51 protein-coding genes and 1 pseudogene (1 of these 52 cut by a window edge) are annotated in these 55,648 nt (G+C 64.4%); 36 read left to right on the top strand and 16 right to left on the bottom strand.

Annotated features, from left to right (window positions below):
* From ACSVIK_RS03370 to tssB, 3 genes are all read right to left on the bottom strand, one after another.
* Positions 1-182 carry the start of an Hcp family type VI secretion system effector gene (locus ACSVIK_RS03370; RefSeq protein WP_442442967.1) on the bottom strand. 316 nt of this gene lie to the left of the window's left edge, so the window shows 182 of its 498 coding nt (coding positions 1-182); it begins with the start codon at positions 180-182; the stop codon falls past the left edge of the window.
* An 82-nt stretch (positions 183-264) separates the two neighbouring features.
* A complete protein-coding gene (gene tssC, locus ACSVIK_RS03365; protein ID WP_442442966.1) occupies positions 265-1,743 on the bottom strand; it encodes a type VI secretion system contractile sheath large subunit in 1,479 nt (492 codons plus the stop codon).
* A gap of 29 nt (positions 1,744-1,772) precedes the next feature.
* Positions 1,773-2,324 carry a type VI secretion system contractile sheath small subunit gene (gene tssB, locus ACSVIK_RS03360; protein ID WP_442442965.1) on the bottom strand — a complete coding sequence of 184 codons (552 nt, stop codon included), beginning with the start codon at positions 2,322-2,324 and terminating at the stop codon, positions 1,773-1,775.
* A 206-nt stretch (positions 2,325-2,530) separates the two neighbouring features.
* On the opposite strand from tssB, the gene ACSVIK_RS03355 reads away from it, so the two are divergent.
* The 6 genes from ACSVIK_RS03355 to ACSVIK_RS03330 all read left to right on the top strand — a co-directional run bounded on the left by ACSVIK_RS03355 (position 2,531) and on the right by ACSVIK_RS03330 (position 10,789).
* The gene (locus ACSVIK_RS03355; RefSeq protein WP_442442964.1) at positions 2,531-3,004 is read left to right on the top strand and encodes a type VI secretion protein; all 474 of its coding nucleotides are present in this window, start codon (positions 2,531-2,533) and stop codon (positions 3,002-3,004) included.
* Between the two features lie 89 nt (positions 3,005-3,093).
* Complete coding sequence (tssK, locus tag ACSVIK_RS03350) at positions 3,094-4,419, top strand: type VI secretion system baseplate subunit TssK (RefSeq protein WP_442442963.1); 1,326 nt, start codon at positions 3,094-3,096, stop codon at positions 4,417-4,419.
* A gap of 26 nt (positions 4,420-4,445) precedes the next feature.
* Positions 4,446-5,216, top strand: a complete 771-nt coding sequence (locus ACSVIK_RS03345) for a DotU family type IV/VI secretion system protein (RefSeq protein WP_442442962.1) — start codon at positions 4,446-4,448, stop codon at positions 5,214-5,216.
* Entirely contained in the window at positions 5,213-9,025 is a 3,813-nt protein-coding gene (locus ACSVIK_RS03340; RefSeq protein WP_442442961.1) for a type VI secretion system protein, read from the top strand. The genes ACSVIK_RS03345 and ACSVIK_RS03340 overlap by 4 nt, the downstream gene beginning before the upstream one ends.
* Positions 9,022-10,083 (top strand): type VI secretion system protein TssA, encoded by a 1,062-nt coding sequence (gene tssA / locus ACSVIK_RS03335; RefSeq protein ID WP_442442960.1) that lies wholly within the window; start codon positions 9,022-9,024, stop codon positions 10,081-10,083. Before ACSVIK_RS03340 ends, tssA begins: the two co-directional genes overlap by 4 nt.
* A 241-nt stretch (positions 10,084-10,324) precedes the next feature.
* Entirely contained in the window at positions 10,325-10,789 is a 465-nt protein-coding gene (locus ACSVIK_RS03330; protein ID WP_442442959.1) for a DUF3859 domain-containing protein, read from the top strand.
* Here the strand turns inward: ACSVIK_RS03330 and ACSVIK_RS03325 are convergent, their stop codons facing one another.
* The 5 genes from ACSVIK_RS03325 to ACSVIK_RS03305 form a co-directional block, all read right to left on the bottom strand.
* Entirely contained in the window at positions 10,790-11,176 is a 387-nt protein-coding gene (locus tag ACSVIK_RS03325) for a diacylglycerol kinase (RefSeq protein WP_442442958.1), read from the bottom strand.
* Complete coding sequence (locus ACSVIK_RS03320) at positions 11,173-11,874, bottom strand: lipopolysaccharide kinase InaA family protein (protein WP_442442957.1); 702 nt, start codon at positions 11,872-11,874, stop codon at positions 11,173-11,175. Before ACSVIK_RS03320 ends, ACSVIK_RS03325 begins: the two co-directional genes overlap by 4 nt.
* Positions 11,875-11,876: 2 nt before the next feature.
* A complete protein-coding gene (locus ACSVIK_RS03315; RefSeq protein WP_442442956.1) occupies positions 11,877-12,566 on the bottom strand; it encodes a class I SAM-dependent methyltransferase in 690 nt (229 codons plus the stop codon).
* Positions 12,567-12,648: 82 nt separating this feature from the next.
* Positions 12,649-13,920 carry a sensor histidine kinase gene (locus ACSVIK_RS03310; protein WP_442442955.1) on the bottom strand — a complete coding sequence of 424 codons (1,272 nt, stop codon included), beginning with the start codon at positions 13,918-13,920 and terminating at the stop codon, positions 12,649-12,651.
* Positions 13,910-14,593: a response regulator transcription factor gene (locus ACSVIK_RS03305; RefSeq protein ID WP_442442954.1), complete on the bottom strand. Its 684-nt coding sequence runs from the start codon at positions 14,591-14,593 to the stop codon at positions 13,910-13,912. Before ACSVIK_RS03305 ends, ACSVIK_RS03310 begins: the two co-directional genes overlap by 11 nt.
* 103 nt (positions 14,594-14,696) lie before the next feature.
* Between ACSVIK_RS03305 and ACSVIK_RS03300 the strand changes: the two genes are divergently transcribed.
* From ACSVIK_RS03300 to ACSVIK_RS03280, 5 genes are all read left to right on the top strand, one after another.
* On the top strand, positions 14,697-16,655 hold the full coding sequence (locus ACSVIK_RS03300; RefSeq protein ID WP_442442953.1) for an LTA synthase family protein: 1,959 nt from the start codon (positions 14,697-14,699) through the stop codon (positions 16,653-16,655).
* Between the two features lie 10 nt (positions 16,656-16,665).
* Positions 16,666-17,391, top strand: coding sequence for a phosphatase PAP2 family protein (locus ACSVIK_RS03295; RefSeq protein WP_442442952.1), 726 nt, complete (start codon positions 16,666-16,668; stop codon positions 17,389-17,391).
* Positions 17,370-18,068 carry a dual specificity protein phosphatase family protein gene (locus ACSVIK_RS03290; RefSeq protein WP_442442951.1) on the top strand — a complete coding sequence of 233 codons (699 nt, stop codon included), beginning with the start codon at positions 17,370-17,372 and terminating at the stop codon, positions 18,066-18,068. The genes ACSVIK_RS03295 and ACSVIK_RS03290 overlap by 22 nt, the downstream gene beginning before the upstream one ends.
* A gap of 1 nt (position 18,069) precedes the next feature.
* Positions 18,070-18,420: a hypothetical protein gene (locus ACSVIK_RS03285; RefSeq protein WP_442442950.1), complete on the top strand. Its 351-nt coding sequence runs from the start codon at positions 18,070-18,072 to the stop codon at positions 18,418-18,420.
* A 200-nt stretch (positions 18,421-18,620) separates the two neighbouring features.
* Complete coding sequence (locus ACSVIK_RS03280) at positions 18,621-20,249, top strand: methyl-accepting chemotaxis protein (protein ID WP_442442949.1); 1,629 nt, start codon at positions 18,621-18,623, stop codon at positions 20,247-20,249.
* Between the two features lie 767 nt (positions 20,250-21,016).
* Here the strand turns inward: ACSVIK_RS03280 and fabB are convergent.
* The 3 genes from fabB to ACSVIK_RS03265 form a co-directional block, all read right to left on the bottom strand.
* Positions 21,017-22,237: a beta-ketoacyl-ACP synthase I gene (fabB, locus tag ACSVIK_RS03275; RefSeq protein ID WP_442442948.1), complete on the bottom strand. Its 1,221-nt coding sequence runs from the start codon at positions 22,235-22,237 to the stop codon at positions 21,017-21,019.
* A gap of 11 nt (positions 22,238-22,248) precedes the next feature.
* Positions 22,249-22,764 carry a 3-hydroxyacyl-[acyl-carrier-protein] dehydratase FabA gene (gene fabA / locus ACSVIK_RS03270; protein ID WP_268177701.1) on the bottom strand — a complete coding sequence of 172 codons (516 nt, stop codon included), beginning with the start codon at positions 22,762-22,764 and terminating at the stop codon, positions 22,249-22,251.
* A 207-nt stretch (positions 22,765-22,971) separates the two neighbouring features.
* Complete coding sequence (locus ACSVIK_RS03265; RefSeq protein WP_442442947.1) at positions 22,972-24,852, bottom strand: response regulator; 1,881 nt, start codon at positions 24,850-24,852, stop codon at positions 22,972-22,974.
* A 276-nt stretch (positions 24,853-25,128) separates the two neighbouring features.
* Between ACSVIK_RS03265 and ACSVIK_RS03260 the strand changes: the two genes are divergently transcribed.
* The 11 genes from ACSVIK_RS03260 to ACSVIK_RS03210 all read left to right on the top strand — a co-directional run bounded on the left by ACSVIK_RS03260 (position 25,129) and on the right by ACSVIK_RS03210 (position 34,954).
* On the top strand, positions 25,129-26,151 hold the full coding sequence (locus tag ACSVIK_RS03260) for an NAD(P)H-dependent glycerol-3-phosphate dehydrogenase (protein ID WP_442442946.1): 1,023 nt from the start codon (positions 25,129-25,131) through the stop codon (positions 26,149-26,151).
* Between the two features lie 13 nt (positions 26,152-26,164).
* On the top strand, positions 26,165-26,512 hold the full coding sequence (locus ACSVIK_RS03255) for a DUF4389 domain-containing protein (protein WP_277374608.1): 348 nt from the start codon (positions 26,165-26,167) through the stop codon (positions 26,510-26,512).
* Complete coding sequence (gene sixA, locus ACSVIK_RS03250) at positions 26,509-26,964, top strand: phosphohistidine phosphatase SixA (RefSeq protein WP_442442945.1); 456 nt, start codon at positions 26,509-26,511, stop codon at positions 26,962-26,964. Before ACSVIK_RS03255 ends, sixA begins: the two co-directional genes overlap by 4 nt.
* Positions 26,965-27,190: 226 nt before the next feature.
* Positions 27,191-28,858: an AMP-binding protein gene (locus ACSVIK_RS03245; RefSeq protein WP_442442944.1), complete on the top strand. Its 1,668-nt coding sequence runs from the start codon at positions 27,191-27,193 to the stop codon at positions 28,856-28,858.
* A gap of 56 nt (positions 28,859-28,914) precedes the next feature.
* Complete coding sequence (locus tag ACSVIK_RS03240) at positions 28,915-29,358, top strand: hotdog fold thioesterase (RefSeq protein ID WP_442442943.1); 444 nt, start codon at positions 28,915-28,917, stop codon at positions 29,356-29,358.
* Between the two features lie 56 nt (positions 29,359-29,414).
* Positions 29,415-30,218 (top strand): AraC family ligand binding domain-containing protein, encoded by an 804-nt coding sequence (locus ACSVIK_RS03235; protein WP_442442942.1) that lies wholly within the window; start codon positions 29,415-29,417, stop codon positions 30,216-30,218.
* A gap of 50 nt (positions 30,219-30,268) precedes the next feature.
* Positions 30,269-30,901, top strand: a complete 633-nt coding sequence (locus ACSVIK_RS03230) for a LysE family translocator (protein WP_442442941.1) — start codon at positions 30,269-30,271, stop codon at positions 30,899-30,901.
* A gap of 97 nt (positions 30,902-30,998) precedes the next feature.
* Positions 30,999-31,802, top strand: coding sequence for an alpha/beta fold hydrolase (locus ACSVIK_RS03225; protein WP_442442940.1), 804 nt, complete (start codon positions 30,999-31,001; stop codon positions 31,800-31,802).
* Positions 31,799-32,662 (top strand): alpha/beta fold hydrolase, encoded by an 864-nt coding sequence (locus ACSVIK_RS03220; protein ID WP_442442939.1) that lies wholly within the window; start codon positions 31,799-31,801, stop codon positions 32,660-32,662. The genes ACSVIK_RS03225 and ACSVIK_RS03220 overlap by 4 nt, the downstream gene beginning before the upstream one ends.
* Before the next feature lie 140 nt (positions 32,663-32,802).
* Entirely contained in the window at positions 32,803-33,618 is an 816-nt protein-coding gene (locus tag ACSVIK_RS03215; RefSeq protein ID WP_442442938.1) for a DUF4892 domain-containing protein, read from the top strand.
* Positions 33,619-33,865: 247 nt separating this feature from the next.
* Positions 33,866-34,954, top strand: a complete 1,089-nt coding sequence (locus tag ACSVIK_RS03210) for an AI-2E family transporter (protein ID WP_442442937.1) — start codon at positions 33,866-33,868, stop codon at positions 34,952-34,954.
* On the opposite strand, the gene ACSVIK_RS03205 is transcribed toward ACSVIK_RS03210, so the two are convergent.
* Positions 34,955-35,959: a patatin-like phospholipase family protein gene (locus ACSVIK_RS03205; RefSeq protein ID WP_442442936.1), complete on the bottom strand. Its 1,005-nt coding sequence runs from the start codon at positions 35,957-35,959 to the stop codon at positions 34,955-34,957.
* 105 nt (positions 35,960-36,064) lie between these two features.
* Here ACSVIK_RS03205 and selD point away from each other — a divergent pair, with 105 nt between their 5' ends.
* The 11 genes and pseudogenes from selD (at position 36,065) to ACSVIK_RS03150 (ending at position 47,106) form a co-directional block, all read left to right on the top strand.
* The gene (gene selD, locus ACSVIK_RS03200; protein ID WP_442442935.1) at positions 36,065-37,099 is read left to right on the top strand and encodes a selenide, water dikinase SelD; all 1,035 of its coding nucleotides are present in this window, start codon (positions 36,065-36,067) and stop codon (positions 37,097-37,099) included.
* Positions 37,099-38,199: a tRNA 2-selenouridine(34) synthase MnmH gene (gene mnmH / locus ACSVIK_RS03195; protein ID WP_442442934.1), complete on the top strand. Its 1,101-nt coding sequence runs from the start codon at positions 37,099-37,101 to the stop codon at positions 38,197-38,199. Before selD ends, mnmH begins: the two co-directional genes overlap by 1 nt.
* A gap of 77 nt (positions 38,200-38,276) precedes the next feature.
* Complete coding sequence (locus ACSVIK_RS03190) at positions 38,277-38,555, top strand: hypothetical protein (protein WP_268177685.1); 279 nt, start codon at positions 38,277-38,279, stop codon at positions 38,553-38,555.
* The gene (locus tag ACSVIK_RS03185; RefSeq protein ID WP_442442933.1) at positions 38,555-39,160 is read left to right on the top strand and encodes a flavin reductase family protein; all 606 of its coding nucleotides are present in this window, start codon (positions 38,555-38,557) and stop codon (positions 39,158-39,160) included. Before ACSVIK_RS03190 ends, ACSVIK_RS03185 begins: the two co-directional genes overlap by 1 nt.
* Before the next feature lie 261 nt (positions 39,161-39,421).
* A pseudogene (locus ACSVIK_RS03180) lies at positions 39,422-40,531 on the top strand (HAMP domain-containing protein); the annotation flags it as partial.
* On the top strand, positions 40,514-41,389 hold the full coding sequence (locus tag ACSVIK_RS03175; RefSeq protein ID WP_442443140.1) for a methyl-accepting chemotaxis protein: 876 nt from the start codon (positions 40,514-40,516) through the stop codon (positions 41,387-41,389). The pseudogene ACSVIK_RS03180 and the gene ACSVIK_RS03175, both read left to right, overlap by 18 nt.
* A gap of 146 nt (positions 41,390-41,535) precedes the next feature.
* Complete coding sequence (locus ACSVIK_RS03170; protein WP_442442932.1) at positions 41,536-42,453, top strand: AAA family ATPase; 918 nt, start codon at positions 41,536-41,538, stop codon at positions 42,451-42,453.
* Positions 42,453-43,406: a DUF58 domain-containing protein gene (locus ACSVIK_RS03165; protein WP_442442931.1), complete on the top strand. Its 954-nt coding sequence runs from the start codon at positions 42,453-42,455 to the stop codon at positions 43,404-43,406. The genes ACSVIK_RS03170 and ACSVIK_RS03165 overlap by 1 nt, the downstream gene beginning before the upstream one ends.
* The gene (locus ACSVIK_RS03160) at positions 43,403-45,403 is read left to right on the top strand and encodes a transglutaminase TgpA family protein (RefSeq protein ID WP_442442930.1); all 2,001 of its coding nucleotides are present in this window, start codon (positions 43,403-43,405) and stop codon (positions 45,401-45,403) included. Before ACSVIK_RS03165 ends, ACSVIK_RS03160 begins: the two co-directional genes overlap by 4 nt.
* 4 nt (positions 45,404-45,407) lie before the next feature.
* Positions 45,408-46,178: a CHAD domain-containing protein gene (locus ACSVIK_RS03155; RefSeq protein WP_442442929.1), complete on the top strand. Its 771-nt coding sequence runs from the start codon at positions 45,408-45,410 to the stop codon at positions 46,176-46,178.
* A 130-nt stretch (positions 46,179-46,308) separates the two neighbouring features.
* Positions 46,309-47,106, top strand: a complete 798-nt coding sequence (locus ACSVIK_RS03150; RefSeq protein ID WP_442442928.1) for an acyl-CoA thioesterase — start codon at positions 46,309-46,311, stop codon at positions 47,104-47,106.
* Here ACSVIK_RS03150 and ACSVIK_RS03145 read toward each other — a convergent pair whose 3' ends face one another.
* Both ACSVIK_RS03145 and ACSVIK_RS03140 read right to left on the bottom strand, forming a co-directional pair.
* Positions 47,107-48,558 (bottom strand): methyl-accepting chemotaxis protein, encoded by a 1,452-nt coding sequence (locus ACSVIK_RS03145; protein WP_442442927.1) that lies wholly within the window; start codon positions 48,556-48,558, stop codon positions 47,107-47,109.
* A gap of 351 nt (positions 48,559-48,909) precedes the next feature.
* Positions 48,910-49,737 (bottom strand): TatD family hydrolase, encoded by an 828-nt coding sequence (locus tag ACSVIK_RS03140; protein WP_442442926.1) that lies wholly within the window; start codon positions 49,735-49,737, stop codon positions 48,910-48,912.
* Positions 49,738-49,936: 199 nt separating this feature from the next.
* Here ACSVIK_RS03140 and ACSVIK_RS03135 point away from each other — a divergent pair, with 199 nt between their 5' ends.
* Both ACSVIK_RS03135 and ACSVIK_RS03130 read left to right on the top strand, forming a co-directional pair.
* Positions 49,937-51,349 carry a transglycosylase SLT domain-containing protein gene (locus ACSVIK_RS03135; RefSeq protein WP_442442925.1) on the top strand — a complete coding sequence of 471 codons (1,413 nt, stop codon included), beginning with the start codon at positions 49,937-49,939 and terminating at the stop codon, positions 51,347-51,349.
* Positions 51,350-51,455: 106 nt separating this feature from the next.
* Positions 51,456-51,890, top strand: coding sequence for a DoxX family protein (locus ACSVIK_RS03130; protein ID WP_268177674.1), 435 nt, complete (start codon positions 51,456-51,458; stop codon positions 51,888-51,890).
* Between the two features lie 96 nt (positions 51,891-51,986).
* Here ACSVIK_RS03130 and ACSVIK_RS03125 read toward each other — a convergent pair whose 3' ends face one another.
* Complete coding sequence (locus tag ACSVIK_RS03125) at positions 51,987-52,913, bottom strand: LysR family transcriptional regulator (protein ID WP_442442924.1); 927 nt, start codon at positions 52,911-52,913, stop codon at positions 51,987-51,989.
* 150 nt (positions 52,914-53,063) lie between these two features.
* Between ACSVIK_RS03125 and ACSVIK_RS03120 the strand changes: the two genes are divergently transcribed.
* Positions 53,064-54,293 carry an acyl-CoA dehydrogenase gene (locus ACSVIK_RS03120; RefSeq protein ID WP_442442923.1) on the top strand — a complete coding sequence of 410 codons (1,230 nt, stop codon included), beginning with the start codon at positions 53,064-53,066 and terminating at the stop codon, positions 54,291-54,293.
* Positions 54,294-54,335: 42 nt separating this feature from the next.
* On the opposite strand, the gene ACSVIK_RS03115 is transcribed toward ACSVIK_RS03120, so the two are convergent.
* A complete protein-coding gene (locus ACSVIK_RS03115; protein WP_442442922.1) occupies positions 54,336-55,328 on the bottom strand; it encodes a TerC family protein in 993 nt (330 codons plus the stop codon).
* Positions 55,329-55,648 lie beyond the last annotated feature (320 nt).

Here is a 55,648-nt window from a genome sequence, read left to right as displayed (position 1 = left end):
TTGGTGACGGTGAACTCGCCGATGTGCGGTCTGCCGGAGGTGCGCTCCGAGTTGCTGACGTCGTTGGTGACCTGCATCGCCACGTTGTGGCTGTAGGACATCAGTTCGATCTTGTCGGTGTAGCCCTCGAGCAGGCTGTCGCCTTTGATGTCGTCGCCGAGGTCGAGAATGATGGCATCCATCGCGGATAACTCCTGGGTCTGGAAACGGGGTCAAGCATGATTGGGAGAGGCCCCCGCCGAGCGTGTCGGCGGAGGCGTCGGGTCAAGCGGCTACGGGTGGCGGCAGGCTGGCCACCAGGCGGATCGAGGCGGTCAGCTCTTCCAGTTGGAAGTGCGGGCGCAGGAACACCGTGGCGCGGTAGACGCCCGGCTTGCCGGCGACTTCCGAGACGTCCACGCGGGCTTCGCGCAGCGGGTACTGGGCCTTGATCTCCTGCGGCGCGTTGTCGTTGATCAGCACGTAGTCCGAGATCCAGTTGTTGAGGTAGGTCTGCACGTTGTCGCGGGTCATGAAGCTGCCCACCTTGTCGCGCATGATCACCTTGAGGTAATGGGCGAAGCGCGAAGCCGCCAGCACGTAGGGCAGCATGGCCGAGATGCGCGCGTTGGCGTTGGCTTCGTTGGTGTTGTAGAGCTTGGCCTTGTTGGTGGTCTGGCCGCCGAAGAACACGGCCATGTCGGTGTTCTTCTTGTGGCACAGGGAGATGAAGCCGAGGTCGTTGAGCTCCTTCTCGCGGCGGTCAGTGATTGCCACCTCGGTCGGACACTTCAGCGACAGGTCGCCGGACAGGGTGCGGAAGGTGTGCGCCGGCAGGCCTTCCACCGCGCCACCGCCTTCGGCACCACGGATCGCCGCGCACCAGCCGTATTTGGCGAAGGCCGTGGTGATGCGAATGGCCATCAACCAGGCGGCGTTGCCCCAGAGGTACTTGGAGTGGTCGGTGCCGTTGACGTCTTCGACGTAGCCAATGCCTTCCACCGGCTTGGTGTCCGGGCCGTAGGGCAGGCGCAGGAGGAAGTTCGGCAACACCAGGGAGACGTAGCGCGAGTCTTCACTCTCGCGGAAGCTGCGCCACTTGATCAGCTCCAGGCTCTCGAAGATCTTGCTCAGGTCGCGCGGCACGGCCAGCTCGGTAAAGCTGTTCATGTCAAACAGTTTGGGGCTGGCGGCAGCGATGAAGGGGGCGTGGGCCGCGGCGGCGACGTTGGAGAGTTTCTCCAGCAGGGCGACGTCCTGCGGGTGACGGCCGAAGTTGTAGTCGCCCACCAGCAGGCTGAAGGGATGGCCGCCGAAGGTGCCGTATTCCTCTTCGTAGATCTTCTTGAACAGCGCGCTCTGGTCGAATTCGACGGCTTTTTCCAGGTCGGTCTGCAGCTCCTTCTGGGTGACGTTGAGCAGGCGCAGCTTCAGGCGGGTGCTGGTCTCGGTCTGGTCCACCAGCATGTGCAGGCCGCGCCAGGAGGCTTCCAGCTTCTGCAGGTCGGGGTGGTGGAGCACCTCGTTGAGCTGGTCGCTGATCAGTTTGTCGATCTGGCTGATGCGGTCGTTGATCATGGCCACGGTGTCCTTGTCGATGGCCATGCCTTCGTCGAGCACCTGGGTGGCGAATTCCGCGAGCATGTCGCGGGCGTAGTCCTGCTGGCTCTCGTCATGGGCCATGCGGCCTTCGGCGATGATGCGGTCGAGCAGGGTCAGGGTCTGGGTCGTGCTCTCGCTGGATGCACCGGCTTCTGTTGCCATTTCGCTATCTCCGGAAAGTCAGAAAAGGGTCAGGCCTGGGGTTCGGCCGGTGCTTCGTCGTCATCGGCGGCTGCGGCTGGCGCTTCGTCTTCGGGGCGCGCCGACTTGATCTCCTGCAGCCCTTCGGTGTTGCTCACCACCTCTTGCAGCAACTGGTCGAGATCGTCGTTGCCGTCCAGTTTGGTGAGCAGGTCGCGCAGGCGCTGGCGGGCTTCGTAGAGGCGGCGCAGCGGGGTGATCTGCTTGACGATGTTGACCGGGTCGAAGTCGTCGAAGTGACGGAAGCGCAGCTCGACGTTGAGCTTGCTGCCGTCGCCGCTGATGGTGTTTTCCACCTGCAAGGTGCTGCGCGGTTCGATGGAGGCCAGCACCTCGTTGAAGTTGTCACGGTCGATTTCCGTGAAGCGGCGCTCCAGCAGCTTGGGCAGGGGTGTTTCCGGCTTGCCGGAAAGGTCGGCGAGGATGCCGACCACGAGGGGCAGTTCCTTCTTCTCGATGGCGTTGCCGATCTCGACGTCGTAGGTGATCTGAACGCGGGGCGGGCGGATGCGATCCAGTTTGTGTTGCGTACTTTCGGCCATGTCGGTTGAGCTCCGGGACGTTACCTGGAGCGCATGCAGCGGACGGATTCCGTGCTCGCACTCCCTTGCTGGATCACGGCTGGACAGTCTAACCGGGTGGCAACCCTGTCCCTGGCGATCCTTTCAGGTTCATCTGCACGACGAACTTTCATAGACGCTAGAACAGGTCTATAAATTTGCAAATGCAAAATCAACGGTGGACTTTCATGACACAGGGACGTTCGATCCTGCGCTGCATTTCTCTCTTTGCGGTCATGAGCCTGACGCTGATCGGCTGCTCTTTTTTCAGTAGCGAGAAGATCAAGCTCGACAGTCTGGTGCTGGACGTGGCCGAAGGCGCCAACGACGACACACCCATCGCCGTGGACTTCGTGCTGGTTACCGATGCCGACCTGTTCAAGCTGCTCTCCGGGGTCAACGCCCGGCAATGGTTCAGCGAGCGCGAGCAGTACCGACGAGACTACCGCCAGCAGTTTTCAATCTGGAGCCAGGAGCTGGTGCCGGGGCAATTTCGCGAGGTGCGCGACTTCCCTTTCTCTGGGCAGGAGGCGGCTGGACTTTTGGTATTCGCCGGCTATAACACTCCAGGCGCGCATCGTTTGCGCCTGAACGAGCCAGGCCGAGTGTGGCTGCGTTTCGATAGCAGGGAAATGCGTCTTCTGAGCGAACGAAGCCGTTAACAGGCCGTTGAAAAACGTAGGTAGTTTTTCAACAGCCTGTTTAGAACACCTGCAATGCCAGACCAACAGCGGATGTCGAGGGGAGCGGTATGAAGGTTTTGCCGGACGCAGTCTGCTGGCACGAGGGCATGCAGTTGCTGCCGCAACATTTCCAGTTGCAGGCGCTGCGCGCCGAGGTATTGGCGGCTCATTTCGCCCAGGCGGGCAACCCCTGGTTCTGGGGAGTGAACCAACTGGAAATCGACCCTGCCGCGCTCAGTGCCGGCCTGGTACGCATCCAGGCCCTGGAAGCGATATTGCCCGATGGCCTGCCGGTGAGCCTGCAGCCTGGCAGTGGCACCACCCTGGAGCTGGATGTCGGCCCTGCCGCTGCAGCGGCAGCCAATGCCCAGGTGACCGTTTACCTCGCAGTCAACCCACTGGGCCGCAGCGGCCAGGTGTTGCCGCTACAGGGGCGCCTGCAATCGGTGGTGGGCGATGCGGTGCCGGATCTGGCCAGTGGCGAATACCCCGAACCCATACTGGTCTGGCGGCCGCACCTGCGCCTGGTGACCGAGAGCGAACGGGTCGATTCGGTGTGCCTGCCACTGTTGCGCGTGGCCAAGGAGGCCGGCGGTTTCGTCCGCCAGCCATACGCCCCACCTGCGCCCCAGGTGCTGCCGCAATCCTTGCTCGGGCAGGCGGTCGCGGAGCTGTGCGCCCGTGGCCGTGAAAAGTGCCAGTTTCTCGCCGGCCGTTTGCGCCAGGCCGAACAGGCCGGTAACGCCGATGACATCGAGGAGCTGCGGCGGCAACTGTCCGCGCTCTGGGCGCGGCTGCCCGAGGTGGAGGCCGCGCTGAATTCGCGCGTGGCCAGCCCGCAGACGCTGCATGGCTTGCTCGCCGGCATGGCCGGTACCTGGTGCGCGCTCGACGCGGCCAGTGGCGTTCCTCCCTTCGCCCCCTTGGATTATCTGGAACTCAAGCGCGGTTTCGACGAGGTCATCCAGTGGCTGCACCAGGCACTGGACAAGGTACGGGTGGGCTATCGCTGCCTGCCGTTCGAGGCCATCGCCCAAGGTTTCGCCATTCGCTTGCCCGATGCTCAGGCGCGTCGGCAGCGCCTGGTGGTCGGCCTGCGCATGCCCGCTGGCACTGGCCAGCAGGATGCGCAGGACTGGTTGAGCCATGCCGTGATCGCCTCCGAACCCCATGTCACCACCCTCAGTCGGCAACGCATGAACGGCCTGGCTTATCAGCCGATGAGCCGCAGCGAGCAAGTGGCCTATGGCCTGGGTGACGACACTCACCTGTTCGTGATCCAGGCCGCCGGTGAGTGGTTCGACCCTGAATTGCCGTTGTGCCTGGTGGGCTCCGCTCAGGCTGTGCAGGTCAGCCCCTGGCAGGTGGTGCTGTTCACCACCAACCCCGATTGAGTCTCTCCCCAGCCAAGGATGCGTAGATGTCTGCCAGGCCTATCAAGCTGTATTCCCCCGCATTCGGCGATGCGCCGTTGAGCCTGGCCTTCCGCCAGGCCTGGCTGGCCTGGTGCGACGCCCGGGAGGCCTTGACGGAAAGCACCCTGGGCGACGGCCAATTGGTCGAGCGTATGGCGGAACTCGCGACGCGCACGGTGCGCCACCTGTGGCGCGATGCCTTCGCCAGCGTCGGCGCCTCTTCGCCGGATCAGGTCAAGGCCATGGTCTATGCCTTCGTCGCCTTGCTCGACGAACGCTTGCTGTTCGACGACTGGCAAGGCCGCATCGCCTGGCAGGCACGCCCGCTGGAGGCGCGCCTGTATGGATCACGCAGTGCAGGGGAGCGCGTGCCCAGGGCCATCGATCGACTGCTCAAGCTGCGTGCCCCAGCCACCCGCGACCTGGCCAACGTCTACCTGCAATGCCTGATGCTGGGATTCTATGGCGCCTTGCGCAGCGAACGCGGGCGCGCCACCCATGCACGCTGGCTGCAGGCGCTGTTCACCTTCGCCTGGCAGCGCGAGCCGAGCATGAGCGGCGTCAGCGCCAGCCTGGCGCGGCCGACGCGCACGCCGCCGCTGCGCCTGCCGTTACGCCGCGCCCTGCCGGATGGGCTGCGCCTGACGCTGGCCATTGCCGGCATGGCACTGTTGCTGACCGCTGCCGGGCATCTGATGTGGCGCGACATCCGCGCGGAACTGGAGCCGGCGTTGTTCCTGTTCAATGCGCAACAGGCCGAGAGCAGCACGCAATGAGCACTTTGACCATAGCGCTGTACGTACTCGGCGCCTTGCTCCTGCTGGCACTGCTGGGCGTGGCGTTCTGGTGGTTGCGCACGCAATCGGGCACGGCCATCCGCAGCTTCTATGCCGCCGTGCGCAAGATGGAGCACGATCAGGGCATCGAGTCGCGCTACCAGACGCCCTGGCTGATGCTGCTGGGTGACCCCCGCGAGGGCAGCCAGCTCTGTGCCGATTGGCAGTTGACCCCGGTCGGGCGTGCGTCCTGGTTCGGCCGCTGGTGGGCCGACCCGGACGGCGCCGTGCTGGTAGTGCCGCAGGCCCTGTTCCTGCCACAGGACAACGGCACGGCACCGACTTTCGTGTGGCGCCGGCTGCTGGGCATTCTGCAGCGTCTGCGTGGCCAACGGCCACTGGATGGCCTGGTGTGGGTGATCCCGCTGGCACAATTGCAGAACGAGGAGCTGCGTGCGGTGGACGTGCTGGTGATGCGCCGGCGCTTCGCCGAGTTGCTGCAACGCCTGGGCCTGAGCCTGCCGGTGCATGTGCTGGTCAGTGGCCTGGAGGCGCTGCCCGGTTTTCAGGAGCTGCTGGCGGTGCTGCCGGAGGAAAGCCGTGAGCAGATGCTGGGCTGGTCATCGCCGTACAGCCTCGACGCCAGTTGGCAGAGCTACTGGCTCGACGATGCCGGCGATCAACTGATCCAGGCCGTGCAGGCCGCCATCATGGAAGCGGCCGCCCTGAAGGGAGAGTTGGCCGAGGAGCTGTATCGCCTGCCGGATCAACTGGCGTCGCTCAAGGACGATCTGCGCCTGTTGCTGGAGCCGGTTTTTCAGGGCAATGCCCAGGGCGAGGCACCACGGCTGCGCGGTATCTACCTCACCGCTGCCCAGGCCAGCGCTACACAGGACGATGCCTTGAGCAGCGATGAGCGCGTGCCAGCACAGGGGGTATTCACCCAGCAGCTCTGGCAGCGCCGCCTGCTGGCCGAGCAGGGCCTCGCCCAGGCCGTGCCGCGTATCCTCAATCTGCGCCGACGCTGGCAGAAGACGGTGGCCGGCATTGCCGGCGTCATCGGCCTTTGCTGGGCCGTGGCGATGCTCTGGATCTGGCAGCAAGGCGTGACCGATGCGCGCGTGCTGAGCCGTCTGCTGCAGGAAACCCATGGCAATCATCAGAGCATGAGCCAGACCTCGCCGGAGCGTAACCCAGCCTATGCTCGGCAGAACGTCCAGGGGTTCTGGAACCTGCTGCAGCAGGCGCCACGCTGGCATTATGCGTCGCTGGTCTACCCTACCTCCTGGGGCACGGCACTGGACGATCAGCTCGATCTGCTGCTTAGGAACATGGCACAGCGGGCAGTGGTTGCGCCGTTGCGCCAACTGCAGTTCGATGACCTGGCCAGACTCCAGGCGATCCGTATCAGCGAACGTCGCACCGACGTGCAGGGCGCCGTACCCGATCAATGGCCGAGTTACGTCAAGGCGCGCAGCCTGGCCGAGGGGGTGATCAACCTGGAACGGCAGAACAAGCTGCTCAGGGAGCTGCTGTCAGGCCAGCAGGGCGTGGTGGAGCCGATGGCGCAACTGGGCAACGACGCGCTGGGGCTGAACCTGGATCCCACCAGCCTGAACAAACGCGCCTTCTATGACAGAACCCTGCGCGGCCTGGGCGTGCCGCGCCTGTCGCCGCCCGACCTGGAGGCCCAGCGCAAGGCTCTGGCCAACCAGTTCCAGACGCTGATGACGTTCTGGCTCACCCAGTACTTTCTCGCCGACAACTTCGTGCGGCCAGCCGGCTACCTCAAACGCTACCTGAACGACATGGAGTACGGCCGCGATGTGTCCTTGCAGCGCCTCGAGGAAATCAATGCCTACATCGGCCACCTCGAGGATCTGATCATCCTCACCAACTCCGCCTGGAGTCACGGCAGCAACGAGGATCTGACCCCGGGCTATCGCGACCTGATGAACAGCGTCCAGCAAAGCAGCGTATTCGGCCCGGCCGTGGTCAGCGCCCTGGACGACGAGGCCAAGCAGCTACGCCAGGATTTCCAGACGCAATGGATAGCCGGCAGCGCCAGCCAGGGCAGCCTGCTGCAACGCCAGGCGGGCGGCAGCCTGATGCTGCAGGAGCCGATCAGCAAGCTGTCGCGCAGCATCGATGACCTGCTCAAGCGCGATTTCGCCGTCGTCGCCCTGCGCGACCCCGATGCGCTGCTCAGGCAGCGTGCGTCGAGCCTGCCCAGCGAACAACGCATGGCCCAGGCCCTGGCCTATCAGCAAAGCTATCGCGACTACGTGGATCAGGAACTGCCGCAGATCGCCCCCGACTATCGCACCGGCATGCTCAAGGTGGCCGGCGACACGGCAGCGCTGGCCATGTGGTCGGCGCTCTATCCTTCGGCGCGCCCCTCTGCCACGAACACGGCGTACAGCAGCGCTTTCGGCGAGCAGGCAAGCCAGGTGATCCAGGGCTTCAAAGAGCTGGGCCGTGGCGATCTGGCCGGTACGCTGCAAACGCAACTGACCTTGCAGGCCATGGCCAATGTCGACAAGGCGCTGGAGGTCATCGATGCGCTGGCGTTGTTCACCCAGCGCTACGATATTGCCGACTGGAATGGCGACCCCAACCTCGGGCTGCTGCTCTATCGCTCCAGTGACGTGCAGGATCTCAAGACCTTCCTGGCCGGGCAGTTCACGACGGTCAGCACCAGCAGTGAGGCCGTCTTGCCCGAATTGAACTGGCTGCGTGCCCAGCCTGATTTGCCTCTGACCATGCAGAGCAAGGTGGCCCGGCTCAGCTCGATGCATGATGAAGTGCTCAAGTACAAGGCGCAGAACCCCACCAGCGCACCGGCGCTGTTCGAGCAACTGGTCACCCGCGACCTGGTGGAGATGAACCTGGCCAACTGTGCCCAGGTATTGACCACTGCCACCTTGCCCCAGGGCGCTGGTGACCTGGCGCAATACACCCGCTCCTTGAGCGATCAGGCCTACCGCCGTTGCCATCAGCTGCAGGTGCAGGATGCCGCCGAAGCCTGGCGGGCACTGGCCGATTATTTCAATCAGTACCTGGCCGGGCGCTTTCCCTTCTCCTACAACCTCGACAGCGCCGACGCCGATCCGGCACGGGTACGGCATCTGCTGGAGCTGATCGACACCCACCTGCAAACGGCCGAGAAGGGCCTGAGCCTGGCCAGCCCGGGTAACCGCCTGGCCGCCGAAGACTTCCTGACGCGGCTGAAACAGGCCCGTGTCTGGCTGGGCCCCTTGCTGATACGCGACCAGGCCGGCGCGCTGGGCATCGAACTGGACGTGCGTTGGCGCACGGATCGACAGCACGAACAGGGCGCCGATCAGGTGATCACCTGGTCGTTGCACAGTGGCAACCAGCAGATCGCTCACCCAGGTGAGGCCGGGCAGCGCCTGCGCTGGAACCTGGGCGAGCCGCTGCAACTGGTGCTGCGCTGGGCGCGTGGCAGCCAGCAGCGCCCGGTCAGCGACCCCATGCAGCCGAGCATGGCCGTCAACGAGCTGGAGGCCGGCTGGGAGTATCGCGGCCCCTGGGCCTTGCTGCGCCTGCTGCGTACCCATGTCATGCCGCCACTGCTGCCCAACGTCGACTACACCGACTTCCCCCTGACCCTGCAGGTGCCGGTGCATGGCACCTGGGATGCCACGCCGCAGGCGCAGATGTTCATGCGTGTGTCCATGCTCAGCCAGGGCAGCAAGCTGCCGCTGGCCATTCCCCCGCTGCCGGTGAGCGCGCCCGGCATGCCCTTTGGCGAGCCCGTCATGGCCAACAACGAGCCGTTGCAATGAACACCATCGATATCACTCAATTGCTGGAGCCGATCCCCGGGGACGCCCCCTGCGGGCCTAGCCTGCGCCACGACCCGGCCTGGGATCGCCTGAAAGAGCTGCGCCGCGAAGACGATGCCAGCCTGCCCGCGGGCGTTTGGCAGGCCGAGCTCAAACGGGGTGACTGGGCGGCGCTGGAGTATCTGGCCGGCGAGCTGCTGCGCGAGCGCAGCAAGGATCTGATGATCGCGGCCTGGCTGGGTGAAGCCTGGCTGCATCGCCATGGCCTGCATGGCATCGCGCCCGCGCTGCAGCTTCTCGTCGAGTTGTGCGAGCGCTACCCAGATGAGCTGCACCCGCAGCCGGAGGAGGGGGATCGCTCCTGGCGCGTGCCCCCGCTGGAATGGATGGTGCGCCGTTACAGCCAACTGCTCCTGACCCAGGTGGCGGTATTCGCTGGGGACAACGAGGAGGTGGCGCAGCTTACCCTGCACCAATGGAAGTCTCTGCAGGCGCGTCAGGTTCAGGCCAGCGACAGCAAGCAGGACAAGGTCGCGGCGGAAAGCGCCAGGCTGGAACAGCGCAAGTACCTGGAGGCCATACGCCAGCTACCGGGCGAGCCGTTGCGCGCCAGGTTGCAGGTGCTCGATGACGGCCTCGTCGCGCTGCAACGTTTCGAGGCCTGGAGCGATGCCTGGCTCGGCGAGCAGGCGCCCAGCTTCGCGCCCTTGCGTCAGGTGCTCGAAGACATTCGTCATCTCGTGCAGGAGTTCGCCCCGATGAGCAGCGATACACCGCCCATCTCGCCCGCGCCGGTCGATGCCGCCCCGGCTGGTGCGTCTGAGCAGGCCGCAGCGACTTTGCCCGGCGCCGCGCCGGGCAGCCGCGAAGAGGCCTACCGACAATTGAGCCTGATCGCCGATTACCTGGCCCGCAGCGAACCGCACAGCCCGGTGCCCTACGTTATCCGTCGGGTGGTGGAATGGGGGCAGCAACCCTTGAGCGAGTTGCTGGAGGAACTGCTCAGCAGCGATGCCGAATCACGGCGTGTTTGGAAGTTGCTGGGGGTGTTGAAGTAAGGCACCGTCAGCGGCGCCATGCTGTTCGTTGACACTGGACTGGCAAGGTTGTGTGTTGGATTGCTGGTTGTTCGGGAGTCTGTTCCGGATTGCCGCGTTTTTGCTGATATTTTCAATTCCCTTGGCACTGTCCTTCAAACCGTACGATGTAGTCTTGCAAGCAAGGGTAGCAAGAGCAATATGTCATCAACCTGTCATTCATACGTCATAGGCTCGCGCTCATCTCAACGAGGAGCGCGTCATGCAGCATATTTCCAAGGTTTTGCTTGCCGGTCTGTTTGCTTTCACCGGCCTGGTTCAGGCGGACGTACGGGTCGAAGGGCCGGTGGAGTACGGCATCTTCACCTCCGATTATCAGGACTTCCAACCCGGTGAGCGCGTGCTCACGCGTAGCAATCAGGATATTCAGGTCACCGACCGGATTCCCGCCAAGCTCGGCACCAAGTTCGGCATGCGCTACAGCCTGGCTGGCAAGCACGAGGGCGATACGCCGCTGACGCTGCTGTATCTCACCCCTGGCGTGGTCACCCCGGACGGCCAGCGCCACGACAAGTTCGAGGTGGTGCAGAAGCTGGTGCCCGGCGCGCCGCAGGACGTGATGGCTTTCGAGTTCACTGAGCACCATGAAGTGGTGCCCGGCGAGTGGCACTTCATCGTCTATCAGGGTGATCGCAAGCTGGCCGAACAGCGCTTCGAGGTGCGCTGATCAGAGCAGGATGATCGCCCAGGTCAGGGCGATCATCAGCAGCGCGACCATCTGCGCCGCGCTGCCCATGTCCTTGGCCTGCTTGGACAGTGGGTGCAGGCTCAGGGAGATGCGATCGACCACCGCCTCGATGGCGGAATTGAGCAGCTCCACCACCAGCGCCAGCATGGGCACCAGGATCAGCAGCGCCCGTTCGGCGCGGCTCACATCCACCAGACAGGCCAGCGGCAGCAACAGCAGGTTCAGCCAGACCAGTTGGCGAAATGCCGCCTCACCCGTGTATGCCGCGCGCAGACCCGCCAGCGAATAGCCGCTGGCATCGAGAATACGGCGCAGGCCTCGGCGCCCCTTGAGGTCAAGGGCATCCAGTTGCGGGCTGGGATTCACGGCTGCAGTACTCCCCAGGGGTTGTGCAGGGCATGCTGGTAAGCCTGGCGCAGGTAGGTGATGGCGCTTTCCGGGATGGCGCCGCGATGCCGCTGCAATTGCCCAAGATCGCGCTGAGCCTGACGTAGTGACCAGCGTCGTCGGCTCTTCTCCAGATCGAGCAGGGCCACATCCACGTCGCCGTCGCTGCGTGCCTTGACGAACAGGTGCTTGGGGTAGCAGCAGCCGTGCTGCCAACCGCCGAGGTGCAGGCGCGCCAGGGTGACGGCCAGCTGTTGCAGCACGGCATGCTCGAGCGCCTGCGCATGAGGCTGGGCATACCAGTCTTCGAGGCTGACGAAGCCGCTCAGCGCTTCGGTGACCAACAGGGCTTGCCATTGACCGGCCTGCTTGCGTGCCGCGCAGTAGACGATATTGGGTGTGCGGATGCCGAGCCGGGCGAAGGCGCGGTAGGCCTGCAGCTCGCGCAGGATGGTCGGCCGCCCGAACGGATGGCGTGGCGAACGATGCAGGTGGCCAGTCTGGCGCTTGCAGTAGAGGGGCGGGCGGCTGCTGTCCCAGGCTTGCAGCAGGCGCACGCCACTTTCCCCGCCACGACGTTGGTTGGCTTCTTCGACCCATTCACCCGGGCTGTGCCACCAGCGCTCGAATTCGCTGGCGGGCAGGGCGACCAAGGCTTTTTCGCTGAGGATGCCCATGTTCAGGCCTCCTTGCGCAGCACATAGGTGCGCCACATGGCATAGCCGGGCAGGAAGTCCAAGTGGCCGACGATGTCGAAACCGGCCTGACGGAACTCCCCTTCGATCACCGCGCGTGGCACCACGAAGCGATTCTGGTTCTGCGTGGCGCGGCCAGCGGCGGCGCGACGGGCTTCCAGGCGGCGGCGCTTCCAGGCCTTGTAATTGCCGTCGACCCACAGCGAGACGATCACGCTGTCGCGGCTGACCCGATGGAATTCACGCAGGATGGCCAGGCGATGCTCACTCGACTCGATATGGTGTAGCAGGCGGATGCAGAAGATGCAGTCCACCGCGTTGGCACCCAGGTCGATGGCGAAGGCCGAGGTACGAAAGCTGTTGACCCGTGCCACGACTTCGCGTGCTTGGGCGGCGCGGGCGGTGGCGAGCATGTCGGCGGAATTGTCGGCAGCGAGGATCACCCGGTTGGGCTGCTCGCAGAGCATGGGCCAGAAGCGCCCGGCGCCGCAGGGCAGGTCGAGTACCAGGTTGGGCTGCTCGGCCAGCTTCAGGGCGCGGCGCGCCACCTGGATGTCGCGCCAATGCGACAGGCGCCTGGCCAGGCCGTCCTGATGCTTGTGCAGGTACTGCTGGGCGTGGTCGAGGTCGTACTTGCGGGAGAATTCCAGTTCGATGGGGCTTGGCTTGTGCATGGCGAACGTCCGGCAATGGATTACATTCGCCACCCTAGTGGTCAGGGCATCAAGCTCGCGTCAAAGGGCTGTGAAAATTTCGTCAAGACGCGGCTGCCAGTTCCACCCGGAAACGGGTTCCGCCCCCAGGCTCGCTCTGCAGGCTGACCTTCCAGCCCTGCTTGGCGCAGATCCGCTTGACCAGCGACAGGCCCAGGCCGAGGCCTTCGCCACGGGCCTGAGGGCCGCGGACGAAGGGCTGGAAGATCTGCTCGTGCTGTTCGGCGGGAATCCCTGCACCGCTGTCTTCGATGCGGAAGGCGCCAGGTTCGAGGATCAGGCGCACGCTGCCGCGTTCGGTGTAGTGCAGGGCATTGCGCAGCAGGTTGGCCATCACCGTGGCGAGAAAGGTGGCGTTGTACTGGCCCTGATCCTGGCCTTCGACGCACACCTGAAAGTCGAGCCCCTTCTCCTGCATCAGTGTTCCCCAACGCATGGCCTGTTCCTCGGCGACACTGGCCAGCGAGCGATCGCCGACGAACGCCGCCGCGTTGCTCTTGTCGCGTGCCAGTTGCAGGAAGGTCTGCACCAGTTCGCGCATCTCCTCGCAGGCACGGGCGATGCGTGCCACCTGTTCCTTTTCGCGCGGGGCCAGCGGCGCCTCGGCGAGCAGTTCACAGGAGGAGGCAATGACCATCAGTGGGGTGCGCAGTTCGTGGCTGACATCGCTGGTGAACAGGCGCTCGCGCTCCAGTGACTGGCGCACCTGACCAAGGGTGCTGTCGAACGCCGCCGCCAGTTGGCCGATCTCGTCGTTCGGGTAGTCCGGTGCCAGAGGGGGCGCCAGTGGGTGTAGCTGGTCGCGGTGGCGCACCTGTTGTGCCAGGCGGGTGATCGGTGCCATGACCTTGCGTGCGGTGAGCAGACCCAGGCCCCAGGCTGCCAGCACGGTGAGCAGAAAACCGGCCAGCACCACGTTGAACAGTGCATTCTCGCGGGCCTCGAACTCCTCCTGTTCCTGCACCAGCATGTAGGTCTGGCCGTTGATCTCCTGCACGTAGACGTAATAGGCCTGGTCGCCGCTGACGACTTCGTTGAAGCCGTCTTGCAGGTGCTTGTACGCCTGCGGAATGGCGTACTCGGGATGATCCGAGGAGAAGAAGCGGGTGCTGCTGTCCAGGCGGGGCGTGTGGCCCTGGCTGATGTCCTCCCTCAGGGTTTCGCTCAGCTCGCGGCTCATGTCCTGAGAAACCAGATGCTCCTCGATGAAATGCACCACCGCGACGATGCTCAGGGAAAACAGGCCACTGACCACCACGGTCATCAGCACGAAGGCGATGAGGATACGCCGCGCGAAGGGTTGCTTAGCCAGCATGGGCAGTCTCCGCCAGGCGATAGCCGACGCCGTGGATGGTATGCAGCAGGGGCGTGGGGAAGGGTTTGTCGAGCACCTGGCGCAACTGGTGGACGTGGCTGCGCAGGCTGTCGCTGTCCGGGCAGTCGTCGCCCCACAGGGCCTCCTCCAATGCTTCGCGGCGCACCACGGCCGGGCTGCGCTGCATGAGGATGGCCAGCAGCTTGAGCCCCAGCGGGTTGAGCTTGAGCGGCTGACCGGCGCGGCTGACATGCAGGGTGTCGAGGTCGTAGACCAGGTCGGCGATCTGCAACTGGCGTTTGCGGCTGCCCTGGCTGCGCCGCAGGATCGCTTCGATACGCGCCACCAGCTCGGACAGGGCGAAGGGTTTGATCAGGTAATCGTCGGCCCCGGCATTGAGGCCCTGCAGGCGGTCATCGAGGGCATCGCGGGCCGTGAGCATGAGGATCGGCACCTCGTTGCGGCCATCCTCGCGCAGGCGCTTGCATACCTGATAGCCGTCGATGCCGGGCAGCATGATATCCAGCACGATCAGGTCGTAATGGCCGGTGCTGGCCAGGTGCAGACCACTCAGCCCGTCCTGGGCGCAATCCACGGTAAAGCCTTTGAGCTGCAGGTAGTCGAGCACGTTGGCGAGGATGTCCCGATTGTCTTCGATGACCAGAATGCGCATTGGTGTTGAGTCCCGGGTTTGACGATTTTTTCACACGGCTTTGACGAGCGGCTAACGCAGCCCTGAGCAGACTGAGGCACGTTCATCCTCGAAGGATCATACGATGCCTCGGCTTCATTACGCGCAACTTCGTTATCTGTCGATCATTTTGCTGGTCTGGCTGGCAGTATTCTTCCTCACCCGCAGCGTGCTGCTGGTCAGCCACCTGGGCGACGCCGGCGTCACGCCGGCCAATCTGCTGGGGCTGTACGGGGTCGGCCTGGTCTATGACCTGAGCTTTCTGCTCTACGCTGCCACGCCCATGACCCTGTACCTGCTGCTGTGCCCGGCCTGGCTGTGGCAGCGGCGCTGGCATCAGCGGCTGCTGCTGGGCGTGGCCGCCGTCAGCATCTTCGTGATGTTTTTCACCGCCGTGGCGGAGTGGCTGTTCTGGGACGAATTCGGGGTGCGCTTCAATTTCATCGCCGTGGATTACCTGGTGTACTCCAAGGAGGTGGTGGACAACATCCTCGAGTCCTACCCGATCTACCCGCTGCTGGCGTTGCTGGCTGCCCTGGCGATTGGCCTGACCTTTCTCCTGCGGCGTGCTCTGCACGATGCGCTGCAGGCGCCGCGTCTGCCATTCAAGCGCGCGGTGCCTAGCGTGATGCTGCTGGCCTTGCTGGTGGGGCTGTGCATTGCCCTGGTCGGCCAGGATGCCCCGCGCGGGTTGGGTGGCAACACCTATCAGCGCGAACTGGCGAGCAATGGGCCGTACCAGTTCTTCGCCGCCTTCCGTAACAACGAACTGGATTACCGGCAGTTCTACGCCACCTTGCCGGATCAGGCCGTGGCCAGTTTGTTGCGCGAGGAAGTGAGCGAACCCAATGCGCGCTTCATCGGTAGCGACCCCGAAGACATCCGCCGGGTGATCGACAACCCGGGCCAGCCCAAGCCGCTCAACGTGGTGCTGGTGACCATCGAGAGCCTCAGTGCCAAGTACCTGGGCAGCTTCGGCGATAGCCGTGGGCTGACGCCGAACCTCGACGAGCTGCGCAAGCATAGCCTGGTGTTCACCCACTTCTATGCCACTGGCACCCGCACCGATCGTGGCCTGGAGGCAATCACCCTGTCCATGCCGCCGACGCCCGGTCGCTCCATCGTCAAGCGCATCGGTCGCGAAGCGGGCTACGCCAGTCTGGGTCAGCAACTGGCTGCCAAGGGCTATGACAGCGTATTCATCTACGGTGGCCGTGGCTATTTCGACAACATGAACGCCTTCTTCGGCGGCAATGGCTATCGCATCGTCGATCAGAGCAGCGTCGCCGATGCCGACATGAGCTTCCAGAACGCCTGGGGCATGGCCGACGAGGATCTCTACCGCCAGGCAGTTAAGGTGGCCGATGCCGACCATGCCAGCGGCAAGCGCTTCTTCCTGCAACTGATGACCACCTCCAACCACCGCCCCTACACCTATCCCGATGGTCGCATCGACATCAAGTCGGGGGAGGGGCGTGAGGGCGCGGTGAAGTACACCGACTATGCCATCGGCCAGTTCCTCGCCGAGGCGCGCCGCAAGCCCTGGTTCGACGACACCCTGTTCATCTTCGTCGCCGACCACACCGCCGGCAGCGCCGGGCGCGAAGACCTGCCGGTGGCCAACTACCACATCCCGCTGTTCGTCTACTCGCCGAAACACATCAACCCGGGCGAATACGCCGATGTGGCCAGCCAGATCGACGTGGCGCCGACGTTGCTGGGGCTGCTGAACATGGATTACGTGTCCACCTTCTTCGGCCGCAACCTGTTGCGTGAGGATCACGCCCAAGGCCGCGCGCTGCTGGGCAACTACCAGCATCTGGGGCTGTTCGACGGCCACGACCTGGCCATTCTCAGCCCGCGCCAGGGCATGCGCCGTCATGTGGATGCCCTTGGCCTCAGCCGTGAGACGCGCGTCGATGCCGACGATCCGCTGATGCGTCGCGACATCGCCTACTACCAGGGCGCCAGCCATGCCTTCAAGAAGCGCCTGATCGCCTGGCATCCCGACGAGCAGCCCAATTCACAACTGAGCCAGCGCTGAGGAGCCGAGCATGAGGTCACGTCATTTCAACTTCCCGCTGGCGCTGGGCATTCCGCTGCTGCTGATGGCCTTGCTGCTGGCGATTGATCCCAGCCCCCTGGACTTCGCCATCGAGCGCCTGTTCTACCAGCCTGGCGAGGGCTTCATCGGTCGGCACAGCTTCTGGCTGGAAGACATCCTGCATGACCGCGCCAAGCAGGCGGTGATTGTAGTCGGTGTGCTGGCCATCGCCGGCTTCCTGCTCAGCCTGTTACCGACGCGGCTGCGCCCCTTGCGCCGGTCGCTGGGTTATCTGGTGCTGGCGCTGGGGCTTTGCGTTTCCGTGGTTACACCCTTGAAGGCGCTGACTGGCATGCATTGCCCCTGGAGCCTGAGCGAGTTCGGTGGCCATGAGCAGTTCACCCCATTGCTGGCCAAGCGGGCGCCCACGGACAAGCCCGGGCGTTGCTGGCCGGGCGGTCACGCTTCGGCCGGCTTCTCGTTGATCGCGCTGTTCTTCGTCCTGCGTGACCGTAGGCCGCGTGCCGCCCGTATCGCGCTGATGGTCGCGCTCGGTCTCGGCTCGTTGTTCTCGCTGGGGCGCATGTTGCAGGGCGCGCATTTTCTTTCACACAACCTGTGGACGCTATTGATCGATTGGGTCATCTGCCTGGTGACTTACCGCCTGCTGTTGTATCGCGCGCCCGTGGCGCAGGTGCAGCAGGGGCAATTGGCATGGGGAGGGCAAGGGCAATGAGAGGGTGGATAGCGATGTTACGCATGACACTGGCAGCAGCAGTCTTTCTGGGTGCCTTGCTGGCGCTGCCGTTGAGCATGGCCTGGGGTGCCAGCAATCCCGCTGTGCCGGCCATGCCGGTGCGTCCGGCCGGCTGGGCACAGCCGCTGGACAAGCACATCAACCTCTACCGCATGGCGCCCGATCTGTATCGCAGCGCCTTGCCCAAGGCTCAGGACTGGCCGCAACTGCAGCACCTCGGCGTGACCACGGTGATCAACTTCTATCAGCAGGGTGACGGGCAATGGCTGCGTGACCCGCGCGTGCGCCAGGTTCATCTGCCGTTGCACACCGACCGTATCGACGACAGCGACGTCATCGAGGTGATGCGCAGCATCCGCCAAGCGCAGGCGCAAGGCCCGGTGCTGATCCACTGCAAGCATGGGCAGAACCGTACCGGCCTGATCGCCGCGATGTATCGAATGATCTATCAGGACTGGAGCAAAGAGCAGGCGCTGGCCGAGATGGCCGGCGGCGGCTTCGGCGGTGAGGATCGCATGGGCGATGCCGAGCGCTACATCCGCGGTGCCGACATCGGCGCGTTACGCACCGCTCTGGAGAGCGGTGCCTGCAGCACCAGCCCCTGGGCGCTGTGCCAACTCAAGGCGGCGTTGTCCGATTGGATGGCCGGTGCCTGACATGAACCTGTACCGGCGGCTGCTGCTGAGCGGGGTGCTGGTCACGCTCGCGGCCTGCCAGAGCCTGCGTGAGAGCATGCTGGCCGCCGACTACCCGCCAGCCTTCGTCGATGGTTTCGAGGCGGGCTGCCAAAGTGGACGGGCAGCCGCCGGCCCGCTGGGCGGTTACACCAAGGCGCTCAGCCGCTATCAGTCCGAGCCTCTGTACACTCAAGGGTGGGACGATGGCTTTCGCCAGTGCGAGCAGAGCCAGCAAGGTGACGACTGGCATGTGAGCAGCGAGCAGGACTGGCGCGATCGCGAATGGCGTCACCATGTCGATCAGGCGATGGCCAAGGCGCTGAATCGCTAGTCGCTCAGCCGCGCGCCGGTCACTTTTCCGTACCTTCGTCCAAACTCCAGATATCTGAACTAGGCTGCTGAAGGGGTCAGTCGTCATGCTGTAGAAGCTGTGCATGTGACCGTTCGAGAACTCAGGCACAAACGCGCCGAGAGCCTCGGGCATTCACAGAATCGCCAGGGGCTTGCGCACAACTGAAACAGGTGAATCGAATGTCGCTGCGCAATATGTCCATTGCTCCCCGTGCAGGTCTGGGGTTCGGTCTGGTGGCGTTGCTGGTCTTGCTGATGGGCATATGGATGCTCGTCACGCTGCAGAACATCAATCAACAGTCACAGGAGGTGGAAGACAACTGGGTACCCAGCATTCTGGCGCTCAACGATCTGTCGCAGACGGTGCTGCGGGTACGCGCGCTGACCCTGCGCGTGCTGGTCGACCGTGACGTGGCCAAGTCCGAGGCGACTCTCAAGCGTGCAGACGAGTTGCTGGCCTATGTCCAAGGCGTCTATGGCACTTATGAGGCGCTGATTTCCTCCGCGCAGGAGCGGCAGCTATTCGAGCAGTTCCGCACGGCCGAGAAAAGCTACCTGGCAGAGCGCGCCGAGGTGCTGCGTTTGGCGCAGACGGGCGATTTCGACGCGGCCATGGCCCGCTTCGAGACAGATGTGCTCAATCGCCATGCCGATGCGCTGGCCACGTCCTTGAGCGCGCTGGCAAAGTTGAACGACGAGGGGGTCAAGGCGGCAACCGAGTCCATAGCGCGTGCCAATAGCGAGGCCCGCTACGGTGTCTTCATCGCCATTGCCCTGGCACTCGGCATCACCATCTTGCTGGCCGTGGTGCTGACCCGCAGTATCGTCGCGCCGCTTGGTGAGGCGGTACAGGCCGCCGAATTCGTTGCGTCTGGCGATCTCACGCAGACCATTCATGCTGCAGGCAAGGACGAGCCGGCGCGCCTGCTGAACGCCCTGAAGGCGATGCAGGGCAGCCTGCGCAGCACCATTCAGAGCATTGCCGACTCGTCCAATCAATTGGCTTCTGCATCCGAAGAGCTGCATGCCGTCACCGAAGACGCCACCCGTGGCCTGCACCAGCAGAACACCGAGATCGAACAGGCGGCTACGGCGGTCAATGAAATGACTGCTGCGGTGGAGGAGGTGGCGCGCAATGCCGTGAGCACCTCGGAAGCCTCGCGCGCTTCCACCCAGACTGCCCACGAGGGGCGCGAACAGGTGCGTCAGACGGTGGAGTCCATCGGTCAGTTGGCAACTGACGTGGCCAGCACCGCCAGCGAGGTGGAGCAACTGGCGCAACGGGTGCAGGAGATCGGCAAGGTGCTCGACGTGATCCACTCCATCGCTGAGCAGACCAACCTGCTGGCGCTCAATGCCGCCATCGAGGCCGCGCGCGCCGGCGAACAGGGCCGTGGTTTCGCCGTGGTGGCCGATGAGGTACGCCTGCTGGCGCAGCGCACGCAGCAGTCGACTCAGGAAATCGAGCAGATGATCGGTGGCATCCAGAGTGGTACCCAGCGTGCCGTCAGCGCCATGCAAAGCAGCAATGGGCGCACGCGCTCGACACTGGAGGTGGCGCAGGCCGCCGGTGGAGCGCTGGAGCAGATTACCGAGGCCATTGCCTCGATCAACGAGCGCAACCTGGTGATCGCCAGTGCCTCGGAAGAGCAGGCGCAGGTGGCGCGAGAGGTGGATCGCAACCTGGTCAATATCCGCGATCTGTCGCTGCAGACTTCGGCTGGGGCCAACCAGACCACTGCTGCGAGTCAGGAACTGTCTCGTCTGGCGGTGGATCTGAACGGCCTGGTGGCGCGCTTCAAGGTTTGAGGTGAGATACGGAAAATGAAAGGTTCTTCGCTGAGTCTCGGGAAAATCAGGCTTGATACCGATACCCGACTGATTTTGTGTGTTGGTTTCGGTCGTTTTCGGTGTTCAAGCTGCTTATCGGCGTTCTGCTGATGTTTTTGGTTTCGCCCTCCCGGGCGAGTCACTTTTAAGGGTAAAAGTAACCAAAACCCTCCGCCCGATCATCCGGCCCTGGCTGCGCCAGGGTTCGCTCACTCCATCGCCGTTCCAGAGGCCCGCCGCGGTGGGCCATCCCTGGCCCATCGCGGCTTTCGCGGCATCCATGCCGCTCAACCTCTTCCACGACGATTCCGTTCGCCCTCCTGGGCGGGCTCTGCACGCGCCTGAACCTGCGGTTACTCCATGGGACTCTTACGCGCTTGATGGGGGCAGCCGTAGGGCGGACTCAGGAGCGCCAGCGAACAGTCCGCCGGGCTATGCCGAGTTCGGCACCACAACCTACGTCCAATACTCCCCCTACCGTGTACTGCTTCCGAGCAGCCGGCGTCCCGAGGCGAATGAAACTACGCGAATGAAAGTTTTGGTTTAACCCGATGGCCGCATCGCGACTTCATAACCCACAGAACACGCCGGACATATCCTGAGATACCGGTTCGTTCGGGCGCGCAAAAGCCCCCTTCAGGAGGCCGAACACAGGGACTGCGCAGGGGCAAGCGGCATGTATGGGGCCACAACCCTTAAATGAAAACGGCGCCCGCAGGCGCCGTTTCTCTTCACAGCTATAGCCGTTACTTGCCAGCCCAGCGCTTGAGCACCAGGGTGGCGTTGGTGCCGCCGAAACCGAAGCTGTTGCTCATCACGGTGTCGATCTTGGCGTTTTCTTCGGTCTTGCGCACGATCGGCATATCGGCCACTTCCGGGTCGAGTTCGTCGATGTTGACCGAGCCGGCGATGAAGTTGTTTTCCATCATCAGCATGCAGTAAATGGCTTCCTGCACGCCGGCGGCGCCCAGGCTGTGGCCGGAGAGGCTCTTGGTGGAGCTGATCTTCGGCGCCTTGTCCGCGAACACTTCACGCACGCCGCGGATCTCCGCCACGTCGCCCACCGGCGTTGAGGTGCCGTGGGTGTTGAGGTAGTCGATCGGCGTGTCGACGGTGGCCAGGGCCTGCTGCATGCAGCGTACCGCGCCTTCACCGCTCGGGGCGACCATGTCGTAACCGTCGCTGGTGGCGCCGTAGCCGACGATCTCGGCGTAGATCTTGGCGCCACGGGCCAGGGCGTGTTCCAGTTCCTCGACCACCACCATGCCGCCACCGCCAGCGATGACGAAACCGTCACGCTTGGCGTCGTAGGCGCGCGAGGCCTTTTCCGGGCTCTCGTTGTACTGGGTGGAGAGGGCGCCCATGGCGTCGAACAGGCAGCTCTGGCTCCAGTGTTCCTCTTCGCCACCACCGGCGAAGACCACGTCCTGCTTGCCCAGCTGGATCTGCTCCATGGCCTGGCCGATGCAATGCGCGCTGGTGGCGCAGGCCGAAGAAATGGAGAAGTTCACGCCCTTGATCTGGAAGGGGGTGGCCAGGCAGGCGGAAACGGTGCTGCCCATGGTGCGGGTGACGCGGTATGGGCCGATGCGCTTGACGCCTTTCTCGCGCAGGGTGTCCAGGGCTTCCATCTGGTTGAAGGTGGAAGCGCCACCGGAGCCTGCGATCAGGCCGGTACGCGGGTTGGAAACCTGCTCCGGGGTCAGGCCGGCGTCCTTGATCGCCTGCTCCATGGACAGGTAGGCGAAGGCGGCCGCGTCGCCCATGAAACGCATGATCTTGCGGTCGATCAGCTCTTCCAGGTTCAGGTTGACGGAGCCAGAAACATGGCTGCGCAGGCCCATTTCCGCGTAGGACGGGTTGAAGCGGATACCCGATTTGCCTTCGCGCAGGCTGCTGGCAACGGTTTCTTTGTCAGTACCCAGGCAGGAAACGATGCCCAGACCGGTAATCACGACACGACGCATATGCAAGTCCTTCAGAAACTGTCGGTGGAGGTGAAGAGGCCGACACGCAGGCCTTCAGCGCTGTAGATTTCACGGCCGTCGACGCTGACGTTGCCATCGGCGATGCCGAGAATCAGCGAGCGGTTGATGGTGCGCTTGATATGAATGTTGTAGGTGACTTTCTTGGCGGTCGGTAGTACCTGGCCGAAGAATTTGACTTCGCCGCTGCCCAGGGCGCGGCCACGGCCGGGGTTGCCCTGCCAGCCGAGGTAAAAACCAACCAGCTGCCACATGGCGTCGAGGCCCAGGCAGCCTGGCATCACCGGGTCGCCCTCGAAGTGGCAGGCGAAGAACCACAGATCCGGGTTGATGTCGAGCTCCGCGACGATTTCGCCCTTGCCATACTTGCCGCCGGTTTCACTGATATGAACGATGCGATCGATCATCAGCATGTTCGGGGCGGGCAGTTGCGCGTTCCCCGGGCCGAACAGTTCGCCACGGCCGCAGGCGAGCAGGTCTTCCCGAGAGTAGGCGTTTGGTTTTGTCATGCGAGCTCCTCAATTGTCCCCATGCATCTAAGGCTGGGCGGATCGTCCTGGCCGGCGCCCACACTGGGTGTATGCCGGCAGCCTAGTCATAGACTATTGCGTTGTGGTGAAAGTCACAGTGCAACGAGTACAGTTGTACTCCGCTGGCTTGCGCTTGTCACAGTGCTGCCATCACGGCATGTAACGGCGTACGTCGTGTGTTCCCTCTCAAGGATGCAGCCAGCGTTGCAGAATGCGCTGCAAGTCGGCTCTTTTGAAGGGTTTGGCCAGATAATCGTTCATCCCGGCGGCCAGGCAGGTTTCGCGGTCGCCCTGCAACGCGTTGGCGGTCAGGGCGATGATCGGCACCGCATGCCCTTGAGCCTGCTGGCGAATCTGCCGGGTGGCTTCGTAACCATCCATCAGCGGCAGGCGGCAATCCATGAGAATCGCCGCGTAAGGCTTCTCTGCAAAGCGCTGCACGGCCTGCTGACCATCGGCAGCCAGGCTGACCCGGTAGCCCAGGCTACGCAACATGGCTTCGATCACGGTCTGGTTGACCGGGTTGTCTTCCACCAGCAGAACCTGCTGGCCATCACCTGTACCCAGAGGTTGACCCTCGATGTCAGCCGGATGTTCCTGTGCTGGACGGAAGGGCAGGGGAATCTCCAGGGTGAACACCGAACCGCTACCTACCTGACTTTCCACGTTCAGGGTGCCGCCCATGCGTTCGGCCAGCGTGCGCGCGATGGGTAGGCCCAGGCCCGTACCGCCATAGCGGCGGGAGATCGAGTTGTCCGCCTGGGCGAAGGCATCGAACATGCGCCCGAGGTGCTCGCTGTCGATGCCGATGCCGGAGTCGCGTACCGAGCAGGTGAACCAGAGCACCTGCTCGTCCAGTATCTGCCACTGGGCGTGCAGGGCGATGCTGCCTTCTTCGGTGAACTTCAGCGCATTGCCGACCAGATTGACCAGGATCTGCCGGATGCGCGTGGGGTCGCCGCTGATTTCCAGGTGTTCCAGGCCCGGCTGGATTTCCAGGGAAAGCTCCAGGCCGCGTTGCTGGGCACTGTGCTGGAACACCTGTACCGACCCTTCGAGCAGTTCCGGCAGGTTGAAGGGAATGCTCTCCAGCTCCAGCGCGCCGCGTTCGATGCGTGAGAAGTCGAGGATATCGTTGATCACCTTGAGCAGGTGTTCGGTGGATTCGGCAGCCAGGGCGGCGTATTCGCTCTGCTCGTCGTTGAGCTCGGTGGTCTCCAGCAGTTGCAGCATGCCCAGCACGCCATTCATCGGGGTGCGCAGCTCATGGCTCATCATGGCCAGGAAATCGGACTTGGCGCGGTTGGCCTGCTCCGACTCTTCGCGCGCCTGCACCAGCGCTTCGATGGCCTGGCGCTGCTCGCGACCGCTGCGATCCAGGGTGCTGGCCAGGTTATTGATGTGTCGGGCGAGGTCGGTCAGCTCGTCGTTGCCCACTTCAGGCAGGGGCTGGCTGTAGTCACCGCCCTGGATGCGCTCCAGCGCCTGGCCCATGGCGCTGATCGGCTGCGCCAGACGCCGCGCCAGGCGGCGGGCAAGGAGGAAGGTCAGGAGCAGGGCTAGCAGTGACAGCACGGCGGCCTTGAGCAGGATCTCCTGCTGCCGGGTGTTGAAGGTGTCGTTGGACATGGCCACCACCACGCGGCCCAGATAGCCATTGTGGGGGGTTGGCGTGCCGAGCACGTTGGCGGCCGGGCGCTGCAGGCGAATGGCGGCCTGGAACACCTCCACGTGCGCCGTACCCTGGCCGTGCGGCTTGGGCCGCTCGACGTAGACCAGGATGTTGTCGTCGCGATCGCGAACCTCGGCGAAGCGCACGTCCGGTGTGTCCAGCGTGGCCCGCAGCAGGCGGTCGAGGGCGTCGAGATTGCCGCTGAGAAACACCTGCTCGGTGGCTGGGGCGAGCTGATTGGCGATCAACTGGCCGGTGTGGTTGAGTTCCTGACGCAGGTCCTGCAAGCGGGTGAAAGTGAGAAACCCCGTCAACAAGAGCGTCAGCAGCAAGGCCGGCCCGACGCTGATCAATTGGGTGCGGGTATGAATGTTCCAGCCACGGCGCTGGCTCATGGCTGAAGACTCTTGGCGGGGGGCAGGGCAGTACCGGCAGGCACGATTCCGTCCTTGGCGATGAACGTCAAACGTGCATGGTAACCGACCTGCAGGGCTTTGCCAGTGTTGCCCCTGCATTTGCCGAAGACGTCTGAGAACCCGTTCAAGCTCTGAGCCTGGCTGTCTCGTTCTGCATGAGGTGTCTGGATCGGGAACTTTTGCCCTGGCCGATGGCTCTCGGCTCCGTATAATGCCTGCACAACGCCAGCCCAGATGGCTTCAATCGGATGATTTATGACTGAATCCCTTCCCATTGCCGTGCTCGGTGGCGGCAGCTTCGGTACCGCGCTGGCCAACCTGCTGGCGGAAAACGGTCAGCGTGTCCTGCAGTGGATGCGCGACCCCGAGCAGGCCGAACAGATGCGCCGCAACGGCGAGAATCCACGCTACCTCAAGGGGGTCAAGCTGCATCCCGGCATCGAGCCGACCAGCGACATGCAGATGGCCCTGGAACAGGCCGAACTGGTGCTGGTGGCCCTGCCTTCCAGTGCGCTGCGCGAGGCCCTGCAGCCGGTGGCCGGGCTCCTGGCTGGCAAGATGCTGATCAGCACCACCAAGGGCATCGAGGCCAAGAGCTTCAAGCTGATGAGCCAGATTCTCGAGGAAATCGCCCCGGCGGCGCGCATTGGGGTGCTGTCCGGGCCGAACCTGGCCAAGGAAGTGGCCGATCACGCCTTGACCGCGACGGTCATCGCCAGCGAGGACGAGGCGCTTTGCCTGCGTGTGCAGGAGGCCCTGCACGGTCGAACCTTCCGCGTTTACGCCAGTGCCGACCGCTTTGGCGTCGAACTCGGCGGTGCGCTGAAGAATGTCTACGCCATCATGTCCGGCATGGCGGCTGCCCTGGACATGGGCGAGAACACCAAGAGCATGCTGATCACCCGCGCCCTGGCGGAGATGACCCGTTTCGCGGTCAAGCTCGGCGCCAACCCCATGACCTTCCTTGGTCTGGCTGGTGTAGGCGACCTGATCGTCACCTGTTCGTCACCGAAAAGCCGCAACTATCAGGTCGGCTTCGCCCTCGGCGAGGGGCTGAGCCTGAAGGAGGCGGTGGAACGCCTGGGTGAGGTGGCGGAGGGGGTCAACACCCTGCGCGTGCTCAAGGCCCGTGCCGAGGAGCTGGACGTCTACATGCCTCTGGTCGCCGGTTTGCATGCCGTACTGTTCGAGGGGCGCACCCTGGCCCAGGTGATCGAGCTGCTGATGACCGCCGAGCCGAAAACCGATGTCGATTTCATCCCCACCGCAGGTTTCTGAAGGAGAACAGGCCATGAGCGACGAACAACGGGAACTGGCGCGCGAATCGATACTGCTGCGCATCCTCTGGATGGTGATTTTCGTCATCGTCTGGCAACTGGCGGAGCTGCTGCTGGGTGCCGTGGTGCTGCTGCAACTGGGTTATCGCCTGTTCTACGGGGCACCGAATGCCAGCCTGCTGGGTTTTGGCGACAGCCTCAGCCAGTACCTGGCGCAGATCGGCCGCTTCGGCACCTTCAATACCGATGAAAAACCCTGGCCTTTCGCCGACTGGCCGACGCCACGCGCGCCGGAAGGCGAGGCGGCGCACAGCATCCCGCCAGCGCCGCACCCGGTGCGTGACGAGGAGCCCAAGCTGTGAGGCTATGGCTGCTGCGTCATGGTGAGGCCGAGCCGCAGGCGGCCAGCGACGCCGCCCGCGAACTCACCGCCCATGGTCGCAAGGAAGTGCGGCAGGCTGCCGCGCAACTGGCCGGGCGGCCGCTGACCGCCATCATCGCCAGCCCTTACGTGCGTGCGCAGCAGACGGCGGAACTGGTGCGCAGCGAACTGGCATTCGCCGGCCAGATAGATACCGTGCCCTGGCTGACACCGGGCAATGACCCACGGGATGTTCTGCAACACCTGGATGAGCGAGAAGGCGCCGAGGTGTTGCTGGTCAGCCACCAGCCGCTGATTGGTGCGCTGGGTGGCTTACTGGTGCATGGCCACTATCAGGAACCGCTGCCCATGCGGACGGCCAGCCTGGCGGAGCTGCAAGGCGATATGGCGGCTGCCGGAGCGATGGAATTGCTGGCGCTTATTCATCAGTAAGGCAGCTACAAGCTTCAAGCTGCAGGCTTCAAGCAAGAGCAAGAGCAAGAGCAAGAGCAAGAGCTGCGGGCGGGCGTTGGGCTTGGCGTAAGCTCGCCTGCCGCCTGCCGCCTGCCGCCTGTAGCAGAAACATTTCTTAACTTGCGCCTCCGTTGTCTGCGTGGAATAGTCAACCAAGCAAGTGCTTGGTTGACCCCCTCTACAAAAACAACAAGGAGGACGCCCTGTGGCCGATGCGATCCGTTTGCCGCTCGAGCTGTTCTATGAGCGTGAAGCAAGGCACCCGAACAAACGCTACATGGTTCAACCGCTGCCCGGCGGCCAACTGCTCGAGTTGAGCTGGGCGGATGTAGGGGAGCAGGCGCGGCGCGCGGCCAACTGGCTGCGCAGCCGCGAACTGGCTCCCGGCAGCCGTATCGCCATCGTTTCCAAAAACTGCGCGCACTGGATCATCGCCGACCTGGCGATCTGGATGGCCGGGCACGTCTCGGTGCCGCTGTATCCCAACCTCACCGCCGACTCGCTGCGCCAGGTGCTGGTGCACTCGGAGGCGGTTCTGGCCTTCATCGGCAAGCTCGACGACTGGCCGAGCATGGCGCCGGGCTTGCCCGAAGGCCTGCCGACCATCAGCCTGCCCTTGCACCCCTTGGGCAGCTTCGACTACCGCTGGGACGACCTGCAGCGCAGCGCGCCGATCCAGGACGACCCCAAGCCGGCGCCTGGCCAACTGGCGACCCTCATCTATACCTCGGGCACCACCGGCATGCCCAAGGGGGTGATGCACAGCTTCGCCAATCTGGGCTTCGCCGCCAGCAATGCCATCGGCCTGTTCGGCGTGGGCGAGGAGGATCGGGTGATTTCCTACCTGCCGCTGTGCCATGTGGCCGAGCGCATGTTCGTCGAACTGGCCTCAATGTACGGAGGGCAGACGGTGTTCTTCGCCGAGAGCCTGGATACTTTCCTCGACGACCTCAAACGGGCGCGTCCTACCGTGATGTTCGGCGTGCCACGGATCTGGACCAAATTCCAGATGGGCGTGTACAGCAAGATGCCGGCGCACAAGCTCGAGCGCCTGCTCAGGTTGCCGATCATCGGCCGTCTGGTCGGGCGCAAGGTGCTCGCCGGGCTCGGCCTCGATGCCATCCGTTACGCCCTGTCCGGCGCTGCGCCGGTGCCCGAGGCGCTGCTCAACTGGTACCGGCGCCTGGGTATGGAAATCCAGGAGGTCTACGGCATGACCGAAAACTGTGGTTACTCCCATGTATGCCGGCCCGGGCGTTTCAAGCAGGGCTGGATTGGCCAGAACAATCCGGGCGTGGAGGTACGCATCGCCGAGGACGGCGAGGTGCAGGTGCGCAGTGGTGCCAATATGCAGGGTTATTACAAGGAACCGCTGAAGACCGCTGAGGCCATCACCGACGATGGTTTCCTGCGTACCGGCGACAAGGGCGAGCAGGACGCCGAGGGCAACCTGCGTCTGACCGGGCGGATCAAGGAGATCTTCAAGACCAGCAAGGGCAAGTACGTGGCGCCTGCGCCCATCGAGAACCGCCTGGGCGAGCACCCGCGGATCGAACAGGTGTGCGTGGTGGGCGATGGCCTGCCGCAGCCCATCGCGCTCTGCGTGCTGTCGGATATCGGTCGCCAGGAGGCCGCCAACGAGGCGCGCGCAGACCTCGAAAGCAGTCTGCGTACGCTGGTCGAGGAGATCAATGGGCGTCTCGACCAGCACGAACGTCTGCAGGGGCTGGTACTGGTCAAGGAAGTCTGGGGCGTGGATAACGGCTTTCTCACGCCGACGCTGAAGATCAAACGTGCGGTGATCGAAGGCACCTACGGCGAGTGCTTCGGCGAATGGCAGCAGCGTGGCGAAGTGGTGCTCTGGCACGATTGAAGCCTGTGGTGGGCTGGCGCATGCTGGCCCGGTCTTTCCAGCGCAAGGATATTTCCATGAGTCTTTGGCAGCGTACGCCTGACCTCGACGCACTCAACGCGACCCGCAGTAATACCATCGGCGAGGTACTCGACATCCGTTTCGAGGCCTTCGACGACGAGTCGATCAGCGCCAGCATGGCGGTCGATGCTCGTACCCATCAGCCTTATGGCCTGCTGCACGGCGGCGCCTCGGTGGTGCTCGCCGAAACCCTGGGCTCGATGGCCAGCTACCTGTGCATCGATCCCGAGCGTTTCTATTGCGTGGGTCTTGAGGTGAACGCCAATCACCTGCGTGGCTTGCGCAGTGGGCGCGTTCACGCGGTGGCGCGCGCCGTGCATCTGGGGCGCAGCACCCATGTCTGGGACATCCGCCTGCATGGCGATGACGGCAAACCCAGTTGCATCTCACGCCTGACCGTGGCCATCGTGCCGCTGGGTCAGCAGCCGCCAGGGCGCTGAGCAGGGCTGCAATTTCATCCAAGCTTTAGCCGAGCCATGGCGCTAGAGTGGGCGCCATGGAACAGATCACTCACATCCAGAGCAGTTTGCCCGGCGTCCGCCTGATCGACGCCGAGTACCATCGCTTCGCCTTTCCCCGGCATTTCCACCTCGAATATCACGTCGGCCTGCTGGTGCAGGGGCAGCACCGCTATGTCTATGGCGGCGAGCGGCGTCAGGCCGGGGCAGGGGATGTGCTGCTGATGGCGCCGGAGGGCATCCACGACGGTGCCTGCCTGGATGGTTCGGGCTATCGCATTCGGGTCATGGCCTTCGATCCGCATTGGCTCGACGAAGCCAGCCGCAGCCTCAGCGATGGGCGCCAGGGCGCACCGCGGCTGACCACCACCAGCCTGCGTCATCCCATGCTGGCGCAGCGCCTGCAGCACTTCCATGCGGCCATGCTCGAGGGTTCGTCACTGGCTCAGGAAAGCGCGCTGTGGCAGGCCCTGGCGCAGTTGCTGGAAATGGGCTCGACCTTGCGTATCAGTGAGCCGGAGCGGGCATTCGACCGGCAAACCTGGCAGCGCCTGCGCGATTGGCTGGAGAGTCGCCTGGACGATCCTCCTTCACTGGAGGAACTCGCCGCCTTCTGCGCCATGAGTCCCTGGCAGGCGTTGCGGCGTTTCCGTCAGCACACCGGTCTGCCGCCGCACCAGTGGCTCACCCAGTTGCGCCTGCAACGCGCGTTGCCGCTGGTACTGGCGGGGCAGTCCCTGAGCGAGATCGCCCTGCGCCTGGGCTTCTACGATCAGGCGCATTTCTCGCGGCTGTTCCGTCGTACCTATGGGCTGCCGCCGGCGCGCCTGCGCCAGGGCTAGCAGCCTGCTGACAGCCCCACCGTTTCGCAAACTATCACCTGGAGATTCCCATGCAGGAGACATCCGTCTTGCTGTCGCTGGCTGCCGTGTTCGCGCTGGCTCTCATCAGCCCAGGCCCCGATGTGGCGCTGGTGGTGCGTACGGCCTTGCATCAGGGCCGCCGGGCCGGTCTGCTCAGTGCCTTGGGGCTGGCCTGCGGCATTCTTCTGCATGGCACCCTGGTGCTCAGCGGCGTGGCATTGCTGCTCAGCCGCACTCATTGGCTGTTCGAGTTGGTACAGGTCGGCGGTGCGCTCTACCTGGGCTGGCTGGGTATCGGTGCGGTACAGGCCTGGTGGCGCGGCGGCACGAGCAGTCGGCGCCTGGATGGCGAATTGGCGCCTTCGGCATTCGGCCCCTGGTTGCGCGGAGTGCTGACCAACCTGGGCAACCCCAAGGCGCTGGTGTTCTTCCTGGCGCTGCTCAGCAGCCTGGTACCGGCGGACATGTCGCTGCCGGGCAAGATGGCCTGCGCCGCGTTGCTGTTCGGCCTCAGCCTGTTCTGGTTCAGCCTGCTGGGCCTGACCCTGAGTCGCCCGGCGATGCGTCAGCGGCTGCTGCAGGTGGCGCCGACCGTCGATTTCGTTTGTGGTCTGGTGTTTCTACTGGTGGCCGTGAGCATCGTCGGACATCTGCTGTCATAGGCCTGGCCATTGCGCCGTCATCCATGGCGCTTACGCTCATTGCCGGCCCGGCAGGGCTGCTGGAGAATTGCTGCATGTTCTCTTGCAGGAATCGCGCATGTCGCAGCCGATCTTCTTCGCTCACGCCAACGGCTTTCCATCTGCCACCTACGGCAAGCTGTTCGCCGCGCTGGCGCCGGACTACCGGGTGCTGCATCTCCAGCAGCATGGCCACGACCCGGCGTTTCCGGTGGATGACAACTGGAGCAATCTGGTGGAGGAGCTGATCCACCATCTGCGCCAGGGCGGCGAGCAGGTCTGGGGCGTCGGCCATTCGCTCGGTGGCGTGCTGCATTACCATGCCGCACTGCGCTTCCCGGAGTTGTACCGCGGCGTGGTGATGCTCGACTCGCCGATACTGACCCTGGCCGATCGCATGATGATCCGTGCGGCCAAGCGCTTCGGCTTCATCGATCGCATCACCCCGGCAGGGCGAACCCTGGGCCGGCGCGAGGCGTTCGCCGACCTGGCCGAGGCGCGTAGCTATTTCGCCGGCAAGACCTTGTTCAGACGTTTCGACCCCGAGTGCCTTGATGCCTATGTCGAGCATGGCTTGCAGCCAGTGGAGCAGGGCCTGCGCCTGCGTTTCGACGCGGCGACGGAAATCAGCATCTACCGCAGCGTGCCGCATATCGCGCCGGGCAAGCCGCGCCAGCTGGCCGTGCCGTTGGCCATGGTGCGGGGGCGGCATAGCCGTGTGGTGTTGCCGCACCATACCCGCGCGGTACGGCGCATGCCACGCGCCGAATACCACCAGCTTCCGGGTGGGCACATGTTCCCTCTGGAGCGCCCGCAGGACACCGCAGCGCTGCTGCGCCAGTTGTTCGCGCGCTGGAGCGCTGCCGAGGAGGTGTGCGCATGAGCCTGGCATTCGAGGAAGTGCGTCTGAGCCTGCCGCACATCGAGCTGGCCGCCCATCTGTATGGCCCGGAGGATGGCAGGCCGGTGATCGCCCTGCACGGTTGGCTGGACAACGCCGCCACCTTCGCGCACCTGGCGCCGCGCCTGCATGGGCTGCGCATCGTCGCCCTGGATTTCGCCGGGCACGGCCATTCCGATCATCGCCCGCCGGGCTCGGATTACGCACTCTGGGCCAATGCCCATGACGTGTTGATGGTCGCCGAGCAGTTCGGCTGGCAGCGCTTCTCCATTCTCGGTCATTCCATGGGCGCCATCACCGCGGTGCTGCTGGCCGCTGCCACGCCCGAGCGTGTCGAGCGCCTGGCGCTGATCGACGGCTTGCTGCCCTATACCAGCGAGGCGGATGAAGCGCCGGCCAAGCTGGGTGATGCCTTGCGCGCCAAGCTGGCCCTGGAAGGCAAGCGCAAACCGGTCTATGCCGACCTGGAACGTGCGGTGAAGGCGCGTATGACCGGCATCGGTGCGGTCAGTTACGCCGCCGCCGAACTGCTCGCCCGGCGCGGGCTGATGCCGGTGCCGGGTGGCTATACCTGGCGCAGCGATGCGCGCCTGACCCTGCCTTCGCCGCTGCGCCTGAGCCGCGCCCATGCCGAGGCCTTCGTGCGTGCGCTGCAGTGTCCGGTGAGCCTGGTGCTGGCCGAGCAGGGCATGGTGCTGGCGCAGCCGCAACTGGAGCCCTTGCTGGCCAGCCTGCCGTTCGAGATCCATCGCCTGCCTGGGGGGCATCATCTGCACCTGAACGATGAGGCCGGGGCCCAGCGTGTAGCGGATTGTTTCAATCCATTCCTGGCCTCGCCTTGACTTGATGGCGCCCCTTGGGGAAAGGTGTGGCGGTCTGCCATGGAGAATTGCATGATCGTCCCATTCACTTCTTTCATCTGCCGCGCACAGCGCCGGGTTGCGGCATCCCCTTCCTTCGTCGCCTCGTCGCAGTGGGTGCGATGAGCAGGCCGCTAGGTTGGTTTGCCGCCCTGGCGGCCGCATTGTGCTGTGCTCCGATCTGGGCGGCGGACGTGCCTGGTAGCCAGGATCTCGAGGTGTTGCCACGCTTTCCGGCGAGCCAGATCGTCGCCTATCAGAGCAGCCCGGACGTGGAGCGGATCTACCCGCAAGGCGCCGTGCGCCGTATCAGTGGCCGTTTGCGCTACGAGCGCGAAGTGCAGGGCGAAGGGCGGTTACAAGCCGTGACCTACCGAGTGCCGAGCACCCACACGGCTGACCAGGTTTTCGACGAAGCCCGCAACACGCTGCTGGCAGATGGTGCCGAGCTGCTGTACTGGTGTCAGGGGCGCGAATGCGGGTCGAGCAGCCTGTGGGCCAACGCAGTGTTCGGCGATGCCACGCTGTATGGCTCTGACAACCAGCAGGCCTATGCCCTGTTGCGCCTGACCGAGCCTCGGCATGACAGCCTGGTGGCGCTGTACAGCATCACCCGCGGCAATCGCCGCGCCTACCTGCATGCCGAGCAGTTCGACGCAAAAAGCGCTCTGGGTCGACTGCTGCCGACGCCCGCCACCTTGCTGCGCCAGCTACGCAGTGAAGGCGTGTTGAGCCTGTCCGAAGATGCCACGCCCGATGCCGAGTGGAGCCAGCTACTGGCGCGTAGCCTCAACCTCGACAGCACCTTGCGCGTCAGTCTCAGCGGTGCCCAGGCAGAGGTCTGGCGTGAGGCACTGATCGCGCAGCGCGTGCGTGAAGCTCGCCTGGAACTGGGCGAGCCTCAGGAAGGTATATTGCAGGTCAGGCTATTGCGCTAGCAGGCTGTTGAAAAACTACCTGCGTTGGCAATACTGCGTTAAAAATAGCCTCAGAGTGCTCGTTTACAGCACGTAAACCCGAATGCGGGCCCAGTGCTTTCTTCGGCCATTTTTGCCTTGTCTTGCCTGCCTCGCCTACGTTTTTCAATGGCCTGCTAGTATCGCCAGGTTCGTTTCCCAGGTTCCATCCAGAGCGCCCATGTCGGGCGCTCTGTCATTGACGTGAACATTCAAGGAGTTCGCCGCCATGGCCACCAATGATCGGCTGCTGGTGCAGATACTGTTGCTCGGCCTGCTGGCCGCCAGCCTCTGGGTGCTCGCGCCATTCTGGTCGGCGCTGTTCTGGGCCGCGCTGCTGGCATTCGCCAGTTGGCCGCTGATGCGTCGTTTGAGCCTGCTGCTGGGTGGGCGTCTGTCCCTGGCCGCCGGCATTCTCACCGGCTGCTGGGTGTTGCTGGTGGCGGTGCCGCTGGTGTTGCTGGGGTTCAACCTGGCCGACCACATCAAGGATGCCAATGCCCTGATCAAGGATCTGCAGGTCGACGGCCTGCCGCCGCCGCCCACCTGGTTGGATGGCCTGCCGCTGGTGGGGCAGAGCCTGGCGGAGCTGTGGCGCACCATCGATCAGCAGGGCGTGGCCTTCCTCGACACCTTGCGCCCCTATCTGGGGCAGGTTGGCAACTGGTTGCTGGCGCGCAGCGCGCGAATCGGCGGGGGCATGCTCGAACTGGCCCTGAGCCTGGTGCTGGTGTTCTTCTTCTACCGGGATGGCCCGCGCCTGGCGGTGTTCGTGCACAGCCTGCTGGAGCGCTTGATCGCCGATCGCGCCGACCATTATCTGGAGCTGGTGGCCGGTACGGTGCAGCGGGTGGTCAACGGGGTGATAGGTACGGCCGCAGCGCAGGCACTGCTGGCCTATGTCGGCTTTCTCATCGCTGGCGTGCCGGGGGCGCTGTTGCTGGGGCTGCTGACCTTCGGCTGCAGCCTGATCATGGTGCCGCCGCTGATCTGGGGGCCGGCCGTGGCCTGGCTGGTATGGCAGGGCGAGATCGGCATGGCGATCTTTCTCGGCATCTGGGGGTTCTTCGTGATCAGCGGCGTGGACAACATCCTCAAGCCCTATCTGATCAGCCGTGGCGGCAACCTGCCCTTGGTGGTGGTGTTGCTCGGCGTGTTCGGTGGCATCCTGGCCTTCGGCTTCATGGGTCTGTTCCTTGGCCCGACCCTGCTGGCGGTGGCCTACAGCCTGCTCAGCGACTGGGTGGCAGACAAGACGCCAGCCAGCCAGGCCATGGCGGAAAAGGCGTTGCCCAGCAGCGAGGAAGCGCGCGGCTGATCAGCCGTGATCATGTTCGTATTTGTCCAGGGTGTCGCGGGCGATCTGACGGCCGAGCATGATCAGCTCCGGCGCCTTGTAGAACTCGAAGAAGCGACAGACACGCTTGGGCACGTTGATCAGGACGTCCGGCGGGTAACCGGCGATCTTGTATTGCGCCAGCGAGGTCTGCATCACCTCCACGCTCTGGTTGATCAGTTCGAGCAACGATGCCGGGCCGCTGAGCTCGGCGATGCGCGAGCCGCTGGCGGACTTGGGCGCGGGGCTGTCCTCGGCCTGGCTGGGGGCTGCCGGCACGCTGGCGGCGCTGGCCTGGCGCTGTTCTTCGGCCAGCAGCAGGCTGTCGTCGTCCTTGCGCTTGAAGCTGGGCAGGCGGGCGCCGAGCGAGGCCATCAACTGGTCGATACGCCCCTTGAGTGCCGGCGGGCGCTCGATTACCGGCAGGCTGTAGCGCAACTGGTTGGTGGCGTTGAGGTTGACCGCCACGATCAAGTCGCAATGGCTGGACACCACCGGCACGATGGGCAGCGGGTTGAGCAGACCGCCATCGACCAGCACGCGCTTGCCCTGGATCACCGGGGTGAACAGGCTGGGGATGGCGGCCGAGGCGCGCATGGCCTGATGCAGGCAGCCTTCCTGGAACCAGATTTCCTGCTGGTTGGTGAGGTCGGTGGCCACGGCGGTGAAGGGGATCGATAGCTGTTCGATATCGATGTCGCCGACGATCTCGTGGATGCGCCCGAACACCCGTTCGCCGCGAATCGCACCGAGGCGGAAGCTGACATCGAGCAGGCGCAGCACGTCGAGATAATCCAGGCTTTCGATCCATTGGCGGTACTGGTCGAGCTTGCCGGCGGCGAAGATGCCACCGACCACCGCCCCCATGGAACAACCCGCGATGCAGCCGATCTCATAGCCGCGTGCCTGTAGTTCGTCGATCACGCCGATGTGTGCGTAGCCACGCGCACCACCGGAGCCCAGTACCAGTGCGACTCTCTTGCTCATCACCGTTTCCCCCGAATTCAGCCCCGACCTTACCCTTCGCCGTGTGCGGCGCCAAGGCACCTTTTGCTAGAATTCGCCGCCAAGTCGTCCCTGCCGGAGCATGCAATGAGCGAGCCGATCCGTTTGACCCAATACAGCCATGGTGCCGGATGCGGCTGCAAGATTTCCCCCAAGGTGCTGGAAGTGATCCTGGCCGGCAGCGGCGCACAGCATCTCGACCCGCGCCTGTGGGTCGGCAATGCCTCCCGTGACGACGCGGCGGTCTACGCCATCGACGAGCAGCGCGGGGTGGTTTCGACCACCGACTTCTTCATGCCCATCGTCGACGACCCTTTCGATTTCGGCCGCATCGCCGCCACCAACGCCATCAGCGATATCTACGCCATGGGCGGCGACCCGCTGATGGCCATTGCCATCCTTGGCTGGCCGGTCAACGTGCTCGCTCCGGAAGTGGCACGTGAGGTGATCCGTGGCGGCCGCGCGGTGTGCGACGAAGCCGGCATTCCCCTGGCTGGCGGTCATTCCATCGATGCGCCGGAGCCGATCTTCGGTCTGGCGGTGACCGGCCTGGTGGAAAAACGCCACCTCAAACGCAACGACACGGCGCGGGTTGGCTGCAAGCTGTACCTGACCAAGCCGCTGGGCATCGGCATTCTCACCACCGCCGAGAAGAAGGCCAAACTGCGTGGCGAGGACATCGGCCTGGCGCGTGACTGGATGTGCACCCTGAACAAGCCCGGCAGCCGCTTCGGCAAGCTCGATGGGGTTTGCGCCATGACCGATGTGACCGGCTTCGGCCTGCTCGGCCATCTGGTGGAAATGGCCGATGGCAGCGGCCTCAGCGCCCGCATCGAGTTCGCTCGCGTGCCGCGCCTGGCCGGCGTGGAGCATTACCTGGAGCAGGGCTGCATCCCGGGCGGCACGCTGCGCAACTTCGACAGCTACGGCGAGCGCATCGCACCGCTGCCCGAGCTGGTCAAACTGCTGCTGTGTGATCCGCAGACCAGCGGTGGTCTGCTGATCGCGGTGGCGCCGGAGGGCGAGGCCGAGTTTCTCGCCACGGCCACCGAGCTGGGCCTGGAGCTGTCGCCCATCGGCGAGCTGGTGGAGCGACAGCGTCACGCGGTCGAGGTGTACTGATGCGCGACGATTGCACCGACTACCGCGAACTCTTCCTGCATGACCGACCGCTGATGGATACCCGTGCTCCCGTGGAGTTCGTCAAGGGGGCCTTTCCAGGCGCGCTCAACCTGCCGCTGATGACCGATATCGAACGACAGAAGGTGGGCACCTGCTACAAGCAGCAGGGCCAGCAGGCGGCCATCGAACTGGGCCATCAACTAGTCAGCGGGCGCACCAAGGCCGAGCGTATCGAGGCCTGGGCAAGGTTCGCCAAGGCCAATCCCGAGGGTTATCTGTACTGCTTCCGCGGTGGTCTGCGCTCGCAGATCGTCCAGCAGTGGCTCAAGAGCGAGGCCGGCATCGACTACCCGCGCGTGGTCGGCGGCTACAAGGCGCTGCGCAGCTTCCTCCTGCATACCACCGAACAGGCGCTGCAGGAGTGCAGGTTCGTGCTGGTCGGCGGCATGACCGGCACCGGCAAGACCGAGGTGATCGCACAACTGGCCAATGCCGTGGATCTGGAAGGCCATGCCAACCACCGTGGCTCCAGCTTCGGCAAGCGCGCCAGCGCCCAACCGGCGCAGATCGATTTCGAGAACGCCCTGGCCATCGACCTGCTCAAGCGTCGTGCTGCCGGCCAGCAGCAGTTCGTGCTGGAGGACGAGGCGCGTCTGATCGGTCGTTGCTCCCTGCCATTGCCGCTGCACCAGGGCATGCAGCATTACCCACTGGTGTGGCTGGAAGACAGTCTGCAGAATCGCATCGAGCGTATCCTCCAGGCCTATGTGGTGGAGCTGTGCGCGGAGTTCGTCGCGCAACAGGGCGCAGAGACGGGGTTCGCCGCCTACGCCGCGCGCCTGCGCGAAAGCCTGGCCAACATCACTCGGCGCCTGGGCGGCGAGCGTTACCAGCGCCTCGCCGCGATCATGGATCAGGCCTTGGCCGAGCAGGAAGCCGATGGCCAGGTGGACACGCACCGTGGCTGGATCGAAGCCTTGTTGGTGGAGTATTACGATCCCATGTACGTGTTCCAGCGCGAGAGCAAGGCAGGGCGTATCGAATTCGCCGGTGAGCAGCAAGCCGTGGTGCAATACTTGCGTGAGCGAAACGGCGAGTGAGCCGGGCACTTTCGTTGTGCTGCAGCGTCATAGGCTGGGCCAAGTCCGTAGTCATATCCGTTCGAGGAGTGTGGTCGATGAAACACTGGATCTGTTTGCCGCTGCTGGCGGTCGCGCTGAGCGGCTGTGCCGGCAAGACCGTCTACCGGGATACCTGTGCCAACCAACTGGATGCCGCCTGGAAGGAACTGAGCATCGCCGAGGCCGAAGGCTTCGCCGGTACGGTGAGTTACTCCAAGGCGCTGTCGTTGCTGACTGCGGCCAAGACTCAGCAGCAGTTCGAGGCCTACGAGGGCTGCGTCAGCAAGGCCGAGCGCGCACGCTTCTATATCCGTGAATCGCGGGCGGGCCGCTGATGCAGCTCGATTTCGCCGCGCTCAGCCCGCTGGAGGCATACCGCTGGCTGGCCTCCAGCATCACGCCCAGACCCATCGCCTGGGTCTCCACGCGCTCGCCGGACGGGGTGGCCAACCTGGCGCCGTTCAGCTTCTTCCAGATCATCAGCGACAACCCGCCCACCGTGCTGGTCAACGTCAACACCCGTGACGATGGCAGCCTCAAGGACAGCCTGCGCAATGCCCAGGCCAGCGGTGAACTGGCGATTCAACTGGTCAGCTTCGCGCAGGCCGAAGCGATGAATGCCAGCGCCGCGGTTCTGCCGCCGCAGGTCAGCGAGTTCACCCATGGCGCCATCGCCAGCCAGCCTTGCGAGCGTATCGACGTGCCGCGCGTCGCGGGAGCCGCGGTGACTTTCGAGTGCCGTGTGGCGCAGATCCAGCCCTATCCGCCCGAGCGCCCGAACTGCCACCTGATCTTTGCCGAAGTGCTGTTGGCACATATCGACGACGCCGTGCTCAACGAGCAGGGGCGTATCGACCCACTGCGGCTCGACGTGGTGGGGCGCCTGGGTGGCAGTGCTTATTGCCGTACAAGCGAGCTGTTCCACCTGCAGCGCCCCTGAGGGGCACCTCTAAAAACTACCTGCGTTGCCATCGCGGCGTTAAAAACAGGCTCATAATGCTCACTTACAGCGCGTAAACTGCGCTTTTTCGCCTGTTTTTGCCTTGCGCTGCCTGCCTCGCCTACGTTTTTAGAGGTGCCCTGATAGCACAAAAGCGACATTCTCTTAGCTGTTCAGGCCAATCGTCTGCCGGCTGGCTTGTCGCTTGCAGGTCTACACTCCTACTGTCAACGTTTAGACGTTCGTTCTGGGGAGTGGTCGATGGCAAGGTCGTTGAGTGGTCGTTTGGCCAGTCTTAGTACGGTCACCAAACTGATGCTGGGATTCTCTCTGGTGCTGGCACTCACTGTGCTGGTGGCGCTGACCGGCTTGTTGGCCCTGCGGGAAGTCAATGCTGGGGCCGAGCGCCTGGAACGCATGGCTGCCGTGGGCGATCAGGTGTTGCGCATGCGCACCACGGAGCAGGGCTTCGCCCTGAACGGCGACAAGGCGCAGGCCGAGCGCCTGCAGCAGCAGGTCGAGAGCATCCTGCAGAACAGCCAGGCGTTGCGCAGCGAACTGGGGAGCGACAGCGCCGAGGCTTTGACGCAGCTCGAGCCGCTGCTCGACCAGTACCGCACCGCCTTTCAGCATTACGTGGAGCAGACCGATGGCATGCAGCTCGCGCTGGATGCTGCCGACTGGCTGGTGGTCAGCGCCGCCAACAGCCTGGATCTGCTGCAGGAGGGCATGACCGAGGATGGCGTCGATCTGCTCAAGTCGAGCCAGGGGCAGCAAGGTGGTCTTTCGGTGCAGCAGGCCGTGCAGGTGGGCAAGATCCATCAATTGCTGCTGCAGGCCATGGGCGAGGCGCGCAAACGTCTGGAGGCCAGTCGTCGCGATGGCGAGGCCGCTGACGAGCAGATTGCCGAGGCCGTCGAGGCGCAACAACTCGCGGCCAGCCTGCGCGATGCTCTGGAGGATCCCGGCTATGCAGCGGTGTTGGCCGATGTGGTGGTCAACGTCGATTCCTTCACCGAGCGCCTCAAGGAATATTCCACCCTGCTGCAGCAGCAGAAAAAGGTCTATCAGCAGTTGGTGAGCACCGCCGAGGCCATGCTCACCCAGCTCGATCGCGTGCAGAGCCTGCAGCGCGAGGTGATGCACGGCGAACAGCGTACCAGCAGTGGCTTGATCATCCTGGTGGCGGCTTTGGCCCTGCTGCTGGGGCTGTGTGCCGCGCTTTTGATCAGCAAGCTGATCGTGCGCCCGCTGCGCCAGGTGATCACCCAGGCCGAGCGCATTGCCGCTGGCGATCTGAGCGTGCAGCTGGATGTATCGCGCGATGACGAGGTGGGCCAATTGCTCGCCGCGATGCAGCGCATGGCTGTCAATCTGCGCGACATGGTGGGGCGCCTGCAGGGTGGTGTGGAGCGGATTTCTGCGGCGGCCCAGGCGCTTTCCGGTGTCACCGAGCAGACGCGCCTGGGCGTCAACGGGCAGAAGGCGGAAACCGACCAGGTGGCGACTGCCATGAGTCAGATGGCGGCCACGGTGCATGAGGTGGCGCGCAATGCCGAGGTGGCGGCCGTGGCCACGCGCAATGCCGAGGAGCGCGTCGGCACGGGCAGCCAGGTGGTCGGGCAGACACTGCAACGTGTCGATCAACTGGCCAATGCCATGGACGCCACGACAGCCAGCATCGAGCGCCTGAGCCAGGACGCACAACGCATCGATGCGGTGCTCGACGTGATCAAGAGCGTGGCCGAGCAGACCAACCTGCTGGCACTCAATGCGGCCATCGAAGCGGCACGGGCGGGCGAGCAAGGCCGTGGCTTCGCTGTGGTCGCCGATGAGGTGCGCGCCCTGGCCCGGCGTACCCAGCAATCCACCGCCGAAATCGAGACGCTGATCGCCACGCTGCGCGAGGGCACCCAGCGTGCCGTGCAGGACATGCAGCAGAGCGCCAGCCTGGTGACCCAGGCGGTGAGCGATGCCAACCAGACCGAAGGCGCATTGGCCGCTATCTCCGAGGCGGTGGCGCAGATCTTCGATATGAACCAGCAGATTGCTGCCGCCGCCGAAGAGCAGACGGCGGTAGCCGAGGAAATCAACCGCAGCGTCACCTCGATTCGCGACATTGCCGACCAGTCGGCCCTGGCCATGGACGAAACCGCAGCGGCCAGTACGCAATTGGCCGAGCTGGGCCGCGAGCTGCAGGGTATGGCCGGACATTTTCGCCTGAGCTGAGCAGCGCTGCGCCGGTTCGTCAGCGGCGCAATCTGGTCAGCAGCTTTTGCCTGGGTTTTCACAGTTTCGTGAGCAAAGGTTACATGGCGCTTTGCCCGCTCTGAGTAGCCCAGTAGCATCGGCAGCCTGGACGCGAGGAGCCGATGATGCGAAGTAAACTGGATGCCTGTCTCGATGCGGTGAATCAGGTGCTGCTGGGCAAGGAAGGGCAGGTGCGCCTGGCCCTGGCCTGCCTCCTGGCCCGAGGCCACCTGCTGATCGAGGATCTGCCCGGGATGGGCAAAACCACCCTCAGCCACGCCCTGGCGCGCGTGCTGGGGTTGAGCTTTCAGCGTATCCAGTTCACCTCCGACCTGTTGCCCGGCGATATCCTCGGCACCTCGGTGTTCGACAAGGAGAACGGGCAGTTCGTCTTTCACCCCGGGCCGATCTTCGCCGAGCTGGTGTTGGCCGATGAGATCAATCGCGCCACGCCGAAGAGCCAGAGCGCCCTGCTCGAGGCCATGGAGGAGGGCCAGGTGACCATCGAAGGCGCCACCCGGCCCTTGCCCGAGCCGTTCTTCGTCATCGCCACGCAGAACCCGGTGAGCAGTGGCGGCACCTTCGCCCTGCCAGAGTCGCAGCTCGATCGCTTTCTCATGCGTTTGTCGCTGGGCTACCCGGCGCAGGCTGCCGAGCGTGCACTGCTGCTGGGCGACGCGCGGCGCGATCTGCTGCCGCGCCTCGAGCCCGTTCTCGACCATGCCAAATTGGCCCGCCTGCAGGCCGAGGTGCCCAAGGTGCGCGCCAGCGACGCCCTGGTGGATTACGTGTTGCGCCTGGTCGAGGCAACGCGCAGCCAGCCGCAGTTCGCCTGGGGCCTGTCGCCGCGTGCCAGCCTGGCCTTGCTCGCGGCAGCACGGGCCTGGGCGTTGCTGGCCGAGCGTGATTACGTGATCCCCGAAGACGTGCAGGCGGTATTGCCGGCCGTGGCCGGGCACCGCCTGCGCGAGCGCGCCGACCCGACCGGGCATGGCGGCGGCGGTCTGGTGCAATGGCTGCTGCGTGAAGTGCCTGCGCTCTGATGCGCCGCCTGCTCAAGCCGCAATGGTCACGCTGGCTGGCTCGGCGCATTCCGCCGGCCGCCAGCGTGCGCCTCGATCAGCGGCGTATCTTCATCCTGCCCAGCGCGGTGGGTGGCGTTTTCGCCCTGGTGCTGCTGCTGATGTTGCTGGTGGCGATCAATTACCAGAACAGCCTGGCCTATGGCCTGACCTTCCTTTTGGCGGCGGTATTCGTCGTCGCCATCCTGCATACCTATCGCAATCTGGCTGGCCTGGAGCTCAGAGCCGGTGGCGCGGCGGCGGCATTCGTCGGTGAGCAGGCCGCATTTCGCCTGCGCCTGCATAGCCAGGGTCGGGAGTACCAGGCCGTGGCCCTGGGCTGGCCGCCAACCGCCTTGCAACTGGCCGACGTGCCGGCGCTGGGGCAGGTGGAGCTGGAGCTGAGCCTCGCCACCGAGCGGCGCGGCTGGTTGCGACCGCCGCGTTTGCGTGTGGAAAGTCGCTTTCCGCTGGGGCTGCTGGTGGCCTGGAGCTGGGTCGACCTGGATCAGCCGGTGCTGGTCTACCCGCGCCCGCTGGAAGGTGAGCTGCCGCTGGCCGCAGGGCTGGCCGAAGAGGAAGAGGACGGGCAGCAGGTACGTGGTCAGGGTGCCGACGACTTCCAGGGGCTGCGCGGCTATCAGCCGGGCGACTCCAAGCGCCGTCTGGCGTGGAAGGCCTATTCCCGAGGCCATGGCTTGCAGGTCAAGGAGTTCGCCGCGCTCAGCGGACGAGAGCCGTGGCTGGACTTCGACAGCCTGGGCGGCGACCTGGAAACGCGCCTGTCGCTGCTCTGCCACTGGGTGCTGCAGCTCAGTGCTCGGCAGCAGCCATTCGGCCTGCACCTGCCAGGGCAGGTGATCGAAGTCGGACAGGGCGACGCGCACCGTGAACGTTGTCTGCGTGCCCTGGCTCTGTTCGGGGGCGAGCGATGAGCCAGCCGCTGATTCCGCGTATCGCCCTGACCTGGCTGCTGGTGGCGCAGGTGCTGGTGATCGCCCCGCACTTGCTGCATCTGCCGCTGTGGGTGGCGGGGCTGTGGCTGGTCGCGGCATTCTGGCGCGTGCAGATCTTCCGCATGCGCCTGCGTCACCCCGGCAACCTGGCCAAGGGCCTGTTGCTGGCCGCGGTGATCGGCGGCATCTTCGCCTCGCGGGGCACGCTGGTGGGCATGGAAGCGGCCACGGTGCTGCTGATCTGCACCTTCATCCTCAAGCTGGTGGAGATGCGCAGCCGGCGCGATGCCCTGGTGCTGATCTTCCTCGGTTTCTTCTGCGTGGTGACCTCCTACCTGTTCGAGGACGGCATTGTCGCGGCCCTGTACAGCCTGCTGCCGGTTCTGGCACTGCTGGCGGCGCTGCTTGGCCTGAAGCAGAGCGCCTTTGCCCGGCGCCCCTGGGCCACCCTGCGCCTGGCGGCCAGCCTGATGCTGCAGGCGGTGCCTCTGATGCTGCTGTTGTTCCTGTTCTTCCCGCGTCTGGGGCCCCTGTGGTCACTGCCAATGCCCAACGACAAGGGCATCACCGGGCTGGCCGAGAGCATGACCCCAGGGGATATTGCCGAGCTCAGCCGCTCCCCGGCGCTGGCCTTTCGCGCCAGCTTCGACGGCCCCATGCCGCCACGCAGCGAGCTCTACTGGCGGGCCCTGACCCTGGAGCATTTTGACGGTCGGCGCTGGTCGCAGTCCGGCCAGGCGGCCATCCCCCGTGCCCCGCAGTGGCAGGCCCGTGGTGAGGCGGTTCAGTACAGTATCGTCATGCAGCCGAGCAACAGGCCCTGGCTGTTCAGCCTGGACGTGGCCCAGATCAATCTGCAAGACAGCCGCATGATGAGCGATTTTCGCTGGCAGCGGCGCAGCCCGGTGGATCGTCCCTTGCTCTATCAGGCGCGCTCCTGGCCACAGGCGCTGCGCGAGGCGCAGGCCGATCCGCAACTGTTGCGGCGCGACCTGCAACTGCCGTCAGAGGGGGAACCGCGCAGCCGTGAATGGGCCGCGCAGCTCAGGCGCCAGTATCCGCAGGACGATGCGCTGGTCGCGGCCCTGTTGCAGCATTTCAACCGCCAGCCCTATCACTACACCCTGCGCCCACAACCTCTGGGCCAGAACGCCATCGACGCCTTCCTCTTCGACACTCGTGCCGGCTTCTGCGCGCACTATGCCGGGGCCATGACCTTCGTGCTGCGTGCTGCGGGTATTCCCGCAAGGGTGGTGGCCGGTTATCAGGGCGGTGAGCTGAACCCCGGAGGCAATTACCTGCTGGTGCGTCAGCTCGACGCCCACGCCTGGGTCGAGTACTGGCAGCCAGGGCAGGGCTGGCGCAGTGTCGATCCAACCTTCCAGGTGGCGCCGGAGCGGGTCGAACAGGGGCTCGCCGAGGCCCTGGGAGAGGACGAAGCCTTTCTCGAGGATCAACCCTTCTCACCATTGCGCTATCGCAACCTGACCTGGCTCAATCAGTTGCGCCTGCAATGGGATAGCCTCAACTATGGCTGGCAGCGTTGGGTGCTGGGCTACCAGGGCGAGCAGCAGGTGCAGGTGCTGCAGCGCTGGTTCGGCAGCCTGGATTGGCAGCGCCTGGCACTGGCGCTGGTCGGTAGCGGAGCCTTGCTGGTGGGGATGCTGGCACTCTGGCTGCTGAAGCCCTGGCAGCGCCGGGAGGATCCGCAGCGCCAGCTCTGGCGTCGCTTCCAGCGTATGCTGGCGCGCCATGGGGTGGTGCCGGCCGCGGGCGAGGGCATGCGCAGCTATGCCGCGCGGGCCGAGCGCGCGTTGCCCGAGCAGGCGGCGTTGATTCGCTCTTTCGCCGAGCAATACGAACGCCAGCGCTATGCTGGCCAGGCCATACCGGCTGCCGTGCTGCGACGGACCTTGCGTGAGCTGAGGCGGGCCTTGCCATGGCGCCGCCGCGTAGTAGCCGAAGAAAGGGGGTGAGGTGATGAGTACGTTCGTGGATAGCACTGTCGAGCAGCTGCTGGCACTGCAGGTGCGTTTGTACGGCTGCCGCGCGCGCCTGACAGAGGCCACCGACGACGAGGCACTGCACGATCTGCGGGTTACCTTGCGGCGGATGCGCAGCCTGCTCAGGCCCTTGCGTGGCCTGCCCACGGTGGACAGCCTGGAACAGGCCGCTGCCGCCTTGGGGCGCCTCACCGGGCCATTGCGTGACCGCGAGGTGCTGCAGGCGCAGTTGCGCCAGCTCGGCGCGAACGCCCAGGCCGATGCCATGGCCCGCGAGCTGGCGCCACGCCGGGCCGAGGTGGCCCTTGCCCGGGAGCTGGAGGATTTGCTGGTGTTGCTCGATGCCTGGCCACAGCGTTGGCGCCAGGCGGCGGCCAATGCCGAGCTGGATCACCTGCAGCGACGCATCCAGCGCCGTTTGCAGCGTCAGCAACAGCGGCTGGCATTGGCCCTGCGCGACCCGGCGCATGACCGTCATCGGCTGCGCCTGCTGATCAAGCGGGTGCGCTACGCCGCCGAGGCCTACCCGCGGGAATCTGGTCTAAGCCGCCGCGCACGGGTGCATTTGAAACACGCGCAGGGCGCTCTGGGTGACTGGCACGACAACCTGCAATGGCTGGCCCTGGCGGAAACGGAACCTGCGCTCGCGCCTTACCGGACAGCCTGGCAAGCGGCCATGCAGGCCGCCGAGCAGCAAGCCGACGACAGCCTCCTGGTATTGCGCGCGGATTTTGCCCAGGTCGACTGAGCGCCGAACCTAGGCTGGGTTCGCACCGGGCGCGACGGTGATATTTTCGCCGTCTGTTTGGCCGATGTGGCCTGCCGGCCAGGGCATCACATGCCCTAAGATCAGTGCCTTTCCCGTATTCGAGGTATTCATGACCTTTTCCGAGTTGCTGCAAGCAGTGCGCAACCAGCCTGACGCGTTGGTGATTCCCGCTACCTGGGCCCAGGGCCGTGCCGGTTTCGGTGGTCTGGTCGCCGCGCTGGCTTACGAGGTGATGCGCGCCAAGGTGCCGGCAGGACGCCCTGTACGCTCCCTGGCGATCACCTTCGTCGGGCCGGTGGCACCTGAGGTGCCGGTATGCTTCGAGGCCGAGGTGCTGCGTGAGGGCAAGGCAGTCAGCCAGATGGCCCTGCGCGCGACCCAGGAGGGTCAGGTGGTGACTCTGGTGCAGGGCAGCTTCGGTGCGGCGAGAGAGTCAGCCATCGATGTGGCGCCGCTACCGGCACCGAGCATGAAGGCGGTGGAGCAGTGCCAGGAGCTGCCCTACATCCGCAATGTCACCCCCGAATTCACCCGTTACCTGGCCATGCGCTGGGGCATCGGCGGCATGCCCTTCAGCAACAACCCCTCACGGCAGATGGGTGGTTGGGTGCGTCTGAAGGGCGAAACCGAAGCGCAAGCGGTTACCGAGGCGCACCTGCTGGCCCTAGTCGACGCCTGGCCACCTGCCGTGCTGCAGCATCTGAAGAGCCCGGCTCCGGGTAGTTCATTGACCTGGACCATCGAGTTCGTCCAGCCGCTGCATGACCTGAGCACCGAGCACTGGTGCCTGTACCACGCCGAGATCGAGCACGCGCGCGATGGTTACGGCCATGTCGCAGCCGGGCTGTGGAGCCCGAGCGGCGAGCTGATCGCACTGAGTCGGCAGACGGTCACGGTGTTCGGCTGATCACAGCTTGAGCTGACCGATGGCGCGGCTGAGCTGGCCCGCCAGTTCGGCCAATTGCTGGCTGGTGGCGGCGGACTCCAGGGTCTGCCCCACGGTCTGCTCGGTGACGTCGCGGATGCCCACCACCGAGCGGCTCATTTCCTCGGCCACCTGGCTCTGCTGGTTGGCCGCCACGGCGATTTGCGTATTGCTTTCGCGCATCAGCGCCACGGCCGCGGTGATCGCAGCCAGCGACTCGCCCGCTTCCTGAGCAAGCTGCACGCAATGGGTGGCGTTCTCCGAGCTCTCACGCATGAACTCCACGGCATCGCGAGTGCCGCCTTGCAGGTTGCCGATCATCTGGGTGATTTCATCGGTGGAGCTTTGCACGCGCTTGGCCAGATTACGCACCTCATCGGCCACCACGGCGAAGCCGCGACCCATTTCGCCGGCCCGCGCCGCCTCGATGGCGGCATTCAGTGCCAGCAGATTGGTCTGCTCGGCGATGCCATGGATCACCGCCACCACCTGGCTGATGCGCTGGCTGTCCTCGGCCAGACGCTCGATGCTGCCGGCGCTCTGGCGTACCCCTTGCGACAGGGCGTCGATGGATTGCTCGACGCGCTCGACCACCTGTTGGCCGGCACGGGCGAGCTGATCGGCGTTGAGCGACTGGTCACGGGTGGTACTGGCATGTTCGGCGATGTGCTGCACCGTGGCAGACATCTCGTTGATCGCGGTGGCGGCCTGGTCGGTCTCGCTCTGCTGGGCGAGCATGCCCTGGCGCACACTGCCCATGTGCCGGGCCAGGTTGCTGGTGCCGCTGTCCAGTTCGCCAGCCACCTGGCCCACGGTGCCCACCACGCGCTGGTAACCGGCCTGCATGGCATTGAAGGCGGCGGCCATCTGGCCCACTTCGTCGCGGCTGGAGAGCGGTACACGCAGGGACAGGTCGCCACTGCGCTCGGCCTGCAGCATGACGTCCTTGAGCGTGTTGAGGTGGCTGAGCAGAAAGCGGATCAGCAGTTGCGAGGCTGCCAGCAGCAGGAGCATCAGCAGGGCGACGGCCAGTGCATAGCTGGCGGCGTGCTCGGCGAACAGTTGCAGCAGGCTTGGCGCCTTGACCTGCAACGCCGCCTGGCGGCCGTCGGCCAGCTTGAAGCGCTGCGCGCCAATGCTCGGTGAGTCGCCGAACCAGGCATCATGCTGCAGCGCTTGCCAACCACTGGTATCGGCTTGGCCAACGGCCTGGTCGAGTATTTTCAGTTCGGCCAGTTGCGGCAGCGGGCTTTGCTGTGGCCATTGCTGCAGCAGACGTGCCTGCTGGCTGGCAGCCTGGCGAGCGTCGTCGATGCGGGCCGACCGTTCGATATGCAAGGCGAACAGTACCAGCATCAGGGTGATGGCGAAGGCGACGGCGTTTACCGCCCAGAACTTGTATTTGAGGGAAAGATTGCTGATCCAGGCGCCCATGCTCATAGAGTCCATTTTCTTGCGATGATTATTAGGGTCTGTTGCCGTTTCGACGCGAGCCGCGTTGCTGCGCCAAATTGTGCCAGGCAAGGCGTGGGATGCAGGTAATGGTCGTTCCCTTGCCAAATCCCACAACGACGCATGGCGCAATTTACCGCGCAACCCGCAGGGACGGGCCAGTTTTTGCGTGGTGCGTCGTTACTCGGCGGCTCATTTGGGCGACCAAACTTCGCGTCTCGCGCCTAGCCCCACGCAAAAACTGGCTCCGTCGCGGCCGTGCGCGAAACGGCAACAGACCCTAGCTATTTGCCATCAGTATGCCTCAGGCATCTGTCGGCTGCTTGACGTCAATCAAAGGTCGGATGCACTACCTTCAAGTATGGTCGGTAATGCGAAGAAGTCGCGAGCGGTGGCACTGGTTTGTTTGGCCAGTGCTTCCTGGCTCTGCTGACGGTGCAGAGCGACCTCGCGCAGCACCTCGGTGAGGAAGGCCGGTTCGTTGCGCCCGCTCTTGGGTTTGGGTCGCAGCGTGCGGGGCAGCAGGAAGGGCGAATCGGTTTCCAGCATCAGGCGCTCGCCGGGGATGTCCTTGAGCAGCGGGTGCAGGTGCGTGCCGCGCCGCTCGTCACAGACCCAGCCGGTGATGCCGATATGCAGGTCGAGATCGAGGTAGGCGTACAGCGCCTGGCGTTCCCCGGTGAAGCAATGCACCACGGCGGCCGGCAGGTGATCGCGAAAGTCGCGCAGTATCTCCAGTAGGCGCTGGCTGGCAGCACGCTCGTGCAGGAACACCGGCTTGCGCAACTGCACTGCCAGTGCCAGTTGCGCCTCCAGGGCTTTTTCCTGCTGGGGGCGGGGGGAGAAATCGCGGTCGAAATCCAGGCCACACTCGCCGACGGCGCGTACCTGCGGCTCGGCGAGCAGGTCTTGCAGGGCATTGCCGGTCGCGGCGTTCCAGCTACTGGCATCGTGCGGGTGTACCCCGGCGGTGCTGAACAGGCGCTGGCCGCCAGCGTCCAACTGTCGGCAAAGCGCCAGGCTGGCTTCGCTTTCGGCGACACTGGTGCCGGTCAGCACCCACTGGCAGACACCGGCTGCCTGCGCGCGCTCCAACAAGGCCTCGGCCTGCGGAGCCAGGCTGGGGTGAGTGAGATTGACGCCGATATCGATGAGCTGCATGGTGCCACCTGAGCATTGCCTGGGCGGAGCATAACAGATCTCCTCCGCCGGTCAGAAAAGCCATCATTTACAGGAACTTGTGTCGTGTTTTTAAGGTTGGAGAGAGCTTCGAGGTGGCGCAGTTCACCCAAGCTGTGCGACCCTCCGCCACCTTTTCGCTGGCCGACGAAGCCTTCGTCGGTGCCCATGGAGACCGCTATTGCGCCTGCTGCTGATCCTCTGCCTTCTGGCGCTCTTGCCGCTGCCCGCCAGCGCGCGCCTGGCCGGGCCGCCAGAGGTCAGTCGTCAGCCTAGCCAGAGTCGCGATCTGCCGGCGATTCGCAGTAGTGGCGAGTTGCGTGTGCTGGTCAACCAGAGCCGCAACAGCTCGGGTTCGGTCAAGGGGCAGAGCATTGGCGTCGAGTACCATCGGCTGCGCGCTTTCGAGCAGTACCTCAACCGTAATGCGCGGGATGGCCGCAGCCTGACCCTGAAGGTGATACCCAAGGCCAAGGATCAGCTCCTGGCCGCCTTGCAGCGAGGCGAAGGCGATCTGGTCGCGCCCGGCGAGCTGCTCAACGTGCGTACCGGGCATGATGTCAGTGCCAGCACGGCGATTCGTCGCGAGGTACCGCTGGTGCTGGTATCCAAACAGGGCAACCGGCATTACCTCAGCTTCGAGCAGTTGGCCGGACGCAGCCTGTCGTTGCCTGCCGGTAGCGCCGTGGGCGAGTCGCTGCGCGAGATCAATCAGCGCCTGGTCGAGCGCAAGTTGCCGCCTATCGTGGTGGAGTGGGTCGACCCCAGCCTGGCGGTGGAGGACGTGCTGGAGATGGTGCAGGCGGGTATCTTCGAGCGTACCGCCGTGGAGCTGCCGATTGCCGAACGTTGGGCCAAGGTGATGCCCAAGCTGCGCGTCGACCGCCATCTGGTGTTTGCTCGCGATGGTGAGATGAAGTGGTTCGTGCGCCCGGATGCCCCCATGCTGCGGGCGAGCATCGACCGTTTCCTGGCCAGCTATAAGGCACCGGCCGATCAGGACGCCACTTTCCAGCGCGTCTATCGTCGTCTGTACAAGGTGCATTCGCCGTTCGGTCGTACCGAGCGGCAGCGCCTGGAGAAAGTGCGACCGGTGCTGCAGCAGCATGCCCAGCAGAACGATCTCGACTGGCTGATGCTGGCAGCGCTGGCCTTCAAGGAGTCGACCCTGAACCCGGCGGCCCGTGGTGCCAGCGGCGCCACGGGGCTGATGCAGATAACCCCGGCAGCGGCGCGCAGTGTCGGTGTCAGCAACATTCAGACTCTTGCTGGCAACGTCCAGGCCAGCAGCAAGTACCTGGCGAAGATTCGGCGTAACTTCTTCAATAGTGCTCAGCTCAACGAGCGCGAACGCATGGCCTTCGTCCTGGCGGCCTACAACCTGGGCCCGCAACGGGTGCAGGGACTGCGCGCCGAGGCGCGGCGGCGCGGCCTCAACCCCAACCAGTGGTTCTTTCAGGTGGAGCGGGTGGCCATGGAGCAGATGGGCATGGGCGTGGTGAGCTACGTCAATGCGGTCAACAAGTACTACCTGGCCTATGACCGGGAGCGTTATTCGTTGGAATCGCAGGGGCGGCGGGTCACGGTCAAGTAATAATCTAATTTATCGATGTTTATTAGCGGTATTCTGCGTTTTTATTATCGATAGATTTGGATGATTCTAGGCGCCGTCAACCCCCACTCACCAAGGAACTCCCGCAATGAACGCACTGCTCAAGAACATCACCGCGACCCAGGCCGGCTTCGGCATCACCTTGCTGCGCATCGTCACCGGCCTCATCTTCGCCGCTCACGGCTCGCAGAAACTCTTCGGCTGGTTCGGCGGCTACGGCCTGGCGGGCGTAGCGCAGTGGATGGAAAGCATCGGCCTGGCCCCGGGCTATCTGATGGCGCTGATGGCCGGTAGTGCCGAGTTCTTCGGTGGCCTGGCACTGATCATCGGCCTGCTGGTACGCCCGGCGGCAGCGGTGTTGGGTGTGACCATGCTGGTGGCGATCTTCAGCGTACACCTGGCCAATGGCTTCTTCATGAGCAACAACGGCTACGAATTCGCCTTGGCGCTGCTGGCCATCAGCGTTGCGCTGGTGTTCGAGGGAGCGGGCAAGCTGTCGCTGGATGGCAAGCTGGCCCGCTGATTTTCCTTCCGGCTGCGAAGAGGCCCGCCCTGTGCGGGCCTCTTGCGTTCAGGAGGGGATGGTGGGGGCGTAGATGTGCGGTGCGCATAGCGCACCCTACGCCTGTTCGGCCTTTTTCTCCTGGGCGGTGACGTGCTGGGCCAGTTCGATCATCTGCTCGCGCATCCAGCGGTTGGCCGGATCCTGGTCGGTGCTTTCATGCCAATAGAGGTGAGTTTCCAGAGAGGGCACATCATTCACCGGCAGCTCGACATGGTGCAGGTTGTGACGGCGGGCGAAGCGCGATGGCACGGTCATGACCATGTCGGTCTGCTGCATCACGCTACTGGCCATCAGGTAGTGCTGGGAGCGCAAGGCTATGCGGCGCTGAATGCCCATCTTGCCCAGGGCCAGATCCACGTAACCCAGGCCGCTGCGCCGGCTGGAGATGTGGATATGGGGCAGCGACAGATATTCGTCGAGGCTGATCCTGTCCTTGGCCAGCGGGTGACCGAGGCGCATGGCGCAGACGTAGCGATCTTCCAGCAGCTTGACATGCCGCACCTGTGGGTCGGTGTTGAGGGGCACGTCGACGGCGAAATCCAGGCGCCCGGCGGCCAGCTCCTTGGTGGTTTCGCGGCGCTTGGCGAGAAAGCTCTCGATGCAGACGTTCGGCGCCAGGCGGCGCAGGCGCTGGAACAGCGGCGGCAGGAGAATCTGTTCGGAGAGGTCGGTCATGCTGATGCGGTAGGTCTTGCCGGCCTGCTGCGGGTTGAAGGTGCGACTTTCCTGCACCGATACGCGCAAGAGCTGCAGGGCATTGCGCACCGGGCCGATGATGTTCTGCGCCATGGGGGTGGGCACCATGCCCTGGGCGGTACGCACGAACAGCGGATCGTTGAAGGTTTCGCGCAGGCGGGCGAGGGCGTTGGAGACGGCCGGCTGAGTGATGCCGACGATCTGCCCGGCTCGGGTCAGATTGGCTTCGGTATAAATCGCGTCGAATACGATGAAAAGGTTGAGATCCACCTTGGTCAGGTTCATGCCGAAAGCGCTCCAGAGGGTCTTGTTATGGGGCGATCATATATCGGTTATGAATGTTCATACACGCTGAAAATAGGTTCGATAAATTTTCTATGCTGCTCTAGCATGATTTTCACGACTTCACCTACAGCTCTCTCGGAAGGTATCGCCATGAATTTCGCTTACTCCCCCAAGGTTCAAGAACTGCGTGAGCGCGTCACGGCGTTCATGGAGGCGCATGTCTATCCGGCCGAGACGCTGTTCGAGCAGCAGGTGGCTGAAGGGGATCGCTGGCAGCCTACGGCGATCATGGAAGAGCTCAAGGCCAAGGCCAAGGCCGAGGGTTTGTGGAACCTGTTCCTGCCCGAATCGGACTACGGCGCCGGCCTGAGCAACACCGAATACGCGCCGCTGGCGGAGATCATGGGCCGCTCGCTGATCGGCCCGGAGCCGTTCAACTGCGCCGCGCCGGATACCGGCAACATGGAGGTGCTGGTGCGCTACGGCAACGAGGCGCAGAAACAGCAATGGCTGGAGCCGCTGCTCGACGGCACGATCCGTTCCGCCTTCGCCATGACCGAGCCGGGCGTGGCCTCCTCTGACGCCACCAACATGCAGGCCAACGCCCGTCGCGAGGGTGACGAGTGGGTGATCAACGGTCGCAAATGGTGGACGTCGGGCGCCTGCGACCCGCGCTGCAAGGTGATGATCTTCATGGGCCTGACCAACCCGGATGCCCCCCGTCATCAGCAGCATTCGATGATCCTGGTGCCGATGGACGCGCCAGGTGTGACCGTGCTGCGCCCGCTGCCGGTGTTCGGCTACGACGACGCCCCGCATGGCCATGCCGAGGTGCTGTTCGAGAACGTGCGCGTGCCTTACGACAACGTGCTGCTGGGCGAGGGGCGCGGCTTCGAGATCGCCCAGGGCCGCCTCGGCCCGGGCCGTATCCACCACTGCATGCGTTCGATCGGCATGGCCGAACGCGCCCTGGAACTGATGTGCAAGCGCGCCGTGAGCCGTACCGCCTTCGGCAAGCCGCTGGCACGCCTGGGCGGCAACATCGACCACATCGCCGACTCGCGCATGGAGATCAACCAGGCGCGCCTGCTGACGCTCAATGCGGCGTTCATGATGGACACCGTAGGCAACAAGATCGCCGCCAGCGAGATCGCCCAGATCAAGGTGGTGGCGCCCAACGTCGCGCTCAAGGTGATCGACCGGGCGATCCAGATGCACGGCGGGGCCGGCGTCTCCAACGACTTCCCGCTGGCCTACTGGTACGCCATGCAGCGCACCCTGCGCCTGGCCGACGGCCCGGACGAGGTGCACCGCGCGGCCATCGGCAAGTACGAGATCGGCAAGTACGTGCCCCGCGAGATGATGAAAGCCAGCCGCTGAACAGTACGAGGCCCGCGATTGCGGGCCTCGGACTTTCATGGGTCAGTGTTGCGACGGTTGCCCCTGGTCGCGGGTCTTGAGCAGGGACAGCAGCACGCCACCGCCCAGCAGGCCCAGGGTCACAGCGAGGGAGAGCAGGGCAGGCACCTTGATCAGGTCATGAAGGAAGATCTTGCCGCCGATGTACATGAGCACCAGTGCCAGGGCGTACTTGAGGTAGACGAAACGGTGCATCAGCGCCGCCAGGGCGAAGTACAGCGCGCGCAGGCCGAGGATGGCGAAGATGTTCGAGGTGTAGACGATGAACGGATCCTGCGAGATCGACAGCACCGCCGGCACGCTGTCCACGGCGAACACCAGGTCAGCCAGCTCGATCAGCACCAGAGCCAACAGCAGCGGTGTGGCATACAGCAGCGCCTTGCCGCTGGCCCGATCCTGCAGGCGCACCAGGAAGCGGCCGCCATGCAGCTCGTCGCTGACACGGATGTGCTTGCGCACGAAGCGCATCACCGGGTTCTGCGCCAGATCCGGATGGCTTTCCTCGTCGCCACCGCGCAGCATCTTGATGCCGCTGAACAGCAGGAAGGCTCCGAACAGGTAGAGAATCCAGTCGAACTGCTGCACCAGAGCCGTGCCCAGGCCGATCATGATGGCGCGCAGCACGATCACCCCGAGAATGCCCCAGAACAGCACGCGATGCTGGTACTTACGCGGAATGTTGAAATAGCCGAGGATCATCGCCATGACGAACACGTTGTCCATCGACAGCGATTGTTCCACCAGAAATCCGGTGTAGTACTCCATGGCCTTGGTGGCGCCGAGCTGCCACCAGATCCAGCCACCGAAGGCGACGCCGACACTGAAATAGCCCGAGTACAGCAGCAGGCTCTCGCGCATCTCGATCTCGTGCTGATCGCGATGCAGCACACCGAGGTCGAGCACCAGCAGGAAAATGATCAGCAGCAGGAAGGCCAGCCAGAACCAGCCAGGTGTACCGAAGATGGGGGATGTGAAAAAGGCAAGTAGAGCGTCCATGAGCCCTCCCTATGTCTGCCTGAGTTGAAAGAATTCACTCAGTGACTCCGACATCACGGTGAGAGGCTCACCGCCAGAGGGGCCCGGCGTCACGCGTGGCGAAGACTAGCGTCGAGTCGAGATTCTGCCAACCCCCGCGTGAGGGATTATTTTGGGTTGATTGCAGCTTAGGGGGAATGTTTGGTTTGATGCCGGACTGGCAAGTTTGTGTGTTTTTGGTGTTCTGGACGCCGCTTCGGTGTGTTCAGATATTCCGGGTTTCGCCCCCTCGGGCGACTCACTTTTCTTTGAAGTGCGCAAAGAAAAGTAAGCAAAAGAAA

This window comes from Pseudomonas sp. NCHU5216, from assembly GCF_052156495.1.
Classification (GTDB): Bacteria; Pseudomonadota; Gammaproteobacteria; order Pseudomonadales; family Pseudomonadaceae; genus Aquipseudomonas.
The sequence above is the reverse complement of the archived record's forward strand: the minus strand, read 5'-3'. Positions and strand labels throughout refer to the sequence as shown.

Coding starts and splice junctions, on each gene's coding strand:
- ACSVIK_RS03190 (WP_268177685.1), top strand. CDS start 38,277: ATGAAACACTGGATCTGTTTGCCGCTGCTGGCGGTCGCGCTGAGCGGC.
- tssB (WP_442442965.1), bottom strand. CDS start 2,324: ATGGCCGAAAGTACGCAACACAAACTGGATCGCATCCGCCCGCCCCGC.
- fabB (WP_442442948.1), bottom strand. CDS start 22,237: ATGCGTCGTGTCGTGATTACCGGTCTGGGCATCGTTTCCTGCCTGGGT.
- ACSVIK_RS03140 (WP_442442926.1), bottom strand. CDS start 49,737: ATGCAGCTCATCGATATCGGCGTCAATCTCACTCACCCCAGCCTGGCT.
- ACSVIK_RS03155 (WP_442442929.1), top strand. CDS start 45,408: ATGAGTACGTTCGTGGATAGCACTGTCGAGCAGCTGCTGGCACTGCAG.
- ACSVIK_RS03175 (WP_442443140.1), top strand. CDS start 40,514: ATGCAGCGCATGGCTGTCAATCTGCGCGACATGGTGGGGCGCCTGCAG.
- tssA (WP_442442960.1), top strand. CDS start 9,022: ATGAACACCATCGATATCACTCAATTGCTGGAGCCGATCCCCGGGGAC.
- mnmH (WP_442442934.1), top strand. CDS start 37,099: ATGCGCGACGATTGCACCGACTACCGCGAACTCTTCCTGCATGACCGA.
- selD (WP_442442935.1), top strand. CDS start 36,065: ATGAGCGAGCCGATCCGTTTGACCCAATACAGCCATGGTGCCGGATGC.
- fabA (WP_268177701.1), bottom strand. CDS start 22,764: ATGACAAAACCAAACGCCTACTCTCGGGAAGACCTGCTCGCCTGCGGC.
- ACSVIK_RS03265 (WP_442442947.1), bottom strand. CDS start 24,852: ATGAGCCAGCGCCGTGGCTGGAACATTCATACCCGCACCCAATTGATC.
- ACSVIK_RS03235 (WP_442442942.1), top strand. CDS start 29,415: ATGGAACAGATCACTCACATCCAGAGCAGTTTGCCCGGCGTCCGCCTG.
- ACSVIK_RS03260 (WP_442442946.1), top strand. CDS start 25,129: ATGACTGAATCCCTTCCCATTGCCGTGCTCGGTGGCGGCAGCTTCGGT.
- ACSVIK_RS03120 (WP_442442923.1), top strand. CDS start 53,064: ATGAATTTCGCTTACTCCCCCAAGGTTCAAGAACTGCGTGAGCGCGTC.
- ACSVIK_RS03145 (WP_442442927.1), bottom strand. CDS start 48,558: ATGGGCGCCTGGATCAGCAATCTTTCCCTCAAATACAAGTTCTGGGCG.
- ACSVIK_RS03320 (WP_442442957.1), bottom strand. CDS start 11,874: ATGGGCATCCTCAGCGAAAAAGCCTTGGTCGCCCTGCCCGCCAGCGAA.
- ACSVIK_RS03340 (WP_442442961.1), top strand. CDS start 5,213: ATGAGCACTTTGACCATAGCGCTGTACGTACTCGGCGCCTTGCTCCTG.
- ACSVIK_RS03315 (WP_442442956.1), bottom strand. CDS start 12,566: ATGCACAAGCCAAGCCCCATCGAACTGGAATTCTCCCGCAAGTACGAC.
- ACSVIK_RS03310 (WP_442442955.1), bottom strand. CDS start 13,920: ATGCTGGCTAAGCAACCCTTCGCGCGGCGTATCCTCATCGCCTTCGTG.
- tssC (WP_442442966.1), bottom strand. CDS start 1,743: ATGGCAACAGAAGCCGGTGCATCCAGCGAGAGCACGACCCAGACCCTG.
- ACSVIK_RS03300 (WP_442442953.1), top strand. CDS start 14,697: ATGCCTCGGCTTCATTACGCGCAACTTCGTTATCTGTCGATCATTTTG.
- ACSVIK_RS03230 (WP_442442941.1), top strand. CDS start 30,269: ATGCAGGAGACATCCGTCTTGCTGTCGCTGGCTGCCGTGTTCGCGCTG.
- ACSVIK_RS03215 (WP_442442938.1), top strand. CDS start 32,803: ATGAGCAGGCCGCTAGGTTGGTTTGCCGCCCTGGCGGCCGCATTGTGC.
- ACSVIK_RS03150 (WP_442442928.1), top strand. CDS start 46,309: ATGACCTTTTCCGAGTTGCTGCAAGCAGTGCGCAACCAGCCTGACGCG.
- ACSVIK_RS03210 (WP_442442937.1), top strand. CDS start 33,866: ATGGCCACCAATGATCGGCTGCTGGTGCAGATACTGTTGCTCGGCCTG.
- ACSVIK_RS03285 (WP_442442950.1), top strand. CDS start 18,070: ATGAACCTGTACCGGCGGCTGCTGCTGAGCGGGGTGCTGGTCACGCTC.
- ACSVIK_RS03280 (WP_442442949.1), top strand. CDS start 18,621: ATGTCGCTGCGCAATATGTCCATTGCTCCCCGTGCAGGTCTGGGGTTC.
- ACSVIK_RS03330 (WP_442442959.1), top strand. CDS start 10,325: ATGCAGCATATTTCCAAGGTTTTGCTTGCCGGTCTGTTTGCTTTCACC.
- ACSVIK_RS03115 (WP_442442922.1), bottom strand. CDS start 55,328: ATGGACGCTCTACTTGCCTTTTTCACATCCCCCATCTTCGGTACACCT.
- ACSVIK_RS03290 (WP_442442951.1), top strand. CDS start 17,370: ATGGGGAGGGCAAGGGCAATGAGAGGGTGGATAGCGATGTTACGCATG.
- ACSVIK_RS03185 (WP_442442933.1), top strand. CDS start 38,555: ATGCAGCTCGATTTCGCCGCGCTCAGCCCGCTGGAGGCATACCGCTGG.
- ACSVIK_RS03355 (WP_442442964.1), top strand. CDS start 2,531: ATGACACAGGGACGTTCGATCCTGCGCTGCATTTCTCTCTTTGCGGTC.
- ACSVIK_RS03165 (WP_442442931.1), top strand. CDS start 42,453: ATGCGCCGCCTGCTCAAGCCGCAATGGTCACGCTGGCTGGCTCGGCGC.
- ACSVIK_RS03220 (WP_442442939.1), top strand. CDS start 31,799: ATGAGCCTGGCATTCGAGGAAGTGCGTCTGAGCCTGCCGCACATCGAG.
- ACSVIK_RS03160 (WP_442442930.1), top strand. CDS start 43,403: ATGAGCCAGCCGCTGATTCCGCGTATCGCCCTGACCTGGCTGCTGGTG.
- ACSVIK_RS03225 (WP_442442940.1), top strand. CDS start 30,999: ATGTCGCAGCCGATCTTCTTCGCTCACGCCAACGGCTTTCCATCTGCC.
- ACSVIK_RS03305 (WP_442442954.1), bottom strand. CDS start 14,593: ATGCGCATTCTGGTCATCGAAGACAATCGGGACATCCTCGCCAACGTG.
- ACSVIK_RS03125 (WP_442442924.1), bottom strand. CDS start 52,913: ATGAACCTGACCAAGGTGGATCTCAACCTTTTCATCGTATTCGACGCG.
- ACSVIK_RS03240 (WP_442442943.1), top strand. CDS start 28,915: ATGAGTCTTTGGCAGCGTACGCCTGACCTCGACGCACTCAACGCGACC.
- tssK (WP_442442963.1), top strand. CDS start 3,094: ATGAAGGTTTTGCCGGACGCAGTCTGCTGGCACGAGGGCATGCAGTTG.
- ACSVIK_RS03255 (WP_277374608.1), top strand. CDS start 26,165: ATGAGCGACGAACAACGGGAACTGGCGCGCGAATCGATACTGCTGCGC.
- ACSVIK_RS03170 (WP_442442932.1), top strand. CDS start 41,536: ATGCGAAGTAAACTGGATGCCTGTCTCGATGCGGTGAATCAGGTGCTG.
- ACSVIK_RS03345 (WP_442442962.1), top strand. CDS start 4,446: ATGTCTGCCAGGCCTATCAAGCTGTATTCCCCCGCATTCGGCGATGCG.
- ACSVIK_RS03205 (WP_442442936.1), bottom strand. CDS start 35,959: ATGAGCAAGAGAGTCGCACTGGTACTGGGCTCCGGTGGTGCGCGTGGC.
- ACSVIK_RS03130 (WP_268177674.1), top strand. CDS start 51,456: ATGAACGCACTGCTCAAGAACATCACCGCGACCCAGGCCGGCTTCGGC.
- ACSVIK_RS03295 (WP_442442952.1), top strand. CDS start 16,666: ATGAGGTCACGTCATTTCAACTTCCCGCTGGCGCTGGGCATTCCGCTG.